The following is a 56,422-nucleotide window of genomic DNA, read 5'->3' on the forward strand; positions in this document are numbered from 1 at the left end:
CGCGCGAGTTCATGGTGTCCCAGGCGTTGAGGATCGTCTGGATGCCGCCGATGCCCGAGGAGACGACCGCACCGAGACGGTCGCCGTCCACCTCCGGGGAACCGGCGTCGGCCCATGCCTCCCGGGTGGCGACGACGGCGTACTGGGCCGACAGGTCCATCCGCTTGGTCTCGGGCCGGCTCAGGACCTCGTCCGAGGGGACCTTCAGCTGCGCCGCGAAGGTGACCGGCATCTCCCAGTCGCCGAGGAACTCCTCGGAGAGCCTGTTCACGCCTGACTCGCCGGCGAGGGCGGCGCGCCACGTGGACTCCACGTCACCACCGAGGGGGGTCGTGGCTCCCAGGCCGGTGACGACGACGTCGGGGACGGTGCTCATGGCGACTCCTACGGGGTCATGGTGGGGCAACGGGTGCAGAAACCTGCGTGCGTGAAGACGAGGGTGCGGGCGGCCGGGCCGGGTGGTCACCCGGCCCGGCCCGCGGATCAGGCCTGGGCCTTGGTGATGTAGCTGACGGCGTCGCCGACGGTCGCGAGGTTCTTGACGTCCTCGTCGGGGATGCGGACGTCGAACTTGTCCTCGGCGTGCGTGACGATGGTCATCATCGAGAGCGAGTCGATGTCGAGGTCGTCGGTGAAGGACTTCTCGAGGACGACGGCGTCGGTCGGCAGACCGGTCTCTTCGCTGACGATCTCGGCGAGGCCCGCAAGGACTTCCTGCTCGGTGGCAGCCATGGTGTATCTCCTTGATGTCTGCCCCGGTGGCCCGGAGCATGGTGATCACGGCGTGCCGGGTGGCAGCCGCAGGACAGTGGAACTAAGGGAGTGCGACGACCTGGGCGGCGTAGACGAGCCCGGCGCCGAACCCGATCTGGAGCGAGAGGTCGCCGGACTTCACCTGACCCTCGCGCAGCAGCCGTTCGGTCGCGAGCGGGATCGACGCGGCCGACGTGTTGCCGGTGTCGGCGATGTCGCGTCCGATCACCACCGACTCCGGGAGCCGGAGCTGCTTGATCAGCTGGTCGATGATGCGCATGTTCGCCTGGTGCGGGACGAACGCCTGGATCTGGTCGGCGGTGACCCCGGCGGCGTCGAGCGCCCGCTGGGCGATCGGGGCCATCTGGAAGCTCGCCCACTTGAAGACCGAGGGACCGTCCTGGCGCAGCGTCGGCCATCCGGCGTCGGGCGTCGTCTTCATCGCGTCCCACGCGTGCGTCTGACCGATCGCCCCCGCCTTGGACCCGTCGGAGCCCCAGACCGTCGGGCCGATGCCGGGGACGTCGGACGGGCCGACGACCGCGGCACCGGCGCCGTCGCCGAGCAGGAACGAGATGCTCCGGTCGGTCGGGTCGATGAAGTCGCTCATCTTCTCCGCGCCGACGATCAGCACGTACCGGGCGGCGCCGGAGCGCACCAGTGCGTCTGCCTGGCCGACGGCATAGCTGAAGCCTGCACAGGCCGCAGAGATGTCCCAGGCGGCGGCAGGCGTCGCACCGATCCGGTCGGCCAGGATGGCGGCGGCGGCCGGGGTCTGCTCGAAGTGGGTCACGGTGGAGACGATGACGGTGTCGATGTCCGCGCCGGTGAGGCCGGCGCCGGTCAGCGCCTCGCGTGCCGCCTCCTCGGAGAGGTCGATCACCGTGACGTCTGCGTCCGCACGGCGTCGAGTCACGATCCCGGTGCGCTGCTGGATCCACTCGTCGGAGGAGTCGATCGGTCCCGCGATGTCGTCGTTCGTGACGACGTTCGCACCGCGCGCCGCACCGATGCTGAGGATCCGTGACCCCGTTGGTGTCTCGGGCAGGCGAAGGGTGGGAGTGCTCACGCGGTGGTCTCCTCGGTCTCGGTCGGGGTGGTGCCGTGGTGCCGCGACGCCAGCTCGAGGGCGGCGTCCAGGTCCTCGGGCGTCTTGACGGCTACCGTCTCGACACCGCGCATCGCACGTCGAGCGAGGCCGGTGAGGACCCCGCCGGGCGCGAGCTCGATCAGACCCGTCACGCCCAGCGTAACGAGTGTCTCCTGGCACAGGTCCCACCGCACCGGGGCGACCACCTGGGCGCCGAGCCGCTGCAGCACGTCGGCGCCCGCGCCGTCGCCCTCGCCGGAGATCTGACCGTACGACCGTCCGTCCGCGTTCGAGAGCAGCGTGACCGTGGGGTCCGCCGACTTCCACCCGTCGAGCACCGCGGCGAACTCGTCGCGGGCGGGCTCCATGAACGGTGTGTGGAACGCGCCGGCCACCTGGAGCGGACGCACCCGGGCGCGCTCGGGCGGGTTCGCGGTGAGCTTCTCGATGCCCTCGGGGGAGCCGGCCGCGACGACCTGTCCGGCACCGTTGACGTTCGCGGGCCAGAGACCAGCTGCCTCGATGGCCGCGAGCACCGCCTCCGGCTCACCGCCCAGCACCGCAGCCATTCCGGAGGGTGCCGCGGCCGCGGCGGTCGCCATCGCCTTCGCGCGGTGCGTGACGAGCCGGACCGCGCTCTCGCCGGTCAGCACGCCCGCGACGGCCGCGGCGGACAGCTCGCCGACCGAGTGGCCCGCGGTGACGTCGATCGCGTCCGCCGCCGCGGTGCCGTCGAGCAGGTTCTCCGCGGCGAGGATCGCGGTGGCGACGAGGAGCGGCTGGGCGATCGCCGTGTCCTTGATCGTCTCGGCGTCGGACGTCGTCCCGTGGGTGGCGAGGTCGATGCCGGCCGCCTCGGAGAACGCCGCGAGGCGCTCCGCGACACCGGGGACCTCAAGCCAGGGGCTGAGCATTCCGGGGGACTGGGAGCCCTGTCCAGGGCAGACGACTGCGAGCACCCGTCAACTGTGCCTGGCGCGGGCGCTCGCGTGACGTGGCGGCGCGCACGAAGGTTGCGACGGTGTGTTGTGCAGTACCTACAACTCGGCGCCACCGTGGGTGTCAGCGTCGGGCGCCGAGCTGACCGACGGCGAGCGCGATCTGCAGCACGAAGGACTCGCGGGCGTCCAGGGGGTCCCAACCCGTCACCTCGGAGACCTTCTTCAGCCGGTACCGCACGGTGTTGGGGTGGACGTAGAGGTTGCGGGCCGCGGCCTCGAGCGATCGTCCGGTCCCGAGGTAGGCCGAGAGGGTCTCGAGGATCGAGCCGGTCGCCTCCTCCAGGGGCCGGTACGCCTGCGCCACCAGGGTGCGGCGTGCGATCGCGTCTCCTGTCAGCACGCGCTCGGGCAGCAGGTCGTCGGCGAGCACGGGCCGCGGGGCCTGCGGCCAGGCCGGGGCCGCCGCGAGTCCTGCCAGGGCCGCCTGGGCCGACCGCGCGGCGTCGTCGAGGCCGGGGACGGTGGGTCCGATGACGACCGGGCCGGGCCCGAAACGTGGGAGGAGCGTCGCCGCCGCGGCCTGGAGATCGCTCTCGCCCCCGATGACGAGGACGATGCGGTCGCCGTGGATCCCGACCAGAGCGTCCCCGGCGGCCCGGCGGGTCGCCCGCCGCAGGTCCGCCGTCCGGACCTCGTCGAGCGGGCCGTCGGTCGTCCCGACCATGACCAGGGTGCTCCCGCGCCCGCCCCACCCGAGGGCCGAGACCCGCGACCGGACGGAGTGGTCCGTGTCGCCCCGCACGAGCGCGTCGACGACCAGTGCCTCCAGGCGGGCGTCCCACGCGCCCCGCACCTCGGCCGCGCGGGCGTAGACCTCGGCGGCCGAGAACGCCACCTCGCGCGAGTAGCGCAGCACGGCCTCGCGCAGGTCGCGCTCGTGCCCCGGGACCGCCAGCCGGTCGCTGTTCTCCTCGACGACCTCGACGACGAGACGCACGAGCTGGAGCGTGTGCTGGAGCGAGATCGACCGCGTGAGCTCGGGGGGAGCCGCGGCGAAGATCTCGTTCACACCGTGCGGGGCTCGCGAGGGGTCGGCGAACCAGGACGTGAAGGCCGAGATGCCGGCCTGCGCGACGAGTCCGATCCACGAGCGGTCCTCCGCGGGCAGCGCCCGGTACCAGTCGAGCTCGTCGTCGAGACGCCGGAGCGCGGCTGCCGTGAGCAGACCGCCGCCGTCGCGGACGCGCTGGAGGTGGTCGGGGGTGGAGGTCACCGCGCGATCATATCCACATCGGATTGTAGAGATTCCACAACGTCCCCGGTGTGCGTGTCGGTCGCCCCGCGTGTCCGCGCGAACCGGAAGGGTCGTCCGGAGCGCCGCCCAGGGTGAGTTGGTGACGTGGAGGCTAGGGTGAAGGCATGGCCCTCATGCCCCGTCTTCGACAACTGATCCGACGACAGCCGACGTCGACGATCGGCGCGCGACGGCCCACCACGAGCGGACGACGAGGGGACACCGTGCACGAGGACGCCCTGCGAGCCATGCTGGCCGACGACCCCAACGACGCGCGCGCCTTCCAGGCCCTGGCAGAGATCGTGCGCCGCCGCGCCGCCGACGCCCACGTTCCCGACGACCCGCTCGCGGCACCGGTCGACGAGCAGGAGGTCCAGCGGGCGGCCGACCTCGCCGTCTGGTCGCTGGCCGAAGAGCTCGCCGGCAACCCGCGCGGGTGGTACCCGCTGGTCGAGCTCGGGCGTCTCTCGGTCGACGAGGACCTCGACGGCGCGCTGCGCCGGTTCGCCACGGCGACCGACCGGGACCCCACGGGTCAGGCGCTCGCCGAGTCGGTCGTCGGGCTGCGGGAGTCGGGACACGCGGTGGACGCACTCGGGCTCGGCATCGGGCACTGGCGAACCCGGGAGCACGTCCCCGAGGTCGGTCGACAACTCGTGCTCGCGGCCCTGGACGCCGACCGGGTCGCCGACGCGCGCAACCATCTCGACGCGCTCGCGGCGCACCCCGACTCGGACGCCGTCAAGGCGATGACCCCCGAGCTCGAACGGGCGATCACGCAGCGGGAGCAGAGCTTCGGGCGCTGAGCCGGCCAGACATGACGAACGCCCTCCCACCTCGTCCGAGGTGGGAGGGCGTTCGTCGTCCGAGCCGGACGGTCAGGCGTCGCCGCCGGCGTTGCCGGAGGTGCCGGCGTTCACGTCGTGCAGCGCGTACTTCTCGATGGCCTGCGAGACCGACTCCGCGGGGACCTTGCCCTGTCGTGCCAGCTGCTGCAGCACCCGGACGACGACGGACGGGCCGTCGATCTTGAAGTACCGACGGGCAGCGGCACGGGTGTCGGAGAACCCGAACCCGTCGGCACCGAGCACCGCGTAGTCGCCCGGGATCCACTGGCGGACCTGGTCCGGGACCATGTGGTCGAAGTCCGACGTCGCGACGAACGGGCCGTCCGCGCCCTGCAGCTTCTGCGTCAGGTACGGGACCCGAGCCTCGCGCTCCGGGTACAGGAACGCGTCCTGGTCCGCGGCGAGACCGTCACGACGGAGCTCGTTCCACGAGGTGACCGACCAGACGTCGGCCGACACGCCCCAGTCCTTCGCGAGGAGCTCCTGAGCCTCGAGGCCCCACGGCACACCCACGCCCGAGGCGAGGATCTGAGCCTTCGGGCCCTCGGCGTCGGACACCGAGACACGGTGGATGCCGCGCTTGATGCCCTCGACGTCGACGTCCTCCGGCTCGACCGGCTGGATCATCGGCTCGTTGTACACGGTCAGGTAGTACATGACGTTCTGGTCACGCCCGTCCGAGCCGTCCCCGTACATGCGCTCGATGCCGTCGCGCACGATGTGGCGGATCTCGTAGCCGTAGGCCGGGTCGTACTGCACGATCGCGGCGTTCGTCGCCGCGAGGATCGGGGAGTGCCCGTCCGCGTGCTGCAGGCCCTCGCCGGTCAGGGTCGTGCGCCCCGCCGTCGCGCCGATGATGAACCCGCGGGTCATTTGGTCACCGGCAGCCCAGAACTGGTCGCCGGTGCGCTGGAACCCGAACATCGAGTAGAAGATGTAGACGGGGATGAGCGCCTCGCCGTGGGTGGCGTACGACGTGCCGACCGACTGGAACGCGGAGGCCGAACCGGCCTCGTTGATCCCCGTGTGCATGATCTGGCCGGACTCGGACTCCTTGTAGGAGAGCATGAGCTCGCGGTCGACCGCCAGGTAGTTCTGGCCGAGCGTGTTGAAGATCTTCGCCGACGGGAAGATCGAGTCGAGCCCGAACGTCCGGGCCTCGTCCGGGATGATCGGGACGATGCGCTTGCCGATCTCCTTGTCCCGGATCAGATCCTTGAGCAGGCGGACGAACGCCATCGTGGTGGCGATCTCCTGCTTGCCCGAGCCCTTCTTGAGAATCTCGTACGTCTTCTCGCCCGGGAGCTCCAGCGGCGCGGGGGAGTCGCGCCGCTCGGGCACGAACCCGCCGAGACGCTTGCGACGGTCCAGCATGTACTGGATCTCCGGGGCGTCCATGCCCGGGTGGTAGTACGGGGGCTCGTACGGGTTGGCGTCGAGCTCCTCGTCCGTGATCGGGATGCGCAGGTTGTCGCGCAGCACCTTCAGGTCGTCGATGCCGACCTTCTTCATCTGGTGCGTCGAGTTGCGACCCGCGAACGTCGAGCCGAGACCGTAGCCCTTGATCGTGTGCGCGAGGATGACCGTCGGCTGACCGGTGTGGTTGCGCGCCGCCTCGTACGCCGCGAACAGCTTGCGGTAGTCGTGGCCGCCGCGCTTGAGGTTCCAGATGTCGTCGTCGGTCATGTTCTCGACCAGCGCCTTGGTGCGCGGGTCACGGCCGAAGAAGTGCTCGCGGATGAACGCGCCGTCCTCGGCACGGTAGGTCTGGTAGTCGCCGTCCGGCGTCGTGTTCATCAGGTTGACCAGCGCGCGGTCCTTGTCCGCGTTGAGCAGGGTGTCCCACTCGCGGCCCCAGACGACCTTGATGACGTTCCAGCCGGCGCCACGGAAGAAGGCCTCGAGCTCCTGGATGATCTTGCCGTTGCCGCGGACCGGGCCGTCGAGGCGCTGCAGGTTGCAGTTGACCACGAAGTTCAGATTGTCGAGGTTCTGCTGCGCGGCGAGCTGCAGCATGCCGCGCGACTCGGGCTCGTCCATCTCGCCGTCGCCGAGGAACGCCCAGACGTCCTGCTGGCTGGTGTCCTTGATGCCACGGTTGTGCAGGTACTTGTTGGTCCACGCCTGGTAGATCGCCGACGACGGGCCGAGGCCCATGGAGACGGTCGGGAACTCCCAGAAGTCGGGCATGAGGCGCGGGTGCGGGTAGGACGGAAGCCCGCCGCCCTTGTGGGAGTGCTCCTGGCGGAAGCCGTCGAGGTCGTCGGCGGAGAGCCGGCCCTCGAGGAAGGCACGGGAGTACACGCCGGGGGAGGCGTGGCCCTGGAAGTAGATCTGGTCGCCGCCGCCCGGGTGGTCCTTGCCGCGGAAGAAGTGGTTCAGGCCCACCTCGTAGAGCGTCGCCACCGACGCGTAGGACGAGATGTGGCCGCCGACGCTGATCTCGGGACGCTGCGCGCGGGTCACCATGACCGCGGCGTTCCACCGGTTCCAGCTGCGGTACCGGCGCTCGATGACCTCGTCACCGGGGAAGTACGGCTCCTCGTGGACACCGATCGTGTTGACGTACGGCGTGTTGATGGAGGTCGGGATGGCCACGTTGCGTTCCCGCGCCCGCTTCAACAGGTTGAGCAGGACGTACCGGGCGCGGGGACCGCCCCGGTCGTCGATCAGCCCGTCCAGGGACTCGACCCACTCGCTCGTCTCGGCGGGGTCGATGTCCGGTACCTGGCTGAGCAGGCCGTTAATCAGCGGCCTGGTCTCGTCGTTCGATGCCACCAGAATCCTCTTGTCTCGTTCGGAGCTTCGCGCCGGGCTTCGTCTGCCCGGATCTGCTCGCCTCGGACCCCTCAGCGTGCGACGTGCGGCATGGCCGCGGGCACACGGATCAGGATGGTCGCTTCCCATTCTGTTGCCGAACGGCGCAGAAGTCACTCGCACAGCAAAGATCTGGGCGTGATTTCCCTGACATTCCGTGTGAATCATGGTGGCGGAGGCAGAGATCCGCGAGGTGGGCTACCTTTGCGGGCAGAAGCCGCACCTGTGCGGGAAACCCGGTGAGAGGATGAGTAGAACTGTGGCAGCGACCGCTGACCTGTACGACGCGGACCGACTGAGGTTCACGAGCGGACAGGTCGTCCAGGAGTTCGGATGGGGCGAAGACGTCGACGACGACTTGCGTGCTCTGATCGAGAAGGCCGTCGGCTCGGAGCTCGTGGACGAGGACTTCGGTGAGGTCACCGACGCCGTGATCGCCTGGTACCGCGCCGACGACGGCGATCTCACGGATCTCCTCGTGGACGTCCAGACCGTGCTCGACGACGGTGGCCCGATCTGGATCCTCACCCCCAAGCCCGGCCGTGACGAGCACGTCGGCCACCCCGTCATCCAGGAGGCGGCCACCACCGCGGGGCTGCACGCGATGACGACCTTCGCCGTCGCACCCGACTGGTCGGCCACCCGACTCGGTCCCAGCGGGCGCAACCGCTGACGGTGACGCTCGCGGTCGGAGACCGCGTCCCGCGCGTCGTGGCGTCGGACACGTCCGGAGAGCCCGTCGTGCTCGACGGTTCGGAGGAACCGCTCGTCCTCGTGTTCGTCCCCTATGCCTTCTCCCCGGTCTGTACGGTTGAGGTGCATGCTCTCCGGGAGCTGGCGGGCGACGTCGTGCAGGCGGGACTTCGACTTTTCGTGGTCTCCTGCGACCCGCTCCCCGCGCTCCGCGCCTGGCTGGAGCATGAGCCGTACGACGGCGTGAGCGATTTCTGGCCGCACGGTGCGGTGGCGCGTGCCTTTGGTGTGTTCGACGAGGACCGGGGCGCAGCGCGGCGTGGGAGCTTCCTCGTCGCCGACGGTGAGGTCCGCTGGTCCGTGCGGTCCGACCCCGGCTCTGCGCGGCCGACAGCCGCCTATCGCGCCATGATCGACGGGTGGCGCGGTTCCACCTCATCCTGATCGACCCGGTATGCTCCGTGGTTGCCAGGGCCTGTAGCTCAGTTGGTTAGAGCGCCACGTTTACACCGTGGATGTCGGGGGTTCGAGTCCCTCCGGGCCCACCCGTCCCCCGCCTGTTCCTCACCCCTCGCTATTCCTCACCCCTCGCTGTGCCCGGCCCCGCCTTGCGCCCCGTCGCGAGGTCGACCCCTGCGCGCGAGGTCGACCCTGCCAGGCACTACCTCGCGTGCAGGGGTCGACCTCGGGGTGCAGCGACAGGGTCGCAGAGTGAAATGGCCTGGGCCGCCCCAGATCGGCATGCGACGATACGACGATGATCCGACCTGTCGAGCAGTCCGAGAAGCTACGTGGCGTCCTCTACGACATCCGGGGTCCTGTGGCGGCACGCGCGGCAGAGCTCGAGTCCGAGGGGCACCAGATCCTCAAGCTCAACATCGGCAACCCGCAACACTTCGGCTTCGACGCGCCGTCGACGATCCTCCAGGACATGATCGCCGGCCTGCCCGGCTCCGTCGGCTACTCGGAGTCGCGCGGCATCAAGTCGGCACGGCGCGCGGTGGTCAACGAGTACCAGCTCCGCGACGGGTTCCCGCACCTCGACATCGACGACGTCTGGCTCGGCAACGGTGTCTCGGAGCTCATCCAGCTCTCGTTGCAGGCCCTGCTCGACAACGGCGACGAGGTGCTGATCCCCGCGCCGGACTACCCGCTCTGGACCGCCGTCACCAAGCTCGCCGGCGGTGAGCCGGTGCACTACCGGTGCGACGAGAACGACGGCTGGAACCCGGACATCGCCGACCTCGAGTCGAAGATCAACGAGCGCACGCGCGCGATCGTCGTCATCAACCCCAACAACCCGACCGGTGCCGTCTACGACCGGCCGCACCTGGAGCAGATCGCCGAGCTCGCCCGCAAGCACGGGCTGATCCTCATGTCCGACGAGATCTACGACAAGATCCTCTACGACGGCGCACAGCACATCTCGACGGCGTCCGTCGCGCCCGACGTCCTGACGCTCACCTTCGGCGGACTCTCGAAGGCCTACCGCATCTGCGGGTACCGCGCGGGCTGGCTCGTCGTCACGGGCCCCAAGTCGCACGCCAGGAGCTACCTCGAGGGGCTCGACCTCCTCGCGTCGATGCGGCTGTGCCCGAACGTCCCGGCGCAGAACGCGATCCAGGTGGCGCTGGGCGGCTACCAGAGCATCGACGACCTGGTCAGCCCCGGCGGGCGCCTGCGCTCGCAGCGCGACGCGGCGGTCACGGCGCTGGAGAAGATCCCGGGCGTGACCGCGGTGACGCCCAAGGCGGCGCTCTACGTCTTCCCACGTCTCGATCCCGAGGTCTACCCCATCAGGGACGACGAACAGCTCGCTCTCGACCTCCTGCTCCAGGAGAAGATCCTGCTCACCCACGGCACCGGCTTCAACTGGCCGACGCCCGACCACCTGCGGATCGTGACGCTCCCGTGGGCAGAAGATCTGACCGAGGCGATCGGACGGCTCGGGAACTTCCTCTCGACGTACGAGCAGCACTAAGAACGGGCCCCCGCCGCGACCGCGGCAGGGGAGCCGTCAGCGGGGCGGGAGCGACCCGAGACCGTGTGCGGTCAGTGCCCTGTCGACGGCGGCTGCTCGCGCCTCGGGGGAGTAGAGCTCGGTGTCGGCGGTGCTGAGCGACGTCAGGCCCTCGACGAGGCTGACGAGCGCGAGCGTCGTCGCCGCGACGTCCAGACGCGGGTCGTCGGGACGCGCCTCGCCGACCAGACCACGGACGCGCTCGACGAACGACCGGTTGCCGGCGACGTGGCGCGCCCGCAGCTCGTCGTCGTCGAGGGCCGCCGCCAGAAAGCCGAGCCAGATCCGCGCGTCCTGCGTGCGCTCGTCGTCGTCGGGCAGCGCGGCCATCAGCGTCTCGCGGAGCCGGGCGGCCGCGGGTGCGTCGGCCATGTCCTCGTCGATCGCGGCGAGCCGCCGCGCGGCGCGCTCGTGCTGCAGTGCACGCGCATGGGCGAGGAGCGCTCGCTTGTCGGCGAAGGTGTGCATGATCAGGCCGGTGCTGCACCCCGCCTCGCTGGCAACGGCGCGCACGCTCAGCGACTGCGGGCCGCCGCGCGCCATGACGGCACGGACGGCCTCGGAGATCCGGCGTGCCGCGTCGGCGTCCTTGGGGCGTGCCACGTTTCCTCCTCGATCATGCGGCGCGATCGGCGCCGGAACGAGTGTTACGGTAACGCACGTTCCGTCGGATCAGAGAAGTGGGATACACGTGAGCGCACGAACGTTCGAGGTCCGGCACGTCGTCTGGGACCACCCGGATGCCGACCGGCTCCGTCGGGCGCAGCGGGCCGAGCTCGACGAGCGATACGGCTGCGACGACCACGAGCCCGGCGCGGCGCCGACCGCCGAGGACATCGCGGTCTTCGTGCTCGCGCGTGACGCGACCGGCGCGCCGGTCGCCTGCGGTGGCCTGCGCATGCTCGACGTCGCTGGCCCGCCGTCCGCGGAGATCAAACGCATGTTCGTGGTCCCGGCCTCGCGCGGATCGGGCGTGGCCTCCGTCGTGCTGCGCGCGCTCGAGGACGCGGCGAGCGAGCGCGGCGTGCGCCGGCTCGTCCTGGAGACCGGCACCGAGCAGCCCGACGCCGTGCGCTTCTACGAACGGGAGGGTTACTCCGAGATCCCTCTCTACGGGCCGTACGTCGGTTCGGAGCTCTCCCGGTGCTTCGCGCGGACGCTCGACTGACTGAGGCTCGCGCTCGGAATCGGTCGTCGTCCGCGGGGCGGGCACGAGAGACTGGCCCCATGCACCTCGTCTGCCGACCCGGCACCGGCCGCCCTGACGGCCCCGAGGTGCTCGCCGTGCCGCCGGGGCAGGACGTGGCGCAACCGCCCGAGACCTTCACGACGGCGTACGAGCGGTCGTCGTCGACGGACCGGTGGGTGTGGGCGGACACGGCCGTGACCTATCGCGACCTGCTGCGCGGGGGGCATCGCGTCGAGCGTGCCCACGACCTGCGGCTTGCGCGCAGGGTGCTGCGCTCGGCGGCGGCCCTCGAGGCGTCGACGTACGCGACAGCGCCCGCCGATCCCTGGGACGATCCCGCGCCCGTCGCGTCGTCGTTCCCGGCACGGCAGGCGGAGACGCTCTTCGACGTGGCGGCGCCGGTCGCGCCCGACCCCGTCGAGGAGCTCCTCGCGCAGCAGGGGGCCGTGGACGGTTCGGCCCGCCCCGGTGCCCTCCGCCTGCTGCTTGCGGCGGAGTCGTCCGCCGCCCTCGTCGCGGCCGAGATGCACCATGCCGGCCTGCCGTGGAGCGCCCGCGTGCACGACGAGCTCCTGCGGTCGGAGCTCGGACCCCGGCCCCGTGACGGCGAGCGACCGGCGCGCATGCACGAGCTTGTCGAGTCGGTCCGGGCCGCGCTGGACGCGCCGTCCCTGAACCCCGACAGCCAGCCGGACCTTCTGCGCGCGCTGCGGTACGCCGGGGTGTCGGTCGACTCGACACGTCAGTGGGACCTCGAGCGCGTCGACCACCCCGTGATCGGACCGCTGCTCGAGTACAAGAGACTCGCCCGGCTCCTGACGGCCAACGGGTGGGCGTGGATCGACGCCTGGGTGCACGACGGCCGGTTCCGGCCGGACTACGTCGTCTCCGGCGCACCGTCGGGTCGATGGGCGACCAGCGGCGGGGGAGCCCTGCAGCTCCCGCACGCCGTCCGCCCCGCAGTGGTGGCCGACCCCGGCTGGACCCTCGTCGTCGCCGACGCGGCCCAGCTCGAACCGCGGGTGCTCGCCGGTCTGGCGCGCGACGAGCGGTTGGCGACCGCGGGCCGCGGAGGCGATATCTACGCGGGGCTCGTGGACCAAGGGGTGGTCGACTCGCGCGAGCACGCGAAGGTCGGGATGCTCGGCGCGCTGTACGGCGGCACGTCGGGCGACAGCGGCCTGGTGCGCCCGCGGTTGGTCCGTGCGTTTCCCGCTGCTCTGGGTTTTGTCGACGCGGCAGCGCGCGAGGGTGAACGCGGGCGGCGGGTCAGCACCCTGCTCGGCCGGACCTCACCCCCGCCGTCGGGCGGGTGGGGCGAGGCCCAGAGCGGTGCGTTCGCCGACTCCGCCACGGCCGACGACGAGTCCCGGGCCCGCGCGACGGGGCGTGCCCAGGGGCGGTTCACCCGGAACTTCGTCGTCCAGGGGACCGCGGCCGAGTGGGCCTCGTGCTGGCTGGCGAGCATCAGGCAGCGGCTCGCGGCCCTGCCGGTCGCCACCGACGCCTGCCTCGCGCCGGCGCCGTTCGCCGAGCAGGCCCACCTCGTCTACTTTCTCCATGACGAGGTGGTGGTGCACGCTCCGGCGGGGCAGGCCGACGACGTCGCGGCGATCCTGCGTGAGTCGGCCGCGGCCGCAGGGCGACTTCTCTTCGGCGACCTCGACCTCGACTTCCCCGTGACCGTCGCCGTCGTCGAGTCGTACGCCCGGGCGAAGTGACTACCCTGAGCACGTGACCTCACCACGCCTCAGTGACGTCGTCGGCGTCCTCCACGACCTCTATCCGCCCGGAACAGCGCAGGACTGGGACGCCGTCGGGCTGGCCGCGGGCGACCCGGACGCGCCCGTCGCCAAGATCCTGTTCGCCGTCGACCCGGTCGAGACCGTCGTCGACGAGGCGCTCGAGTGGGGCGCCGACCTCCTGCTGACGCACCATCCGCTGTTCCTGCGGGGTGTCCACGGGGTCGCGGCCACGACCGCGAAGGGCGCGCTCGTGCACCGGCTCATCCGCGGTGGTTGCGGGCTCTACGTGGCCCACACGGACGCCGACGCGGCACCCGGAGGTGTCGCCGACGCACTGGCCGAGGTGCTCGGCGTCGAGAACCGGGTCCCGCTCGTCCCCGGTGACGACCCGGACCGGGGGATCGGCCGCGTCGGGGCGCTCGCGGAACCGACGAGCCTGGCGTCCTTCGCCCGCCGCGCTGCGCGAGTGCTGCCGGCGACCACCCAGGGGGTCCGGGTGGCGGGCGACCCGGATGCGCTCGTGAGCACCGTGGCCGTGGTCGGCGGCGCGGGAGACTCGCTCTTCGACGCGGTGCGCGCCAGCGGCGCCGACGTCTACGTCACGGGTGACCTGCGCCACCACCCGGCGTCCGAGCTGCGGGAGCGTGCTGCCCACGACGGCCGCGCGAGCGGCGGTGCGGCCACGCCGTACCTCGTCGACGTCGCGCACTTCGCCGGAGAGTGGACGTGGCTCGCCGCCGCGGCCAGCACGGTGGCCCACCGCCTCGCCGGTACGGTAGAGACCCGCGTCAGCACGCGCTGCACCGACCCGTGGACGTTCCAGATCCCGTCGTCCGACGCTCCCGACCGAGAGGACCACCCGTGACCACAGCACCGCCCGAGGATCAGCACCGACTCCTGGCCGTCCAGGACGTCGACATCCGGATCCAGCAGCTCGAGCACAAGAAGCGCAACCTCCCCGTGCTGGAGCGCATCGCCGAGCTCGACGGGCAGCTGAGCGACCTCTCGTCGTCGCTGGTCCAGTCCCGCACGCGTGCCTCCGACCTGCGACGCGAGCTCACCAAGGCCGAGGGCGACGTCGAGCAGGTGCGCACACGTGCCGCGCGGGACCAGTCGCGACTGGACTCCGGGCAGGTCGGCGCGAAGGACGCGCAGGCGCTGATGAGCGAGCTCGAGACGCTCGGGCGTCGCCAGGAGGCGCTGGAGGAGGTGGAGCTCGAGGTGATGGAGCGGCTGGAGGCGCACACCGCGTCGCTGCAGAGCGTCGAGACGGCGCACGCCGAGCTCGAGGCCGCCCGGACCGCTGCTGTCGCCGAGCGCGACGCGGAGACCGCGGAGATCGACCGCAGCCTCGAGGTGGCCCAGGCGGACCGTGCTCGGGCCGTCGAGGGCATCGACGCACCGCTGCTCGCCCTCTACGACAAGGTGCGGGTCAAGACCGGTGGCCGTGGCGTCGTCGCGCTCAAGGGCTCGTTCCTCGAGGGGCTGAACCTGAATCTCGCGCCCGCGGAGGTCGCCGAGATCACGGCGGCTGCTCCCGAGACGGTCGTCCGGCTCGAGGACCACGGCCACATCGTCGTCCGCGGAGACTTCTAGGTCGTGGGCCGGCGACACCTGGTCGTCGAGGCCGACGGTGGCTCCCGCGGCAACCCGGGCCCTGCCGGCTACGGCACGCTCGTCCGGGACGACGACGGGGCCGTTCTCGCAGAACGCGCGGGCTATCTGGGTGAGACGACGAACAACGTCGCCGAGTACACGGCACTTGTCGTCGGGCTGACGGCCGCGGCGGCGATCGACCCTGCGGCGGTCGTCGACGTCCGGATGGACTCGAAGCTCGTCGTCGAGCAGATGAGCGGCAGATGGAAGATCAAGCACGAGGACATGCGTCGGCTTGCCGAGCGGGCGCGGTCCGTGATCGACCCGGAGCAGGTCCGCTACACGTGGATCCCCCGCGCGGAGAACTCGGCGGCCGACGCCCTGGCGAACGAGGCCATGGACACGCGGGAGGCCGAGATCGTCCGGGACTTCGGCGACGTCGTCACCTCTGGGCAGGCGGAGGGTGGGCCACAGGCCGGCGGCGGCCCGCGCCGTCGTCTGGACCCGTCCGTCGCCACGACCCTGGTGCTCGTGAGACACGGTGAGACCGCGCTGACCGAGCGCGGTGCGTACTCCGGCGCGGTCGCTCCCGGCCCTGCCCTCACGTCGACGGGCCGGATCCAGGCGGCTCGAGCCGCCGATCTCGTCCAGCGGGTCGGTCGCAAGGCCTGGGGCGACCTCCCGTTCGTGTCCCGGATCGTCGCGTCGCCCCTCGAGCGAGCAGCCGAGACAGCGGCTGCGCTCGGCCGGCGGCTCGGGCTGCACGTCCGTCCGGACGCCCGTCTGCGCGAGTGTGCGTTCGGCGACTGGGAGTCTTTGACGGCCGACGAGATCGATGCGCGGTGGCCCGGGGAGCTCGCGGAGTGGTACGAGTCCGGGACGTCCGTACCGCCCGGCGGTGGCGAGAGCGCGCGGGACGTCGGGGAGCGGGTTGCGCCCGCGCTCGCGGAGCTGGTGGCCGCGCATCCCGGGGCGAGCGTCGCGGTCGTGGGTCACACGATCCAGATCCGCGCGGCCCTGGGACTCGCCCTCGACGTCCCGCCGTCGCGGTGGGGCACGATCCGTCTGCCTCCGGCGTCGGTCTCGATCCTCCGCGTCTGGCCCGAGGGCCTGACGGAGGTCGTGGCGATCGGGGTGCCGAGCGACCTCTGACGCGGCTACGAGATGAGGAGCTCGAGCGTGCGTGGCCCACGCCCGCTCGCGGAGAGCCCGGCCTCGAGCAGCGTGTAGTGCAGCCCGCTGCCGACCTCCGTGCCGACCGTGGTCCCGACCAGCTCTTCGGTCGCCTTGAGAAGCTCGTCGGCCGAGGTCGGCTCTCCCGGGCGCTGGAGGAGGTGGCCCGTCAGGACGCCGCGGGTGTGCTTCGCGTTGTGAGAGACGACCTTGCGCACGCCGGCAACCTCGCGGACGACCTTGACCGCGACCCAGTCGGCGTCGGCGGGCGGCTTCCACGCCGCTGCGTACGGTGCGGACCGGCAGTCGACGACGACGTCGCCACCCGCGCGGGCGTCGAGCGCACCTGACAGGTGCGGGCGCCACGTCGTCGCCAGCTTTCCCAGGCCCGGCAGCGTGCCCATCGAGAGCCGGTAGGCCGGGATGAGGTCGCCGGGCGCGACGGCACCCCACAAGGCCGAGATCGTGAGGACCGAGCGGTCGGCGCGTTCCGCCGCCGCGGGACGGAGGGCGTCGAGTCCGGCGGCCGCGTAGAGCACACCGGTGTACACCGACGAGGCGGGAGCCGTAGGTGCGCCGTCGAGGTGCAGGTTCCGTTCGACGTCGGACGCGACCCCGGCCCCGACCCCGAGGAGCTCGAGGGCATCGGGTCGCGCGCTTACGTCGGCGAGGACGTCCAGGACGGCCCGACGGTGCGCGTTCAGCGTGGGGTGGCTGAGCTTCTCGAGAGTGAAGGGTGCCCCGGTCGTGGGGGCGGTCTTTCCCTCGGACGGGGGGAGGAGGACGAGCACCGTCCTACTCTATGCGGGCTCCGGGGCGGGCTCGTCGCCCGGCGGTACCCTGCCGGGATGGTGCAGGTGAAGATCTACGGTCGACGTGAGGTGTGGAGCGATCGGAAGCAGGAGCTCTCGGACGTCGTCCACCGGTGCGTCGTCGCGGTATGGAAGATCCCCGAGGACAAGCGTTTTCATCGAATCCTCCTGGCCGAACCGGGAGAGTTGATCGCGCCGACGAGGTCAGATTCATATCTGATTGTTGAGATTGTCTGCTTTGCAGGCCGTTCGGTTGACGCGAAGAGAGAGCTGGTGCGCGCGATGTACGACGACGTCGCCCCGGCGCTCGGGCTCCGGGCGGACGACCTTGAGGTCGTGATCCTCGAGGCCCCACGCGAGAACTGGGGGATCCGCGGGTTCGTCGGCGACGAGCTCACCCTCGGGTACCGGGTGGACCTCTGAGCACCGGTACACTTCTGGTGCGGATGAGTCGGCCGGACGGTCGCGTCGCCGGGCAACCGGTGCCGAGGAACGTCCGGGCTCCACAGAGCGCGGTGGTGGGTAACGCCCACCCGGGGTGACCCGCGGGACAGTGCCACAGAAAACAGACCGCCCATCGGTTTCGGCCGGTGGGTCAGGGTGAAACGGTGGTGTAAGAGACCACCAGCGGGCCGGGTGACCGGTCCGGCTAGGTAAACCCCACCGGGAGCAAGGTCGCACAGGATGCGTACGAGGGCTGCTCGCCCGAGCATCCGGGTAGACCGCTGGAGACGTGCGGCGACGTACGTCCTAGATGGATGGCCGTCTCCCGCTCGCGGGCAACTGCGGGCGGTGACAGAACCCGGCGTACAGGCCGACTCATCCGCTCACTCTTAGTGAACGTTCAATTGAATCGTCGGTGCACCCTGTGGGTCGATCATGGATTCACCCCACAAGACCTTTCGCATCATGCATTAGGTGGGTTATGTTTCCCCCACCAAGGCAGAAAGGAAACGGGTGATGCGGATTCCGCAGCCAGGAGGGGGCGGGCCTTGACCCCAGATAGTGGACACGCGCTGGGTGGTTAGGCGACCAGTCGCAGCGTAGCGGTGGTCGTGGTCTCGTAGGTGATCGGTGAGCGGTATCCGCACCAGGAGTGGCGGCGGCGCTTGTTGTAGTGGTTGATCCAGCGGAACACGGTCCGGCGGGCGTGTTCGGGGCCGTGGTAGGCGTGCGCGCCGGCGAGGGTTTCGCGTTTCATCGTGGCGTTGAACGACTCCGCCAGGGCGTTGTCCGCGCTGGAGCCCACGGCGCCCATGGACTGCAGCACGCCGTGGCGGGCGCAGGCAGCGGCGTAGTCCTTGGAGGTGTAGACCGCCCCATGGTCGGCGTGGAAGATCGCGTCAGTCAGGGTGCCGCGTTCACGGGCTGCGGCATCCAGGGCGTCGATGACGAGCTCGGTGCGCATGTGGTCGGCGATCGACCAGCCGACCAGTCGGCGTGAGTAGCAGTCGATCACGGTGGCCAGGTAGAGGAATGTGCCGTCACCGCAGGGCAGGTAGGTGATGTCGCCGACGTACTTGCGGTTCGCCTCGACGGCGGTGAAGTCGCGGCCCAGTAGATCGGGGTACTTGCGATCGGCGGGTTCAGGGATCGTGGTGCGTACACGTCGGCGCAGCCGCAGCCCGGGCAGAGCGTGCTGACGCATCACGCGGGCGACTCGCTTGCGGTTGACCCGCTCAGGCTCGGCGACGCCGTCGTTGAGGTCCGCGGTCACCCGCGGCGCCCCGTAGGCCTTGTCCTTCTTCTGCACCGCCACGATCCGCGCGGCCAGGGCGTCGTCAGCGGCCTTGCGGGCGGCCCTGGCGCCAGCGGTGGCGACCCACTTGTAGTACGACGAACGGGCGATCCCCATGACCCTGCACAGCCGCTTGACCTCGAAGGTGTCGCAGTGGTCGGCGACGAACTGGAAGCGGCTCACCAGTTCGTCTCCCCGGCGAAATATTTCGCCGCCTTCTTCAAGATGTCCTTCTCGGTCTCGGTGCGCTTGAGATCTGCCTCCAGGCGGGCGACCTGGGCGCGCAGCCGGGCGTTCTCCTCCTCGGCGGTCCCGGCCCCACCACCGGTGGTCGACGACGCCGTCGTCCCGGAGGCCGACCTTGTCGGCACGCCGGCTGCCTTGAGCCAGCTCGACAACGTCGCGTCGTAGACCCCGAGCTCGTCCGCGATCTGTCTGATCGTCGCGCCATCGGTGCACCGGTAGAGCTCGACCGCATCGAGGCGGAACTCCTCGGAATAGTTCTTCCTCGCCATGAGTGGATCATCTCGCTTCCTCCAGGACGAACCTGGATCAAGCGTGTCCACTATCTGGGGTCAAGGCCCGGCATCGTTCTTCGCGAGCGCGAGGGCGAAAGTGTTGTGGAGCTGTGGGGCGAGATCGACATCTCTCTGCGTGCCGAGGCGGGCGAGGTGATGTCGGACGCCGTCGAGCGTGGACTGCCGGTGGTGCTCGACACCCGGAAGGTCGCCTTCATGGACTCGACGGGAATCGCGTTCCTCGTGCAGTTCGTGACTCTCGGTCGCGAGCGCGGGTTCTCGGTGGCGCTCCCGGACCCGCCGGCTGCCGTCGTTGACGTCCTCGAGATCGTCGGGGTCCAGGGTCTCTTCGCGACCGGCCCCCGGGTGATCCGGCGCCAGAGCGCCTGAGCCCTACTTCTTCTGCCGGGCGGCCATGCGGGCCGCACCCACGATCCCTGCCGCGTTGCGCAGTGTCGCCGGGACGATCTCGGCACGCAGGTCGAGCAGCGGCAGGAACTTCTTGTGATGCTTGCTCACGCCGCCGCCGATGACGATGAGATCGGGCGCGAGGAGGAACTCGACGGTCTCGAAGTACCGCTGGAGCCGCTCCGCCCAGGCCTCCCAGCTCAGGTCCTCCCGCTCTTTCGCACTGTGTGCCGCGCGGCTCTCCGCGTCGTGCCCGTCGATCTCCAGGTGGCCTAGCTCGGTGTTGCGCACGAGCCGTCCGTCGGTGAAAAGTGCGCTGCCGATCCCGGTGCCGAGCGTCGCGACGAGCACCGTGCCCTTTGCCTTGCGTGCCGCACCGAACGTCAGCTCGCCCACCCCTGCCGCGTCGGCGTCGTTGAGCGCGACGGCGCGGCGCCCGGTGGCTCGTTCGACGATCTCCGGCAGGTGCGTGCCCTGCCACGACGCGTCGAGGTTGGCGATGCTCGTCACGACACCGTCGTGGATCGGCCCGGGGAACGCGATCCCGACCGGCAGCTTCTTGGGCAGGTCGTAGGCGTCGACGAGCTCGCGGATCACCTCGGCGACGGCGTCCGGCGTCGAGGGCTGCGGCGTCGCGATGCGGTGACGCTCCTCGGCGAACTCGCCCGTCGTGAGATCGACGGGCGCGCCCTTGATCCCCGAACCGCCGACGTCGATCCCGAAGGCCACGCGCTTCGATGTCTTCTTCTTGCCCATGACGCCGTCCCTTGATCACTGCGTGCGGTCGGATCCCGCCGGTCTGCGGGCAGTCTACGGATTCCTGGCGGATCTGCGACGTCGGCCGGTGATCACGTGCCTCACAGTGCACGCCGGGGCAGGATGGGGGCATGAGCGACGAGGGAGCACGAGAGTTCTATTTCGACACCGAGAGCGGCGAGGTCTCGGAGGGTCGACGCAGTGACTGGACGTCGCGGCTGGGGCCCTACCCGACGCGAGAGGCCGCGGAGAACGCCCTCGCGACCGCTCGGGCGCGGACCGAGGCCTGGGACGCGGAGGACGAGGACGACTCCTAGCGGACCCGTCGGGCCTACGTCTCGAACGTGTGCTCGGGTGCCGGGAACTCCGTGCTCCGCACGGCGGTGACGTAGTCGGACGCCGCCGACTCCAGCGCCGCCCCGATCTCGGCGAACCGGCGGGCGAACCGTGGCGACCACGGCCCCATGCCCGCCATGTCCGTCCACACGAGCACCTGGCCGTCGCACGCCGTCCCGGCGCCGATACCGATCGTCGGGACGGTCAGTGCCGCGCTGACCCGTTCGGCCACGGGCCCCGGGACCATCTCGAGGACGACGGCGCACGCCCCGGCCTCCTCGAGGGCGAGCGCGTCCTCGAGGAGCCTGGCCGCGGCGTCGTCCCCGCGGCCCTGGACCCGGTGCCCGCCGAGCGTGTTCTCGGACTGCGGTGTGAACCCGAGGTGCCCGAACACGGGGATCCCGGACTCGACCATGAGGCGCAGGTGCGGGGCGACGCGCGTCCCGCCCTCGATCTTGACCGCGTGCGCGCCGCCCTCCTTCAGCAGCCGGACCGCGGTCGCGTGCGCCTGGGCGGGCGAGGCCTCGTAGCTGCCGAAGGGCAGGTCGACGAGCACGAGGGCGCGCCGGGCGGCGCGCGTGACCGAGCGTGCGGCGACGATCATCTCGTCGACGGTCACGGGGATCGTGTTCGCGTGCCCGAGCATGTTGTCGCCGACCGAGTCGCCGACGAGGAGCATGTCGACACCCGCGGCGTCGAAGATCCGGGCCGTCGGACCGTCGTACGCCGTCAGCATCGTGAGCTTCTCACCGGCGGCCTTCGCCTCGGTCAGGTGGTGGACGCGGACACGCTTGCGGTCCGCGACCGACGGGGTGGTGGGCTGGTTCATGGTGTCCTCGGGTCTCGATTCGGCAGGGGTGCACGCGTCGTGCGGGTCAGGCCTCGCGCCATCGTGAGGTCACGGGCAGGCGTCGGTCACGGCCGAAGGCCAGGGCGGTGACCTTGGGTCCGAGCGGGTACTGCCGCCGCTTCCACTCCGCACGGTCCACGAGCGAGAGCACCTTGTCGACGACCGCCGGGTCGAACCCGCGGGCGAGGAGGTCGGCCCGACCCTCGGCATGCTCGACGTAGGCGTCGAGGACCTCGTCGAGCAGGTCGTACGGCGGCAGCGAGTCCTGGTCGACCTGACCAGGGCGCAGCTCGGCCGACGGCGGCTTGGTGATCGAGCTCTCCGGGATCGGTGGGATCTCCCCGCGGTCGAGCGCTGCGTTGTTGCGCCAGCGGGCCAGCGCCCAGACCCGTGACTTGTCCACGTCCTTGATCGGTGCGTACCCGCCGACCGCGTCGCCGTAGACCGTCGAGTAGCCCACCGCCAGCTCGGTCTTGTTGCCCGTGGCGAGGACGAGATGGCCGTCCGTGTTGGAGAGCGCCATCAGGATGTTGCCTCGGACGCGTGCCTGGATGTTCTCGGCCGCGACACCCTCGAGGCCCAGCGCGGCCTCGTAGCTCTCGACGACCGGGCCGATCGGCTGCACCCGGTACGTGGCACCGATCCGCTCGGCGAGGTCGGCGGCGTCGTCCTTCGAGTGCCCCGAGGAGTAGCGGGACGGCATCGAGACGCCGACGACGTTCTCCCCGCCGATCGCGTCCGCGGCCATCACGGCGACGAGCGCCGAGTCGATCCCTCCCGACAGCCCGAGGGCGACGCTGCGGAACCCGTTCTTGCGGACGTACCCGGCCAGCCCGGCGACGCAGGCGCGGTACACGAGCTCGTCCGGGTCCAGCTCGGCGGTGACCTCGGTGCGGAGGAGCGGCGCGTCGTCCTCGGGGAGCGTCCACAGCAGAAGGTGCTCGTCGAACCGGGGTGCCGTCGCGAGGATCTCGCCGTCGGGCGACGCCACGAACGACCCCCCGTCGAAGACGAGGTCGTCCTGCCCGCCGACCATGTTCACGTACGCGAGCGGCGCGCCGACCTGCGCGGCGCGTCGTGCGGCGAGCTCGGTGCGCTGGTGCTCCTTGCCCTCCTCGAACGGCGACCCGTTGATCACGAGCAGCAGGTCGGCCCCGGCGTCCGCCACCTGGGCCGTCGGCCCGTCCTGCCAGATGTCCTCGCAGACGAGCAGGCCGACACGGCGGCCCCCGACGTCGACGACGCACGGATCCGTGCCCGGCTCGAAGATCCGGAACTCGTCGAACACGCCGTAGTTGGGCAGGTGGTGCTTGTCGTAGGACGTGACGACGGCGCCGTCCCGGACGACGACGGCACGGTTCGTCGGCAGCTCGTGGGCCGCCCCGACGTGCGCGCGGCCGGTCCCCGACGTCCCCACGGTGCCGAAGACGACCGTGAGGTTCCCCAGGCCGTCCTGCGCGAGCCGAGTCGCGACGTCGGCCGCGGCGTCCCAGGCCGCCCGGCGGAACGAACCGCGCAGGGCGAGGTCCTCGATCGGATACCCCGTGAGCGTCATCTCGGGGAACGCGACGAGGTCGGCCCCGGCCTCCGCGGCACGTCGTGTCCACTCGACGACGGTCGCCGAGTTGGCGTCCAGGTCGCCGACGCACGTGTCGACCTGCGCGAGCGCGATCCTTAGTTCAGGCATGCGGTCAGCCTACCGACCGGCGGGGGTGTGCTCGCTGCGTTCGACGGCCGCCCGGCGTGCGAGGTATCCCTGGGCTCCGCCATCAGGCAGGATGTGCCCATGGACAGGCAGCAGGAGTTCGTCCTCAGGACGGTCGAGGAGCGCGACATTCGCTTCATCCGGCTGTGGTTCACCGACGTGCTCGGTGTCCTCAAGTCGGTCGCCGTGGCACCCGCGGAGCTCGAGTCCGCCTTCACGGAAGGGATCGGGTTCGACGGAAGCTCGATCCAGGGCTACACGCGCGTCGTCGAGTCGGACATGATCGCCAAACCCGACCCGACGACGTTCCAGATCTTGCCGTGGCGCGGCGAGACGCACGGGACCGCGCGGATGTTCTGCGACATCCTGACCCCGGACGGCGAGCACTCGCTCGCCGACACCCGCAACGTGCTCAAGCGCACCCTCGCCCGGGCGAGCGACATGGGCTTCACCTTCTACACGCACCCCGAGGTCGAGTTCTACCTCTTCGAGTCCCTGCGCACCGACGGACCTCCCGTGCCCGTCGACCAGGCCGGCTACTTCGACCACGTCGCGCGCGGCAACGCCCACGACTTCCGGCGCGCCGCGATCACGATGCTCGAGTCGATGGGCATCTCGGTCGAGTTCTCCCACCACGAGGCCGGGCCGGGCCAGAACGAGATCGACCTGCGTTACGCCGACGCGCTGACCACGGCGGACAACCTCATGACGTTCCGCTCGGTCGTCAAGGAGGTGGCGCTGGAGCAGGGTGTGTTCGCCTCCTTCATGCCCAAGCCGCTGTCCGACCAGCCGGGATCCGGGATGCACTCGCACCTCTCGCTCTTCGAGGGGGACCGCAACGCCTTCCACGAGCCGGGCGCCCAGTACGAGCTCTCCAAGACGGCGCGGCAGTTCATGGCCGGACTGCTGCACCACGCGGCAGAGATCACGGCCGTCACGAACCAGTACGTCAACTCCTACAAGCGGCTCTGGGGCGGCCAGGAGGCGCCGAGCTTCGTCTGCTGGGGCCACAACAACCGTTCGGCGCTCGCCCGCGTGCCGATGTACAAGCCGGGCAAGGGCGTCTCGTCGCGGATCGAGTTCCGCGCGGTCGACTCCGCCGCGAACCCGTACCTCGCCTACGCCGTGCTCCTCGCAGCCGGACTCGCGGGCATCGAGAACGAGTACGAGTTGCCCGAGCCCACCGAGGACGTGGTGTGGGACCTCACGGCCTCCGAGCGCAAGGCCCTCGGCATCAAGCCGCTCCCGCAGTCGCTCGCGGAAGCCATCGACATCATGGAGAGCTCCGAGCTCGTGGCCGAGACGCTCGGTGAGCACGTCTTCGACTACTTCCTGAAGAACAAGAAGCAGGAGTGGGCCGAGTACCGGGCTCAGGTCACGCAGTTCGAGCTGAAGCGATTCCTCCCGGTGCTGTGAGCCTCGGGAGCGGTTCGCGGTCCGGCGGCGGACGATCCACGTCCGTCGTCGGGCAGCTCTCTCGACTCGGGTTCGGCGACGCCACGCGTGCGGCACGTCTCCTGGCGGACCCCGCGCTCGTTCCGTTCGTCGACGGGGCGCCGGCGAGCTTCTACGAGGCTCTCGGCTATGCGGCCGACCCGGACCTCGCCGTGCTCCAGATCCTGCGGCTCGCGGAGACGGTGGGCGGGCAGGACGCCGCCACGCTCGGTCGCCTGATCCATGCCGACGACGGCGACTCGCGCCGAGGCCAGGACCGCCTGATCGCCGTCCTCGGTGCGTCCGTGGCGCTCGGCGACGAGATCATCAGCAACCCCGAGCGCATCCAGATCCTCGCGGATCTGCTCCCCGGCATCGGAGTCCCCGAGGCCGACGTCCGTGCCGAGCTCCTCCGCGCCGTCGGCGCCGACCCCGAGGCGGACGTCCCCGTCGCCCTGCTCGGGGGCGACGACGGCGCCGACGCGATGCGCCGGGCCTACCGTGCCCGGCTGCTGAGGATCGGAGCCAGCGACGTCACGGCGTCCGACCCGCTCGCGTGCCTGCCCGCGGTCGCCGCGGCGCTCGCCGACCTGGCGTCGGCCGCCCTCGAGGCCGCGCTCGCCGTCGCGCGCGCCGACGTCGAGGGGCACGAGGCCGTACGGATCGCCGTCCTCGGCATGGGCAAGACGGGCGGTCGCGAGCTGAACTACGTCTCCGACGTCGACGTGATCTACGTCGTCGAGCCCGCCGACGGGTTCGACGAGGACCGGGCGCTCACCGTCGGGACCCATCTCGCCACGCACCTGGCGCACGCCTGCGCCGGGACGACGTCGGAACCGCCGCTGTGGCCCGTCGACGCCGCGCTGCGGCCCGAGGGCAAGCAGGGCCCGCTCGTCCGCACCCTGGCGAGCCACGTCGCGTACTACGAGCGGTGGGCGAAGACCTGGGAGTTCCAGGCGTTGCTGAAGGCCAGGCCGGTCGCGGGCGACCGTGCACTGGGGACGGCCTACCGGGACGCCGTCGAGCCGTTCATCTGGCACGCGGTCACGCGCGAGAACTTCGTCGAGGACTGCCAGGCGATGCGTCGTCGGGTCGAGAACAACGTCCCGGCGGCCGAGGCGGAGCGACAGATCAAGCTCGGCAAGGGCGGACTGCGCGACGTCGAGTTCACGGTGCAGCTGCTTCAGCTCGTGCACGGCCGTGCCGACGTGTTCATCCGCAGCCGTCAGACGCTGACGGCGCTCGCGGACCTCTCCGCCGGCGGTTACGTCGGGAGAGAGCACGCGCGGCGTCTCGCCGAGTGCTACTCGTTCCTGCGCGCCGCCGAGCACCGGATCCAGATGTCCCGCATGCAGCGGACGCACCTGATGCCGACCCGCGTCGAGGACCAGCGGGCGCTCGCCCGGTCGCTCGGGATGCGCTCGGGCGGGGCCGAGGCGCTGATGGAGCGGTGGCGCGCGACCCGCCGCGAGGTGCGGGCCCTGCACGAGGAGATCTACTACCGTCCGCTGCTGCCCGCGATGGCCGAGCTCTCCGACGACGAGATGCGCCTCGCGCCCGAGGCCGTCAAGGCACGGTTCGCCGCCATCGGCTACCGCGACCCGGCCGGCGCCATGCGGCACGTCACCGCCCTGACCGACGGCCTGAGCAGGCGAGCGTCCATCCAGCGTCAGCTCCTCCCCGTCATGCTCGGGTGGTTCGCCACGGGGGCCGACCCGGACGCCGGGCTGCTCGCGTTCCGGACGCTCTCCGAGGAGCTCGGCGCCACGCCGTGGTACCTGAAGCTCCTGCGGGACTCCGGCACCGCGGCCGAGCGGCTCGCGCTGCTCCTCGCCAACTCCCGCTACGCCGCCGAGGCGTTCACCCGGACGCCGGAGGCCGTGCGCTGGCTCGCGGACGACGCCGAGCTGCAGCCACGAGGCGCCGAGAGACTGGCGAACGAGACGGACGCCATCCTCAGACGCGCGGAGGACCCGGACCGGGCCATCACCCTCGTGCGGGCGGTGCGTCGGCGCGAGCTCGGCCGGACGGCCGCGGGCGAGCTGCTCGGTGTGCTCGACCCGGTGGCGGCCGCTCGGGCGATCTCCGACGCCGCCGACCCGGCCATCGCGGGTGCGCTGCGTGTCTCCGAGCATCTCGCCAAGGTCGAGCGGGGGTACGACCCGACGCACGACGGCCCTGCCCGCATGCTCGTCGTGGCCATGGGTCGTCTCGGCGGTCAGGAGATGGGCTACGGATCTGACGCCGACGTCCTGTTCGTCTACGAGCCCACCGACGGCACGGACGACCCGGCGGCCCAGAAGTACGCCACGAGCGTCGCGACGAGCCTGCAGAAGTTCCTCAGCTCGATGTCCCCGGAGCCCGCGCTCCCGGTCGACGCCGACCTGCGACCGGAGGGGCGCAACGGACCGCTCGCACGCTCGCTCGCGTCGTACGGGGAGTACTACGGCCGGTGGTCGAGCTCGTGGGAGAGCCAGGCGCTGCTCAGAGCACGCGTCGTCGCCGGTGACCTCGACGACCTCGGACGCCGGTTCGTCGACCTGATCGACCCCCTGCGGTACCCGGACGGCGGGGTCCCGGCCTCGACCGTCCGCGAGATCCGCCGCATCAAGGCCCGTGTCGAGGCCGAACGGCTGCCGCGCGGCGTCGAACCGGCGCGACACCTCAAGCTGGGCCGCGGGGGAGTCTCGGACGTCGAGTGGACCGTCCAGCTCCTGCAGCTGCAGCACGCGCACGACGTTCCGGCCATGCAGACCACCGGGACGATCGAGGCGCTCCGCGCTGCGACCGACGCCGGGCTCGTCGAGCGTGACGACGCCGAGATCCTCGCCGACGCCTGGCACCTCGCCTCCCGTCTGCGGAGCGCCGTCGTGCTGCTGACGGGGCGCACCGGGGGACGCAACGCCGACCTGCTGCCGCACGACCGTCAGTCACTGACAGGTCTCGCCCGGATCATCGACCTGGACGGCAGCGGGGCCGACCTCGAAGAGCTCTACCTGCGCACCACGCGGCGGGCCCGTGCCGTCGTCGAGCGGATGTTCTACGGCGACGAGGACTGATCGTCCTCGACCGAGCCCTTCGGCTCGGCGAGGTGCTCCTGAGACGACGACGGCGCCCCTACCTGCAGGTAGGGGCGCCGTCGTCGAACGACGTCGGTGCGGTCAGGTGACCGCGGTCCGATCAGATGTCGTAGTAGAGCTCGAACTCGTGCGGGTGCGGGCGCAGACGGATCGGGTCGATCTCGTTGGTCCGCTTATAGTCGATCCACGTCGCGATGAGGTCCTCGGTGAAGACGCCACCCTGCGTGAGGAAGTCGTGGTCGGCCTCGAGCGAGTCGAGGGCCTCACCCAGCGAGGCGGGGACCTGCTGGATCGCGGCGTGCTCCTCCGGGGGCAGCTCGTAGAGGTCCTTGTCGACCGGCTCCGGCGGCTCGATGCGGTTCTTGATGCCGTCGATGCCCGCGAGCAGCTGGGCGGCGAACGCGAGGTACGGGTTCGCCGAGGGGTCCGGGACGCGGAACTCGACGCGCTTGGCCTTCGGGTTGTCACCGGTGATCGGGATGCGGATGCAGGCCGAGCGGTTACGGGCCGAGTAGACCAGGTTGACCGGGGCCTCGTAGCCCGGAACCAGGCGGTGGTAGGAGTTCACCGACGGGTTCGTGAACGCGAGCAGCGACGGAGCGTGCTTCAGCAGACCGCCGATGTACCAGCGAGCCATGTCGGAGAGCCCGCCGTAGCCCTTCTCGTCGTAGAACAGCGGCTCGCCGTCCTTCCAGAGCGACTGGTGGGAGTGCATGCCCGAGCCGTTGTCGCCGAAGATCGGCTTCGGCATGAAGGTCGCGGACTTGCCGGCCGCCCATGCCGAGTTCTTGATGACGTACTTGAACTTCATCAGGTCGTCGGCCGCCGCGGTCAGCGTGCTGAAACGGTAGTTGATCTCCTGCTGACCGGCGGTGCCCACCTCGTGGTGCGCGCGCTCGACCGAGAGCCCGACCTCCTCGAGCTGCGCGCACATCTCGTCGCGCAGGTCGGCGAACTGGTCGTTGGGCGAGACGGGGAAGTAGCCACCCTTGTAGCGGGTCTTGTACCCGAGGTTGCCACCCTCCTCCTCACGGCCGGTGTTCCACGCCGCCTCGTTGGAGTCGATGTGGTAGAACGACTCGTTCGAGGCGGTCTTGAAGCGCACGTCGTCGAAGAGGTAGAACTCCGCCTCCGGGGCGAAGAACGCCGTGTCGGCGATGCCGGTCGACTTGAGGTAGACCTCGGCCTTCGCGGCGATGTTGCGCGGGTCGCGGGAGTAGGCCTCGTTGGTGAACGGGTCCACGATCGAGAAGTTCACGATCAGCGTCTTGCGCTTGCGGTACGGGTCGACGTAGGCCGACGTGACGTCCGGGATGAGCTTCATGTCGGACTCGTGGATGGCCTGGAAGCCACGGATCGACGAGCCGTCGAACATCATCCCGTCGGTGAAGGCCGACTCCTCGAACTGTGAGATCGGGATGTTGAAGTGCTGCATCACACCCGGCAGGTCGCAGAACCGAACGTCGACGAACTCGACGCCCTCGTTCTTCGTGAAGGCGATTGCCTCCTCGGCAGTCTTGAACATCCACATACTCCTTGATCGACGGTGCCAGCCGTGTGCCGGCCGACCTAAGCCATGGTGTGAACTTATGCGCAGGGAGTTTCCCCGGCGTGTACCAAATGTTTCAGGCACGTTACGAACCATGGGTTCGGGTGACATTGTCGTCGCACCGCAGGTCCCGTTGCAGGACCGCCCACGTCGCGGACCGCCTAGGCTTGGACCGTGGCATCACGTGAAGATTTTGGCTCCTGGCTCGAGGGTGTTCCGACCGGCGCGGGGGCGGCAGACCGGCTCGGCCTCCCGGAGAGCGGTCCCGGGTCCAGGGCGACGCTCGGCCCGCGTCTCGGCGCACTGGTCGTCGACTGGGCGGCGGCGACGCTCGTCGCCTACCTCCTCCTGGGGGTGGTCTCGCAGGGGCTCGGGTTCTGGGAGGGGCTCTCCGAGGTCTCGGCCTCCGCCCAGCTCGGAATCTTCGCGGTGACGACGTGGCTGCTCGTCGCCTCGATCGGGAGCACGATCGGGCACCGGATCTTCGGACTGCGGGTGGTCAGGCTCGTCGACCGCCGGCGGCCCGTCGGCCTGGGGCGTTCCGCGATCCGGACGATTCTGCTCTGCCTGGTGATCCCCGCCGTCGTCTGGGACGCCGACGGCCGAGGTCTGCACGACAAGGCGGCGGGCACCGTGCTGGTCCGGACCCGCTGACGGGGAGTGCGGACGACCGCACGTGACAGAGGGCGCACGATGCCGGAGCATCGTGCGCCCTCTGTCACGTGGGGGGCAGGCCGGGGTCAGCGGCCGCGCATCCCCTTGCGGTCGGGGCGGGCACGCATCGGGTCGATGCCCTTGGGGATCGGCGGGCGCGTGGCACCGAGGGCGTTGAGGCGCTTCATGACCTCGCCGACCTCGGCCTTGGTCAGCTTCGGACGGAGCTTCTGCACGGAACGCGCGATCTTGGGCAGGGGGATCTGGTCCTCGGCGTTGCCGCACTGGAGCACGGTGATCGGGACGTTGGGCAGCACGCGGGAGATCCGGCGCCGCTCCTTGTCCGCGAGCTTCGAGGCGCGCGACGGCGGCCCCTCCGTGACGAGGACGACGCCGGCCTTGCCGACGCCGCGGAAGACGGTGTCGCGCGTCCGCGGGTCGACCGCCACCGGCTCCTCGTCGAACGACCAGCCGCGGCGGATCGTGCCGAGCGCCGAGCGCGCGGCCCCGGGCTGGCCCTCGATCTGCTGGTACGCGGCACGTTCGGCACGTCGCGTCAGGATGAACATCGCGGCGAGGAGACCGAACGGCAGTCCGACGAGGGACATGTAGATCGGGTGGCCCCAGAGCAGCCCGATGACGAGCGCGACGACCATCACGCCGATGAACGCGGCGAGCATCATCCACGTCACCGTCGGGTCGCCGCGACGGGTCATCTTGTACGCGGCCCACACCTGGTGGTACCAGCGTTGCTTCTTGACCTTCTTCGGCTTCGGCTCGTCGGGCGCGCCGACGTCGTTCTTCTTGCGGGCCATGGGACGAGAGTCTACCGGGGTGCGAGGAGGGCAGAGGCCTCCTGGCGGGCGGTGGTCGGTTCTCCGAGGTGTGCCAGGGCGTCGGGGATCTTCTCCCCGCGCTTGGTCATCGCCTGGCCCCACAGGCGTCCGGCCCGGTAGGACGACCGCACGAGCGGCCCTGCCATCACGCCGAGGAAGCCGATCTTCTCGGCCTCGTCGGAGAGCTCGACGAACTCCTCGGGGCGAACCCAGCGGTCCACCGGGTGGTGCCGCACCGACGGGCGCAGGTACTGCGTGATCGTGATCAGATCGCAGCCTGCGTCGTGCAGGTCGCGCAGGAACGACTTCGACTCCTCCAACGTCTCGCCCATGCCCATGATGAGGTTCGACTTGGTGACGAGCCCCGCGTCGCGCGCCGCGGTCAGCACGGAGAGCGAGCGCTCGTAGCGGAACGCGGGTCGCACCTGCTTGAACAGCCGCGGGACGGTCTCGACGTTGTGCGCCAGGACCTCGGGGCGGGAGGCGTTGACCTCGTCGAGAAGCTCGGGGATCGCGTTGAAGTCGGGGATGAGGAGCTCGACGCCGGTGCCCGGGTTGAGCGCATGGATCTGCCGGACCGTCTCGGCGTAGAGCCACGCACCGCCGTCGGGAAGGTCGTCGCGTGCGACGCCCGTGATGGTCGAGTACTTCAGGCCCATCTGCTGGACGGACTCTGCGACGCGGCGGGGCTCGTCACGGTCGAACTCCGCGGGCTTGCCGGTGTCGATCTGGCAGAAGTCGCACCGTCGCGTGCACTGGTCACCGCCGATGAGGAACGTGGCCTCCCGGTCCTCCCAGCACTCGAAGATGTTGGGACAGCCCGCCTCCTCGCACACGGTGTGGAGCCCGCCGGACTTCACCAGGCTCTTGAGCTCGTTGTACTCCGGTCCCATCGTTGCCTTCGTCTTGATCCACGACGGCTTCTTCTCGATGGGGGTCTCGGCGTTGCGGGCCTCGACGCGCAGCATGCGCCGACCCTCGGGTGCGATGGTCACTCGGTGGCTCCAGGATGTGGACGGCGGGACGTTGCCACCCTAGGGCAGACGGGCGTCCGACGTTCACCGGGCGCCGGATGGCGGACGCCTCTGGGAGGCGACCCCGATCACGAGCAGCGCCGTGGCGCACAGCGCCGGGATCCAGAAGGCCGCGGTGGCTCCGGACGACTCCCCGGCGATGCCGCCGACGGCCGAGCCGGCGGCGACACCGACGACGTTGGCGCTGGCGAGCGACGTCATCGCGACGGCACCGCGGCCGACCGGCGCACGGTTGCTCCCGACGGTGAAGATCGTGACCATCACGGGCCCGACGAACAGCCCGAGAAGCAGCAGGGAGACGGACAGCCCGGCGATCCCGACGCCTGTGGCCAGGCCCGCGGTCGCCACCGCGAGCACGGACAGCCCGGCGGAGAACGCGATCCACCGGCCTCGCTGGCTCAGGCTGTCGGGCAGTGCGACGGTGGCGAGCGCGGTCACGGCAGAGCCGAGACCCATCACGGCGTAGACGAGGCCAGCGGCGTCGGGGGAGCCGGCCTCGCGGGTGAAGGCCGTGACGGCGGCCTGGGTGCTGCCGAAGAACGCGCCCATGGCCATCATGCCCACGACGGGCACCGCCAGGGGAAGCAGCGACCGCACCCCCGAGGACCCGGGATGCACGGCACCCGCGAGCCGGTGCGTCCGCGCCGCGTCCGCCGTCGGGTGGAGCGCGAACGCGAGGCCGAACACGAGGGTGACGGCGGCTGCCGTCAGCAGCGCGGCCGACGGCGACGCGGCCGCGGACAGGATGCCCACGAGCGCCGGGCCGAGGACGAACGACACCTCGTCCGCCGTGCTCTCGTAGCTCATCGCGGCGGCGAGCGCCCGGGGCTTCCCGCGGGCCATCCCCATCCAGCGTCCGCGTGCGAGGGGGCCGATCTGCGGGGCGAGGGCGCCCGCGAGGGCGGCGGCGACGAGGGCCGTGGAGATCTCGCCCCGCGACACCGTCACGACGAGCGCCACGAGGGCCAGCGTCTGCGCGGGGACCGAGACGAGGAGGACGGCCCGCTGGCCGAACCGGTCGGCGAGCGCGCCCTGCGTGGGACCGCCGACCGCGGTGCCGAGGGCGCTCGCGGCCGACGCGATGCCGCCGGTCGCGATCGACCCGGTCGCGTCCGTGACGAGCAGCATGACGCCGATGGCGATCATGGAGAAGGGGAGCCGCGCGACGAACGCGATGGGGAGGAAGGCACGTCCGGCGAGGGCGGGCAGCTCGGCGTAGGCCGCGCGCATCGTGGTGTTGTCGGCGTGCGTGGGGGCGGGGGTCCGCGTCATGAGGGGGGTCCTGAGGATTCACTGAAGAGCGTGTCGACCCTCCCGATCTCCGACACGCACGTGACCCTAGGACTTCAGGATACCGCCTCGCGCACCACCGGAAGGTGCTCCCGCAGTGCTGCCTCGAGGTGGGGCCGCACCTCGGTCGTCTCGATCCGCCGCCCGACCTCGGCGCTCAGCGACGTGACGTCCGCATCGGAGATGCCGCAGGGGACGATGGCCGAGAACTCGTCGAGGTCGGGGGAGCAGTTGAGGGCGAGTCCGTGCATCGTCACGCCGCGGGCGACGCGTACGCCGACGGCACACACCTTCCGTGCGCGGCGGATCCCGTCGGCCGCGCACCAGACCCCGCTGCGCCCCTCGACCCGGATCGTCTCGACGCCGTAGCGCGCGCAGACCGACGCGACGGCGTCCTCGAGGGCGCGGACGTAGGCGACGACGTCGACAGGTTCGGGGAGGGGGACGATCGGGTACGCGACGAGCTGGCCGGGCCCGTGCCAGGTGATCTTGCCCCCGCGGTCGACGTCGACGACGGGTGTCCCGTCCGTGGGTCGCTCCGCCCTGTGGGTCCGCCGGCCGGCGGTGTAGACGGCCGCGTGCTCGACGAGCAGGACGGTGGCGGGTGACGTGCGGGCGACGACGGCCTCGTGCACCTCGCGCTGGAGCGCCCACGCCTCGTGGTAGTCGACGAGGCGTGTTCCGAGGTCGAGATCGCGAAACTCCACGAGCCGAGGCTAGCGCTCCTCGCCGTCCTCGTCGCGGGTGTCCACCGTCGCCATCTGGATAAGAAGACCCCTCAGCGCGGCGATCTGCTCGGTGTCGAGGCCGCGGGACGAGATCCGGTCGCTCGCCCGGGGTTCCGCGGCGGCGAACGCGGCGGTCCTGCCGGCCGGGGTGATCGTGACGACGCGGCGTCGATGGTCGGCCGGGTCGAGCTCGCGGGTGACGTGCCCGTGCCGGTCCAGGCGGTCGACGATCCTGCTCATGGTCTGCTCGGTGACACCGTTGCGTTCGGCGAGCTCGCGCTGGGACATCGTGCCCCGCAACAGGTGCATGAGCACGGGGAAGCTGGCGTGGTTGAGGCTCCAGCCCGCGAGATGGGCGTTCCACTCGCGCTCGACGCGGCGGGTCACGTGTGAGAGGAGCCTGCCTGTCGGCCAGGTCTCCATGGGGCCGTTGCCCGTCGTCCCTGAGTCCATCGTGTCGCGCCCCGCGGTTGCGGTGGGCACCTCCCTTCCTCCAAGATACTAAGCATGCTGAGCGAATCCCGCCGGGGGATATTCCGTGGTCTGATCATTCTCGCAGTTCTCGGGGCGTGGCTCGCCGTCGGGGCGGTGGGTGGACAGGCCCAGGGGAAGCTGGGATCCGTCCAGACGAACGACGCCTCCGCGTTCCTCCCGGAGTCCGCCGAGTCCACGCAGGCTGCCGACGAGGCGTCTGCTTTCGTCGACTCCGACTCGCTGCCCGCGCTCGTCGCGGTCGAGGCCCAGGACGGCGGAACGCTCGACGAGAGCCAGATCGGCGCGGTGCAGGCCTGGACCGCGGCGATCGCCGACCTTCCCCTCGAGGGGGCGCTCGACGACGAGCCGACGACCGTCGGTGACGTGCTGACGACGGACTCCGTCGCCTTCCCCTCGGAGGACGGCGAGGCCATGCTGGCGATCGTGTCGATCGACGCAGCCCAGGCGGACACGTCGATCGGCGCGGACGAGACCTCGGTCACGGACGCCGTCGTCGCCGCCCTGCGGGACGCCCAGCCCGAGCTGTCCGACGCCGGACTCGACTCGTGGGTCACCGGTCCGGCCGGGTTCGTGGCCGACCTCGTGACCGCGTTCGGCGGGATCGACACGGTGCTGCTCCTGGTCGCGCTCATCGCGGTCCTCGTGATCCTGGCCGTCGTCTACCGGTCACCGATCCTTCCGTTCATGGTGATCCTCACGGCCGTCCTCGCCCTCAGCCTCGCCGGACTCGTCGTCTACCAGCTGGCCGCGAACGACGTGCTCGTCCTGAACGGACAGTCCCAGGGAATTCTCTCGATCCTCGTCGTCGGCGCCGCCGTCGACTACTCGCTGCTCGTCGTGGCGAGATATCGCGAGGAGCTGGTGCACACCCGGTCCACCTTCGACGCGCTGCGTCAGGCCGTCCGGGCCTCGATCGAGCCCATCGCCGCCAGCGCCGGCACCGTGATCGCCGGTCTGCTCTGCCTGCTCTTCTCGGACCTCGCGTCCAACCGCTCGCTCGGCCCGGTGGCGGCCATCGGGATCGCCGCAGCGTTCATCGCGGCGCTCACCTTCCTGCCCGCCCTCCTGGTGATCGGTGGGCAGAAGTCCCGTGGCATCTTCTGGCCGAGCAGGCCGAAGTACGTCGGACCGGCAGAGCCCGACGAGGATGTCAGCGGCGACGAGAACACCGTCTCCGTCGAGGGGCACGGTGTCTGGTCCCGCGTCGCCACGTTCGTCGGCCGGCACGCCCGCCCCGTGTGGATCACGACCGCCGCCGTCCTCGTGGGCCTGTCCGCGTTCATCCCGATGCTGGATGCGACCGGCACGGGCGACGACGAGGTCTTTCTGACCCAGGTCGACTCCGTCGACGGTCAGGACGTCATCGAGGACCACTTCGACAGCGTCTCCGCGCAGCCCGCCACCGTCATCGCACCCGCCGCCGACCTAGACGCGGTGGTCGCCGCCGCCGAGGAGACCGACGGCGTCGAGAGCGCCGTGCCCGTGACGGACGCCGAGAGCACCACCCCGGGCCAGGCGGACGAGGGCGAGGTCGTCGTCGTCGACGACCGTGTCCGCATCGACGTGACGACCACGGCATCCTCGGACTCGCAGGAGGCGGTCGAGACCGTCGAGGTGCTGCGGGAGAACGTCCACGCGGTCTCGGACGACGTCCTCGTCGGCGGCGCGGCCGCCGAGCGGCTCGACACGCAGATCGCCGGGCAGCGGGACCTCACGGTCATCGTCCCGATCGTCCTCCTCGTGGTTCTGGGCATCCTCATGCTCCTGCTGCGCTCGGTTCTTGCCGCGGTCCTCCTGATCGCGGCCAACGTCCTCTCGTTCGGGGCGGCGCTCGGGTTCTCGGCCGTCATCTTCGACAAGGTCTTCGAGTTCCCGGGGGCTGACCCCTCCGTGCCGCTCTTCGCGTTCTGCTTCCTGGTCGCGCTCGGTGTCGACTACTCGATCTTCCTCATGACCCGGGTGCGGGAGGAGTCGATCAAGATCGGGACGAGGGCGGGGGTGCTGCGGGCGCTCGCGGTCACGGGTTCCGTGATCACGTCGGCGGGCGTGGTGCTCGCCGCGACGTTCGCCGCTCTCGGAGTCATTCCGCTGCTCTTCCTCGCCCAGCTGGCGTTCATCGTGTCGTTCGGCGTCCTGCTCGACACGCTCGTGGTCCGATCCCTGCTCGTGCCCGCCCTGGTGCACGACATCGGTGACCGGACGTGGTGGCCCTCGAAGCTGTCGCGACCGACCAAGTAGCAGGGGGACGTCGTACCGCCGCGGTTCGCGTCAGCCGCGGCGGTGCGATGGGATGAGGGCATGAGCACACGAGTCGCCGTCATCGGCTACGGAGGATCAGGGCGAGGTATCCACGCGCGACTGGTCCGGGAGGCGGGCCTGCAGGTGACCGCCGTCGTCGCGAGGTCCGCGGAGCGTCGCGAGGAGGCGGTGACGGACTGGCCCGGCGTCGACCTGTACGACGACGTCGCGGGCCTGCTGCTCGACACGTCCGGCTACGACGTGGTCGTCGTCGCGAGCCCGACCCAGCTCCACGTCGAGCATGCGCTCGCCGTGAGCGCCGCGCGGGTCCCGTTCGTCCTCGACAAGCCGATCGCGCTCGACGGCGACGGGGCGCGGGCAGTGGTCGCCGCGGCGTACGACGCCGGTACACCCTTCACGGTCTTCCAGAACCGGCGCTGGGACGACGAGCAGCGCACCCTGCGATCGCTGCTGGACGCGGGAGAGCTGGGCGACGTCCACACCTTCGAGCGTCGCTGGGAGAGGTGGCGCCCGGTTCCGCGCGACCGCTGGAAGGAGAACGACGCGCTCGGCGGAGGGCTGCTTCTCGACCTCGGCCCGCACCTCGTCGACTCCGCCACGCAGATCCTCGGTCCGGTGACCTCGGTGTACGCCGAGCTGCGTGCGCACACCACGCCGACGGAGGACGACGTCTTCCTGGTCCTGCACCACGAGCGGCCCGACGGCGGCACACAGGCGGTCAGCAGGCTCTGGGCCGGCTCGTTCTGTGCGGCTCCTGGCCCCCGGACCCGCGTGCTGGGATCGCGCGCCGCGTACGTCGTGACGACCTTCGAGAACGACGCGTCGGTCTTCGAGGTGCTGGACCAGGACGCACCCGAGGGTGCGGAAGGGTGGCTCGTCCGGGGGAGCGAGCGTGAGCCCGTCACCCGCGCGCCCGGCGGCCACGCAGACTTCTACCGGGCGGTCGACGCCTGGCTGGCAGGGAGGGCCCCGGTCCCGGTCGACCCCGACGACGCCGTGCGCATCGCCGACGTCCTGGACGCAGCGCGGGTCTCGGCGAGGGAGGGCCGCCGCGTCGCGGTGTAGCCGTGCCTGTGGACAACGCCCTGGCGGGGTGCGCCGTGCGGTGAGATGGGACCATGCGTGCCCCCGCCACCCGGCTTGCCCGACTACGCCACCGCCCGCCCTCGGCGGCGGGGGAGGACGCCGTCGTCCCACCGGAGATCCTCGCGCTCACCGAGGTACGTGGATGGACGTTCCACGGCAGTGCCGGTGACTCGGAGGGATGGCGCCTGCGCGACGGTGCGGGCGCCAGGATGCTGGCTCGGGCCGTCCCGGACGCCGCCGCGTCCCGGCTCGCAGTGCTCGTCCGGCTGCGGGACGTCCACGTCGAGCCCGTGCTCGAGATCGTCGAGAGCCCGTCCGTGGCACTCGTGCCGGACTCCGAGGACATCACGCTTGCTGAGCTGACCCTCCTGCGCGGTCAGCTCGACCCGGGCGAGCTGGCGAGACTCGGCGCGTCGGTGGGCGCCGGCCTCGCCGCGATCCATGCCGCGCACCTGACGTACGGACCGCTCACCGCGTCGGACATCCTCGTCTCGCCCGACGGGCGTGCACGGCTCGCCGTACGGCTCGACGCCGCCGACGAACGGAACCCGGCCGACGACGTCGCCGACGCGGCCCGGGTCGTCGCCCGGTCGGGAGCGGCCGGGTCAGGCCTCGCGGGTGTCCTTGCCGACGCACAGGACCCGGTGCCGTGGTCGCGGCCCGATGCCGTCGCCTTTGCCGGTCGTTGTCAGGACACCGCCGACCAGTGCCCGTTGCGGGTTCCCGACGGGGCGGAGATCGCGGGTGCGTTGAGCGCCCGGGCACTCGGTGCCGATCCGGCGCGTGGACCGTTGCCCCGGCGACGAGAGCTCAGAGCGGTGCGTCGCGAACCACGGGCACGCCGTCGGTGGCTGCTCGTGCTCCCGGTGCTCGCGGCGATCGCGGTCGGCGCCGTCTTGCTGGTGGGGACGGAGACCTTCGCCCGCGCGGGCGCGGGGGACACCGAGACGGCGGATCCCGTGCCGGACACGGCGTCTTCGGGTGCCGAGGACGCACCCGGCACGCGCCCGGTCGACCACGCCGCGTCGATCGAGCAGATCGCGGGCGAGCTGACGGTCGCGCGTCTCGAGGCCCTCGGGGGTGACGGCGACATCGCCGACGTCACCGTCGCAGGTTCCCCAGCCGCGGCCGAGGACAGTGCGTTCGTCGAGCGGCTGACGGCACAGGACGTCGAGTTCGTCGGCCTGACCGGCGTCGTCCAGGACGCGGTGCTCGAGAACCCCGAGGTGCACGACCCGGCCGGAGAGGCGTTCGACGCCGATGCCGACGCCCGTGTCCGGGTGACGTACGTGGTCGAGGCGCACGAGCAGCGGACCGGATCCGGGACGACGGCGGTAGAGCCTCAGGAGCAGACGGACGTCCTCGTCCTGCAGAGGGTCGGCACGACCTGGCTCGTCCGCGACGTCGAGTGACCGGACGTCGCCCTGGACCGGGGTGACGGCCGTCAGCGGCCGACGGCCCACCTCGCCCCGTCCTCGATCGTGCGGTGGCGGAAGACGAACCCGTCGTCCTCGAGCGCAGCCGGCACGACCCGTTGCGAGTCGACCAGCGTCGTCCCGAACTCGCCCAGCGCCACGCGAAGAGCGATCTCGGGCACGGGGATGACAGCAGGTCTGTGCACCTGGTCCGCGATCGCGCGCGTGAGCTCGAGGTTCGTCACCGGGACGGGGGCACTCAGGTTCACCGGGCCGGAGACGTCGGACGACACGAGATGGCTGATCGCCGCCACCTCGTCCGCGAGGGTGATCCACGGCCAGTACTGGTCCCCGCGCCCGAGCGGCCCGCCCAGCCCGGTGCGCAGGACGGGCACCAGCCGCGCGAGTGCACCGCCCTGGCGCGACAGCACGACGCCGGTGCGCAGGTGCGCGACGCCGATCCCCGCCTCGCGGGCCGGGTCGGCCGCGGACTCCCAGCGGGTGCAGACGCCCGCGAGGAAGCCGTGTCCGGGGCCGGTGGACTCGGTCAGGACGAGTGATCCGCGGTCGCCGTAGTACCCGACCGCCGACGCCTGCAGGAACCGGCGCGGTGGGACGTCCATCGACGCCATCGTCGAGGCGAGCAACGACGTCGGACCCACGCGGGACTCGAGGATCGTGCGCTTGTAGGCGGCCGTCCACGTCTTGTCGCCGACACCCGCGCCGCCGAGGTTCACGACGGCGTCGGCCCCGCGGAGGACTCCGACGTCCAGATGCCCGCGTGCCGGGTCCCAGGGCACCTCGTCCCGGCCGCCCGCGCTCCCGCGCACCAGCCGCCGTACCTGGTGGCCCTGTGCACGCAGAAGGTCGACCAGGGCAGTTCCAATCAAGCCGCGTGAGCCGGCGATGACGATGTCCATGGGGACACGGTAGGGCGTTTCCACCACCCACGCCGTCAGAAGCACGAGACGGGCCCCACCCGAAGGTGGGACCCGTCGTCGTCGTGCGAAGGAGCGTCGGTCAGAGGCCGACCTCGGCCTCGAACGCGCCCTCCTCGATGCGGTTCTTCACCGTCGCGAGGAAGCGCGCTGCATCGGCCCCGTCGACCAGGCGGTGGTCGTAGGAGAGGAAGATGTAGCACATCGACCGGACGGCGATGCTCTCGTTGCCCTCGTCGTCGGTGACGACCACAGGACGCTTGACGATAGTGCCGGTACCCAGGATCGCGACCTGACCACCGGGGACGATCGGCGTGTCGATCAGGGCACCGCCGGAGCCGGTGTTCGTGATCGTGAACGTGGCGCCGCCGAGCTCGTCCGGAGCGACCTTGTTCTCGCGCGTACGACCGCCGAGGTCGGCGATCTTGCGCGCGATGCCCGCCAGGTTCAGGTCGCCCGCGTCGCGGATGACCGGGACCAGGAGGCCCCGCGGCGTGTCGACCGCGATGCCGATGTTCTCCTGGCCGTGATAGACGATCTGGTCGTCCTCGATGCTCGCGTTGATGTTCGGGTGAGCCTTGAGCGCCTCTGCCGCGGCCAGCGTGAAGAACGGCAGGAACGTCAGGTTCGCGCCCTCACGAGCCTTGAAGGACGACTTCGCCTTCGCACGGAGCTTGGCGACCCGCGTGACGTCGACCTCGACCACCGTGGTGAGCTGAGCCTGCGTCTGCAGCGCCTCGACCATGCGGCTCGCGACGATCTTGCGCAGGCGCGACATCTTCTCGGTGGTCCCGCGCAGCGGGGAGACCTCGGGCACCGTGGTCGGCGCCTTCGGCGCAGAGCCCGTGGACGCCGCGGCCGGGGCGGCAGCAGCCTCCTCGGCCTTGCGCGCAGCCTCGAGCACGTCCTCCTTGCGGATACGGCCACCGACGCCGGTGCCCGTGACGGACTCGACGTCCACACCCTTCTGCGCCGCGAGCTTGCGGACGAGCGGCGTCAGGTACGACCCGCCGGACCGGCCGCCCGACGGCTTCTCGCTCGTCGGCTCCGGCTTCTTCTCCGGTGCCGGTGAGCTCTCCGCCTTCGGGGCAGGTGCCTTCTCGGGCTCCGGCTCCGGCGACTTCTCCGGCTCGGGAGCCTTCTCAGGCTCGGGCTCGGGCTCCTTCTCCGGCTCAGGCGCCTTCTCCGGCTCAGCAGCAGGTGCTGCCCCGGAGCCGACGATCGCGAGGACCGCACCGACCTCGACGGTCTCGTCCTCCTCGACCAGGATCTTCTGGACGGTGCCCGCGATGGGCGACGGCACCTCGGTGTCGACCTTGTCGGTCGAGACCTCGAGCAACGGCTCGTCGACCTCGACGGTGTCGCCGACGGACTTGAGCCAGCGGGTCACGGTCCCCTCGGTGACGCTCTCTCCGAGGGCGGGGAGCGTGATCTCCTCGCCGTCGCCGGAGGACCCGCCAGAGGACTCTGCGGCGGGCGCGGCGTCCTCCTTGGCCGGCTCGTCGTCCTTCTCCGGAGCCTTCTCGGCCTCGGGAGCGGGCTCCTCGGTCTGGGGCGCCTCCTCGGCGGGCTCGTCGGCCGGGGCCTCCTCCTCCGAGTCGGACCCGGACCCGTCGCCGATCACGGCGAGGTCGGCGCCGACCTCGACGGTCTCGTCCTCCTCGACCAGGATCTTGGTGAGGGTTCCGGCGACCGGTGAGGGGATCTCGGTGTCGACCTTGTCGGTCGAGACCTCGAGCAACGGCTCGTCGACCTCGACGGAGTCGCCTACGGACTTGAGCCAGCGGGTGACAGTGCCCTCGGTAACACTCTCGCCGAGAGCCGGCATCTGCACGGTGTCAGACATGACCTCTGAGGTCTCCTTCTATCGTCGGATCAGTTGTGGGCGTGCAGGGGCTTGCCAGCCAATGCCAGGTGGGCCTCGCCCATCGCCTCGTTCTGCGTGGGGTGGGCGTGCACCAGAGCAGCGACCTCGTCCGGGTGCGCCTCCCAGTTCACGATGAGTTGACCCTCGCCGATCTGCTCGCCCACGCGCGAGCCGACCAGATGGACACCCACGACAGGACCGTCCTTTGCTCGGATCAACTTGACGTGACCCTGGGTTCCCAGGATCTTGCTCCTGCCGTTTCCGGCCAGGTTGTACTCCATCGTATCGACACCCTCGGCCCCGTACCGCGCGCGGGCCTGTGCCTCGGTCAGTCCGACGGAGGCGACCTCCGGCTCGCTGTAGGTGACGCGGGGGATTCCTGCGTCGTCGAGCGGTGTCGGTGCGAGTCCTGCCAGGTGCTCGGCGAGGAAGATGCCCTGCGCGAACCCGCGGTGGGCGAGCTGCGGACCACGGACGGCGTCACCGGCCGCGTAGAGCGGTCCGACTCCCGTGGAGAGCGTGTCGTCGACGACGACGAAGCCGTCGTCGAGCCGCGCCCCGACCTCCGTCAGTCCGAGATCGGCCGTGGCGGGTGCCCGGCCGACGGCGACGAGAAGGACGTCGGCGTCCAGCGTCGTCCCGTCCTCGAGCGTGACGTGCGCCGCGGTGTCGTCCTGCGTGACGCCTGCGACCCGGGTGCCGAGGCGAAGGTCGATCCCGCGACGTCGGAACGCACGCTCGAGCGCCTTGCTCGACGAGACGTCCTCGGTGGGCACCAGGTGGTCGAGCGCCTCGACGATCGTCACCGAAGCGCCGAAGGACCGCCACGCGCTGGCGAACTCGACACCGATCACGCCGCCACCCAGGACGACGACGGAGGAGGGGACCTCCTCGAGGCGGAGGGCCTCGTCCGAGGTGACGACACGGTCGCGGATCTCGACGCCCGGAATCGTGCGGGACCGGGCACCCGGTGCGGCGAGGACCGCGCGGCCCCGGTAGGCGACGCCGTCCACCTCGACGGTGTCCGGCGCGGTGAGCGTGCCCCAGCCCTCGACGAGCGTGACCTTGCGGGAGGCGACGAGGCCCTCCAGGCCTCGGTACAACCCGTCGACGGTCTTGTCCTTGTACGCGTGCACCGCGGCCATGTCGACGCCGTCGAGCGTGGCGCGGACCCCCACCGTGGCTGCGTCACGAGCCGAGTCGGCGACCTCGGCGGCGTGCAGCAGAGCCTTGGTCGGGATGCACCCGCGGTGCAGGCAGGTTCCGCCGAGCTCGCGCGCCTCGATCAGCGCGACCGAGGATCCCAGTTGTGCGGCACGGAGCGCGGCGGCATACCCCGCGCTCCCGCCGCCGAGCACGACGAGGTCGAACTCGGTGTTGCTCTCGGCCACCTCAGGCTCCTTCATGACGTCGCGGGACCGCTCGGGCCTCGTCCATCTTGGCACTACCGTGCGGCACTGCCCAACCGGGGCGGTGCGGGCGTCTTGTGACGCTCAAGACACCGGTGTGCCGGCCGCGCACGCGCGACCCGCCGTCGTCGGCATATCCTGCCAGGCATGGTGAGCCTGTCCCGTCTGTTTTCCCGCCGACCCTCGGGGTCCTCGTCCACGCCTGCCGGCGGTGACGCGTCGCGTCGTGCCACGCTCGACCATCTTGCGGAGTTCGTCCGCACGCGGGTCGGCGTCGAGGTCTACGTCGAGCCGGCGACGAACGAGACGCCGACGACGGTGCTCCTGGTCGCGACGACCGGGGAGTGGACGCGCCGTCGGGTCCCGGACGAGCGCACCGCGCACGAGCTGGCCCGGAAGGCCGGCGTCCCCGTCTACGACGTGCGACGCACCGGGTACCCGCAGCGCTATCGCGACTGGAACAGCCAGCACCGGCGGCGCTGAAACGTCGGGGCACCGAGCCGTCGGACCGGTCGGGCGACGGGCAGACCCTCCACCCGGACGCCAGAACGGCGTCGTCGTCCCGTCGAGCAGGGTGGGACGACGACGCCGTTCTGCCGTGCGCAGCCACGTCGGTCAGGACGCGCGACCCTCGATCAGTCCGAGCAGCGTGCGGACCCCGACACCGGTGCCACCGACGCCGGTGTAGCCGAACGGCGCCTTCTCGTTGAACGAGGGGCCCGCGATGTCCAGGTGGGCCCAGGGGGTGTCACCGACGAACTCGCGCAGGAAGATCCCGGCGCTGAGCATCCCGCCGGGCCGGTCACCGATGTTCTGCAGGTCGGCGACCTTCGACTTCAGGCCGGCACGCAGCTCGTCGGGCAGCGGCATGGGCCAGAACGCCTCGCCCGTGGTCTCGGCGGCTGCGAGCACCTCGGAGCGGACCTCGTCGCTGCCCATCACCGCGGAGACCCGGTTGCCGAGGGCGACGACCTGGGCGCCGGTGAGCGTCGCGATGTCGAGGACCACGTCGGGCTTCTCCTCCGTCGCGGCGACCAGACCGTCGGCCATCACGAGGCGGCCCTCGGCGTCGGTGTTGAGCACCTCGACCGTCTTGCCGCCGCGGACCGTGATGACGTCGGACGGACGCTGGGCGGCACCGGACGGCATGTTCTCGGCGAGGCACAGCCAGCCGGTCACCGCCACCGGCACGTCCAGGCGGGCAGCCGCGACGACGGCGTGCAGGACGGCGGCCGCCCCCGCCATGTCGGACTTCATCGTCTCCATGCCCGCGGCGGGCTTGATCGAGATGCCGCCGGAGTCGAACGTGATCCCCTTGCCGACGATCGCGACCTTGCCGCGGGCCTTCGACGGCGTGTAGGCGATCTTGACGAGCCGCGGTCCGCGGGTCGAGCCCTGACCGACCCCGATCAGGCCGCCGTAGCCGCCGGCGGCGAGCTGCTTCTCGTCGAGGACCGTGACCTTCGCGCCGCTGCCCTTGGCGGCAGCCTTGGCGAGGTCGGCGAACGCGGCCGGGAAGAGGTCGTTCGGCGGGGTGTTCACGAGGTCGCGCGTGCCGTGCACCGCTGCGGCGAGCACCTCGGCGCGCGCGACGGCCTTCTTGGCCTCGGCCGTCCGTGCGTGCTCCGTGACGAGCTGGACGGTCGACGGCGGGGTGGCGCGTGCGACGTCGTCGCCGGAGCGGTAGCGCTCGTACGCGTAGGCACCCATCAGGGCGCCCTCGGCGACGGGGGCGACGTCGGCGACGTCGGCCGTCGGGAGCGCGACGGCGACGCTGGACGTGCCTGCGAGCTCGCGCAGCGCCGCACCGGCCGCGCGTCGGAGCGTCTCGGCGTCGAACAGGCCGTCGTCGTCCCGGGCACCGAGCCCCGTCAGGACGAGAGCCCCGGCGCGGAGCTCAGCACCGGCGGGGACCTTGCGGACCTCGTCGGCGGCACCGGTGATGCCGAGGGTCGGTGCAAGCGACTCCAGCTCGGCGACGAGCGTCGCCGGCAGGTCCGTGCCGACGAACGCGACGCCGTCCGACGTCGCGCAGGTGCCGACGACGAGTGCGTCGACCGAGAGGGTGGTCGGGTTCTTGGATGTCAGAGTGAGGTCAGCCACGCCCCCGATGCTAATCCTTCTCGCCCGTTCCCGGTACGCTCGGGCCGTGTCTGTCGCGCTCTCCCTCGTCATCGGTGCGCTCTGCCTGGCTCTGGCCGGGTGGGCCGCGTGGTTCGTCGTCCGGGACCGCGCGGTCGTCCTGCGCCAGCTCTGGGGCGCATGCGTCGTCGAGGCCGTGCTCGGGCTCCAGGTGGTCCTCGCGCTCGCCCAGACGGTCGCGGGGGACGGCGCGAGCGACCCCGCCCTCTACTGGGGATACGTCGTGACGGCGCTGATCCTGCTGCCGGTGGCCGGTCTCTGGGCCTTCGCGGAGCGGACCCGCTGGAGCTCGGTCGTCCTCGCCGTCGCGGCGCTCACCGTCGCGTTCCTCGAGCTGCGCCTGTGGCAGATCTGGGGCGCCGCGTGAGCGCCCCTGCCGGTGCGACCGGTCAGGGGTTCGGGCGGCTGCTGGTCGCCGTGTACGGGATCTTCGCGATCGCGTCGAGCGCACGAGCGCTCTACCAGATCGGCACCAAGCTCGACGAGGCTCCCGTCGCCTACCTGCTCTCCGGGTTCGCCGCCCTCGTCTACGTCGTCGCCACGGTCGCCCTGGCCCGGGGGACGGCGCGGTGGCGCACGGTCGCCTGGTGGGCGGTGGGGGTCGAGCTGATCGGCGTGCTCGTCGTCGGAACCCTGTCGATCGTCGACGCGGGCGACTTCCCCGAGGCGACGGTCTGGTCCCACTTCGGCCAGGGCTACGGCTACGTCCCCGTGGTGCTGCCCGTCGTCGGTCTCTACTGGCTCTGGCGCACCCGGACGCCTCGCTCCGCAACAACCCACCAGGAGGCCTGATGCGCCCGTACCACCTGCTCTTCGATACGGTCTTCCGCCGGATGGACCCGGAGACCGCGCACCACGTGGCCTTCGACGCGATCGCGACCGCCGGCCGGACGCCCGGCCTCAACCGTCTGGTCCAGGGGGCTCTCGCCCCGTACCTGGGCCGGGGTGCACAGGGTGCCGGGGGCGTCGACGTCCTCGGACGTCGCTTCCCGGGGCGGCTCGGGATCGCCGGCGGGTTCGACAAGGACGCCCGGTGCGTCCGCGGACTCAGCATGCTCGGTTTCGCCTTCGTCGAGATCGGCACCGTGACGGCGCACCCGCAGCCCGGCAACGAGGCGCCGCGGCTCTGGCGGGAGCTCGACGTCCGCGGACTGCGCAACCGTATGGGCTTCAACAACGTCGGGGCGCTCGCGGTCGCGGAGAACCTGGCCGCCCTGCGGGCGACCGTGCAGGGTCGTGCCGCCGTAGTGGGCGTCAACATCGGCAAGACGAAGGTCACGCCGGCGCAGGACGCCGCCGCGGACTACGCGTTCTCGGCCAGGGTGCTCGCGCCGTACGCCGACTACCTCGTCGTCAACGTCTCGTCGCCCAACACCCCGGGTCTGCGCGACCTGCAGTCCGTCGACGCGCTGCGCCCGATCCTGAGCGCGGTGCGGGAGGCCGCCGACGCCTCGACGCCGCGCCACGTGCCGCTGCTGGTCAAGATCGCCCCCGACCTGGCGGACGACGACGTGGACGACGTCGCGCGCCTCGTCGACGAGCTCGGCCTGGACGGGGTGGTCGCCGTCAACACGACGATCGACCACGACCGCGGTCCCGGTGGGCTCTCCGGTCCGCCCGAGCTCGCCCGGGGGCTCGACGTCGTCGCGCGGCTCCGACGCGGGCTGCGACCGGGCGCGGTCGTGATCGGTGTCGGTGGCATCACCACGGCGGACGACGCGCAGGCGTACCTGGACGCCGGGGCGGACCTCGTCCAGGCCTACACCGCGTTCGTGTACGAGGGGCCGCTGTGGCCCTCCCGGATCAACCGTGCGCTGGGACGGGGTACGCGATGACGCCCCGCTGGGTCTGGGAGTACTCCACGCACACCGGTACGGGCGCGCTCCCGCCGAGCCCCGCGTTCGTCAGCCGGTTCGACGCCGAGGAGTGGCTGGGAGCCCACTGGCGGGACCTCGCGCGACGCGGCGCGACCGAGGCGCAGCTGCTGCGCGACGGGCTCGTCGTCACGGCGCCGATCCCGCTGCCCGACCACTGACCCTCGCCCACGCGTCGGCCAGCCGGGGCAGCCCCGCGTCGATCCGGTCCGTCGACGGGGCGAACGTCAGTCGCACCTGACTGGCATGGCTGCCGTCCGGGGTCAGGGCGGGGCCGGCGTTGATCAGCAGGCCGCGCTCGGCGCTCGCGGCGGCGAGCGCCGAGCCCAGCGGCACGCCGAGGTCGAGCCAGAGGGAGAGGCCCCCGGGCGGTTCGGGGACCCGCCACGATGGTTCGATGCGACGGAGTCCGGCGACGAGGTGGTCGCGCTGGCGTGCGACCTGCACCCGTCGTGCCGCGAGGATCTCGCCCGACCGCTCGAGGAGGTCGACGACGGCGAGCTGCTCGAGCACCGACGTCGCGATGTCGATGGACTCCCGGCGCAGCGCGAGGCGGCGGACGAGCTCGGGGTGCGCGCGGACCCACCCGACCCGCAGGCCGCCCCAGAAGCTCTTGGAGGCCGACCCGACGGCGATCACGTGGGTGTCGTCCTGCCCGTCGCCCGTGAGCGGCGCGGGGGAGGGCCGGTCGAGGTAGAGGTCCGTGATCGTCTCGTCCCCGATGACCGGCATCCGGTGGCGGCGGGCCACGGCGCGCACCCGCCGACGTTCCTCCTCGGTCCACGTGTAGCCGGTCGGGTTGTGGTTGTCGGCGATCATGTACGCGAGGCGCGGCGCCGACCGTCGGACGGTCGACTCGAAGAGGTCCACGTCGAACGGTGGTGGCCCGGGCTGTCCCGGTGTGCCGACGGGCACCCCGACGAGGCGGGCACCCGCACCGCGCAGGGCGGCGAGCGCGTGCGCATAGGTCGGCGACTGGACGATCGCACGTTCGCCAGCGCCGAGGAGGGCCTGGGCGAGGGTCGTGATCGCGTGCTGCGCACCGGAGGTCACGAGGATGTTCTCCGCGCTGGTCGGGGTGCCACGAGCGGTGTAGCGCTCGGCGATCGCGACCCGGAGCGGGTGGATGCCCAGCGGCTCGTACCCGATGCCGCTGAGGTAGCGCGGGAGCGCCTCGAGTGCTCGCTGGTAGGCGTCGTGCAGATCCGGAGGTGCAGCAGGGGCCGCCTGGCCGAGGTCGATCAGGTCGCCGTGCGGAGCCGAGCTCTGCGGGCGCGGGGCGTCCCCGCCGGTGAGGCTCGGCGTGGGAGCGGGGCCCGAGTGCCGGGGCAGCACCGTCACCGTCCCGACACCCGTCCGGGCCTGGGCGAAGCCGCGTTCGCGCAGCTCGCGGTACGCGGCCGTCGTCGTCGTGCGCGAGACCCCGAGGGACAGTGCGAGGTCGCGCTCGCTGGGCAGGCGCGTGTGGGTGCCGAGGGCTCCGGACAGGATGGCGGCGCGCAGGGCGTCGGCCAGTGCCCGGTAGGCAGGCCCCTTGGACTGCCAGTCCCCGAGGAGCCGCGTGGCGGCGTGCGCGCTCAGCTGTCGGTGGACTGGTACCTGCGGGCCAGTGGTCGTCGTCACACGGCCACTGTCTCGATATTGGCTATATAAGTCAAAGCCAATCGCGACGACGATGGAGGCATGACACTCGCAATCTCCCTCTTCCTGCTCCTCATGGTCGCGACGGTGCTCGTGCGCCTCTCGCAGGCGATCAAGGCCGACGGCCGCGGAAGCCGCACCCCGCCGGCGAGCCACACAGCTCCGGACCGCACCGGCAGCTGGTGGTAGCCGGCACCGCCCAGCTCCTGGGCGGGCTGCTGGCGTTCGCGCTCTCGATGGCGATGCTCCTGCACTCCGGGCAGGGTGCGATGCCGTGGGACGTCCTCCACCAGGGCGTGGCACTCCGCACGGGCTGGGGGATCGGCGCCGTCGTGATGGCGTCGAGCGCCCTCGTCCTGCTGATGTGGATCCCGTTGCGCCAGAGGCCCGGCGTGGGCACCGTCGTCAACGTGATCGTCATCGGTCTGACGATCGGTCCCGTGCTGGCTCTGCTGGAGCGCATCCTGCCGGACCCCGGTCTCGTGACCGCCGTCGCCCTCGCCGTCGGGGGAGTGGTCCTCAACGGGCTCGCGACGGCGGCCTACCTCGGGGTGCACCTGGGTCCGGGCCCGCGCGACGGGCTCATGACCGGACTCGTCCGGCAGACAGGGTGGCCCGTGCGACGGGTGAAGACCCTCATCGAGATCACCGTCGTGCTCGCCGGATGGGCGCTCGGCGGCACGCTCGGGTGGGCGACCGCGCTCTTCGCCGTGGGTGTCGGCCCGGTCGTGCAGGTCGCCCTGCCGTGGTTCGACCGGGCCGGGCGACGGGCTACGCGGGGTAGTGACCGTGCTTCTTGTGCTGCGGCTTCGGCAGGCGGGCTCGACGAATCTGGAATGCGCGCGTGACGGCATACATCATCGTCCCGCTCGGGACGTCGTCGAACTTGGCGAGCAGCTTGCGCTTGAGGCCGCGCCACATGAAGACGGCGTCGAGGATGGTGGCGAGCACGAGTGCGTAGAGCACCACGACGATGATCGTCGCCGCCGACGGGGCGACCGCGGAGGTGACGATCATCCCGACGAGCGAGAGCATGGCGATGAAGAGAAAGTACTCGCCGAGGTTCCAGCGGGCGTCCACGTAGTCGCGGACGTACCGACGCTGCGGGCCCTTGTCGCGCGGCGGCAGGTAGCGCTCGTCGCCCGTCTGCAGCGCGTGCTGCTGACGCAGGCGGGCCTCGCGGTTCTTCTCCTTCGAGGCCTTCGCCGCGGCGCGACGGTCGTTCGGGACCAGGGGACGCTTGTTCGCGGCCTCGGCCTGCTTGCGCTTCGGAGTCGGTCGACCCTTGCCGCTGATCGCGCCGTCGGTGGCGCTGACGGGCTCGACGTCGGGCGTCACGGCTTCGGGGGTCTTCTCACGTTTCGGCACACATCTAGGGTAGACGAGAGCAGGACCGGCCCGGAACGCGCGCGTAGCCTGGACCGGTGACCACAGCACAGAACCCCGCCGCCGTCGTCGACCAGCTGCGCGACCGCGTGTCCGCCCTCTTTCCCGCCCTTCAGAGCGATCTCGAGTCGCTCGTCCGGATCCCGAGCGTCTCGAACTCCGAGTTCGACCAGTCCGTCATGGACACGAGCGCCGCCGCCGTGGCCGAGCTGTTCCGCGGTGCGGGCATGCCCGACGTCCAGGTCCTTCGTTCGTCGGGCCCTGACGGGGCCACGAGTCGTCCCGCCGTCGTCGCCCGTCGCCCGGCACCCGCCGGTGCACCCACGGTGCTCCTGTACGCGCACCACGACGTCCAGCCCCCGGGCACGTCCGGGTGGACCTCGGACCCGTTCGAGCCGCGGGAGGCCGACGGGCGGCTGTACGGGCGCGGGGCCGCGGACGACAAGGCCGGGATCGTCGCGCACCTCGGTGCGCTGCGCGCCCTGGGCGACGATCTCGGCGTCGGTGTCACGATCTTCTCCGAGGGCGAGGAGGAGATCGGCTCTCCCTGCTTCGTCGACTTCCTCGACCAGTACCGCGATCTCCTGCGGGCCGACGTGATCGTCGTGGCCGACTCCGCGAACTGGAAGGTCGGCGTGCCCGGCCTCACGACCTCCTTGCGGGGACTCGTCGACTGCACCGTCGAGGTCGCCGCGCTCGAGTCGCCGGTCCACTCCGGCATGTTCGGCGGCCCCGTCCTCGACGCCTACACCCTGCTGGCCCGCCTCGTCGCGACCCTGCACGACGAGAACGGCGACGTGGCGGTCGAGGGCCTGGTCGTCGGGCCCGAGCCCGAGGTCGACTACGACGAGTCGTCGTTCCGGACCGACGCCGGCATGCTCCCGGGCACGCACCTCGCGGGGACGGGGTCGATCGCGGGCCGGCTCTGGGCCAGGCCGACGATCGCCGTCCTCGGGATCGACGCGACCCCGGCCGACTCGGCCTCGAACACGATCGCGCCCTCGGCGCGCGCGAAGGTCTCGATGCGGATCGCCCCGGGCCAGGACCCGGCGGCCGCCGCGACGGCGCTGACCGCCCACCTGGAGGCGAACGCGCCCTTCGGGGCCCGGGTGACGGTCAGCGACGGCGAGACGGGTCAGGCGTTCCGTGCGCCGCAGGACTCGGACGCGATGCGTGCCGCGCGGGCCGCCTTCGCAGCGGCGTGGGGCACGGAGCCCGTCGACATCGGGCTCGGTGGGTCGATCCCCTTCATCGCGGACCTTCTCGTCGCCTTCCCCGAGGCCGCGATCCTCGTGACGGGCGTCGAGGATCCCGCGTCCTTGGCCCACGGCCCGAACGAGTCCGTCCACCTCGGCGAGCTCGAGAAGGTCGTCCTCGCGGAGGCCCTGCTCCTGCGCGCGCTGGGGGAGTAGGCCTCGGGTCAGGCCCGGTACGAGATCCCGAGGGCGTCCGCCCACCCGGCGACGTCCTCGGGCAGCTCGGGCGCCGCGAGCTCCGGCTCGAGCAGCGCGACCACGTCGGGGCCGGAGACCCGCTCACCGGAGCGCGCGAGGAACCTGCCGGCGACCAGGCCGCGTGCGTAGCGGTGCCCGTCACGCCAGAACGCCTGCTCGAGGTAGACGATCCGCTCGTCCCAGCCGAGTACCCGGGTGTGGATCTCGAAGCGGTCCCACAGCTTCAGCGAGCGCTTGTACGCAACCGTCGACGACGCGACCACGGGGTACCAGCCGCGCTCGTTCAGGAGTCCGAAGGCGCCGAGGTCGGCGAGGAAGTTGCTCCGCGCGACGTCCATCATCTGCAGGTAGACGCCGTTGTTGACGTGACGGTAGAGGTCGAGGTCTCCGGGGTGGACCCGCATCGTCGTCACCGAGACGTCGAGCATGTGCTGGCCGGGAATCGCCCGTCGCGGGCGCAGGGTCGCTGCCGCGAGCTGAAGAGTTCTGGTCATCCCGGCACCGTACTACCGACAACCCGGAGTATTAGGTATCGGTAGGTCGGGCGACTCAGATCCCGGGCAGCGCGAGCATCTGGTCGAGAGCGACGCGCGCCCAGTGCGCGTCGTCCTCGTCGACGACGATGCGGTTGACGACGCGGCCCGCGACGAGGGACTCCAGGGCCCAGACGAGGTGCGGCAGGTCGATGCGGTTCATCGTCGAGCAGAAGCACACGGTCGAGTCGAGGTAGTGCACCTGCTTGTCCGGATGGGCGGCGGCAAGACGGCGGACGAGGTTCAGCTCGGTGCCGATCGCCCAGGCAGACCCCGGCTCCGCCGCGTCGAGCGTCTGGATGATGTGCTCGGTGGACCCCACGTGGTCCGCGGCCCGGATGACCTCGTTGCGGCACTCGGGGTGCGCGATGACCTGCACGCCCGGGACCGCGGCGCGGATGTCGGCGACGTTCTTCGCGGAGAAGCGTCCGTGGACCGAGCAGTGCCCGCGCCAGAGGATGACACGCGCATCGGCGAGCTCGGCGTCGGTCAGCCCGCCCTGCGGCTTGCGTGGGTCGAAGATCACGCAGTCGTCGAGCCCGAGACCGAGCTTCTCGACGGCCGTGTTGCGCCCGAGGTGCTGGTCCGGGAGGAAGAGCACCTTGCCGGTCCCGTGGACACCGCCGACCTGGTCGAACGCCCACCGCAGGGCGACCTCCGCGTTGGAGGACGTGCAGACGGTGCCGCCGTGCCGACCCGTGAAGGCCTTGATCGCGGCGGACGAGTTCATGTACGTCACGGGGACGACGGAGTCGGCGACGCCGGCGTCCTCGAGCGACTCCCAGGCGTCCTCGACCTGGTCGATCGCGGCCATGTCGGCCATCGAGCAGCCGGCCGCCAGGTCTGGCAGCACGACCTGCTGGGAGTCCGAGGTGAGGATGTCGGCGCTCTCCGCCATGAAGTGCACGCCGCAGAAGATCACGTACTCGGCGTCTGGGCGCGCCGCCGCCTCGCGAGCCAGCTTGAACGAGTCGCCGAGCACGTCGGCGAACTGGACGACCTCGTCGCGCTGGTAGTGGTGGCCGAGCACGAAGACACGGTCCCCGAGCGCCTCCTTGGCGGCGCGGGCCCGCTCGACGAGGTTCGGGTCGCTGGGCGCGGGAAGCTCGCCCGTGCACTCGACGCCGCGTTCGGAGTCGAGGTCCCGGTTCTGCCCGAGAAGGAGGAGGGGGGACTGCTGAGGCTCGGCGAAGTCATGGAGAAGCGTGCTCACGCCGCGATTCTCGCACAGGCTTGCTGGCACAATCCTGGGATGGACGCACTCGTGATCGCCGCGGCACGCACCCCGCTCGTCGCGGCGGTTCTGGACACGTGGGCGCGCTCGGCGCCGCAGCCGCCCGATCTCGTGGAGGTCGGGGACGCCGGAGCCACGGGTCTCGCCGTCGTGCCGGGGGAGCGGATCCCGGTCGTCCTGACGGGGCCTGCGGACGCGGCAGGCGGTGCACGGGCCGTCGGTGGTCCGGCGACCGTGGTCCGTTCCGCGGCGGGAGCGTGGGTCGCCACCGCCGAGATCGACCCGCTGCCGGGCGCAGGGTCCTGGGACGTCGGGGAGCTCGTGCTCGCCGCCGCGGACCACGCCGACACGGTCTTTCTCCTCGCCGGGGACGCCGAGGTCCCCGACGGTGGGGAAGGACTCCTGAGGTCCGTCGCAGGCTCCTCTGATCCCGCCGAACCGACCCCGGACACGGTGCGTCGTGCGCGAGCGCGATTGGCCGGAACCACGCTCGTCTGCCTCAGTGACGACGACCTCCCTCTGCTCGGTCTCAACGGCGTCAGCGCCCTGCGTGGAGGCGACGCCGGGCAGGAGCGTGAGGCCGCGCTGTCGGCGTACGCGTACGACGTCGCACGTGCGGTCGAGGCGGACAGGCCGGGTCTGATGGCGGGGGCGGGCGAGCGCGAGACGTTCCGGGTGCTGACGGCGGCAGGCGCCGGTGCGGGCGGTGGGCTCGGGTTCGCTGTCCGGGCGCTCGGCGGTCGCGTCGAGTCCGCCGCAGCGGTGCTCGGCGACGTCGTCGGGCTCGGGTCCGCGATCGAGCGGCACGACGTCGCGGTGCTGGTCGTGGAGCGGCTCGACGGTTCCGGTCTGCACACGGGTGTGGTCCCCGACACCGTGTCCCGGGCCGCAGACGTGGGCGTGCCCGTCGTCGTGCTCGCCACGGACGTCCGGGTGGGGCGCCGGGAGCTGTCCGCGGCCGGTGTCGCGGCTGCGTATCCCCTCGGTGCGGACCCGGCGTCGGCGACCGCGCGCGTCGTCCGCACGTGGACACGTCGCTGAGGCCCGGGAGTAGACTCGGGAACATCATCGACGACGCACGCGTTGGACCATTCAGCACTGGCTCAGCACTGACCGACGACTTCCGGGAGAGACCAATGAGCGAGACGACCGAGACCGCGACCCACGGGGTCATCCTGAGCGACGTCGCGGCCGGCAAGGTCCGCAGCCTGCTCGAGCAGGAGGGTCGTGACGACCTGCGCCTGCGTGTCGCCGTCCAGCCCGGTGGCTGCTCCGGCCTCATTTACCAGCTGTATTTCGACGAGCGCGTGCTCGACGGTGACGCGCTCAAGGACTACGACGGTGTCGAGGTCGTCGTAGACAAGATGAGCGTCCCCTACCTCGAGGGTGCCAAGATCGACTTCGCCGACACGATCGAGAAGCAGGGCTTCACGATCGACAACCCCAACGCGGGCGACTCCTGCGCCTGCGGCGGCTCCTTCAGCTGATCGACGCACCGCTCGGCGGCCCGGCACCTCGACGAGGTGCCGGGCCGCCGTCGTTCTCGGGCGACGTGGCACAGATCCGCACGCTCAGCGTCCAGGTCTCCACCCCGTCGTCGTCGACGGACGAGGAGGTCTCGCCGACGAGGGCGTGGCCGCGCATCCGCGCCCAGGCGGGAACGTCGTGCCGGGCGGCCGGGTCCGTCGCGAGGACTGTGATCACGGTGCCGTCCTCGACGTCGCGAGCCGCCTTGGCGAGGTGAATCACGGGGAGCGGGCATCGAAGCCCGCTCGCGTCAACCGTCCGGGCCAGAGCGCTCACAGACCGTTCACCCCCAGTGCGTCGCGCACCGTCGCGACGGCGTCCGGCAGCTCGGCGCAGAACCGCGCCACGTCGTCGGCGGTGGTCGTGCGATCGAGCGAGACTCGTACGTTGCCGTGGGTCAGCACTCCCATCGCGGCAAGAACGTGGCTCGGCTCCAACGTGCTCGACGTACAGGCCGATCCCGATCCCACCGCGAACCCCCGGCGGTCCAGCTCGGTCACGAGAGCCTCTCCGTCGACGTACAGGCACGAGAACGTCACCACGTGGGGGAGGCGGGTGACCGGGTCGCCGACCACCTGGGTGTCGGGGACGGTGGTGGCGCACGCGCGGATCTGGTCGATCAGCGCCTGCTGCCGGGCGGCCTCGGCCGCACGTTCGCCGAGGACGGCCTCCAGCGCGACGGCGGCGGCGAACGCCGCGGGGATGCTGACGCCCCCCGGGAACCACGCCTCGTCGTCCTCGGGCCAGGCGCTGCGCGTCCTGGTCCGCGCGCGGACCGCGAGCACCCCGACACCGGGGCCGGCGCCCCAGTCGGCGGGGTCTGCCGCGAGCGCGTCCCACCCGCCCGGCGCGGGGAGGTGTCCGATCGTCGCCCCGGCGTCGCACAGCAGCGGGACTCCCGACGCCGCGCAGGCCTCGACCGCCTGCTCGAGCGGTTGTACCGTCCCCACCTCGCCGTTCGCGTGCTGCAGGCAGGCGAGCGCGACACCGGGGGCCGCTACCGCGTCGAGAAAGGCCTGCGTGTCCACCCGTCCGTCGGCCTGGACGGGGACGTCCACGACCGTGGCCGGTGCGTCCGAGCCGGGGAGCGGGTGCGCGGCCGCGTGCCGGACGGCGGCGCGCTCGACCGCGGGGAGGACGACCGCCTGCCCACGGCGACGTCTGCCGCCCCGGATCGCCAGGACTCCGGCGTGAATCGCGGCGACGTGGTTCGGGGCCAGGTGGATCTCCTGCGTGCGCACGCCGAGGGAGGCGGCGAGGGACTCACGCGCCCCG

Annotated in this window: 56 protein-coding genes, 1 tRNA gene and 1 other RNA gene (2 of these 58 running past the window's edge); 30 read left to right on the forward strand and 28 right to left on the reverse strand. The window is 71.4% G+C overall.

Annotated elements, in window-relative coordinates:
* From fabF to BLU20_RS07365, 5 genes are all read right to left on the reverse strand, one after another.
* Positions 1–376 carry the 5' portion of a beta-ketoacyl-ACP synthase II gene (gene fabF / locus BLU20_RS07345; RefSeq protein WP_029253649.1) on the reverse strand. The gene continues 869 nt to the left of window position 1, outside the view, so the window shows 376 of its 1,245 coding nt (coding positions 1–376); it begins with the start codon at positions 374–376; its stop codon lies beyond the left edge, outside the window.
* 107 nt (positions 377–483) lie between these two features.
* A complete protein-coding gene (locus BLU20_RS07350; RefSeq protein ID WP_029253648.1) occupies positions 484–732 on the reverse strand; it encodes an acyl carrier protein in 249 nt (82 codons plus the stop codon).
* An 82-nt stretch (positions 733–814) separates the two neighbouring features.
* The gene (locus tag BLU20_RS07355; RefSeq protein WP_083372112.1) at positions 815–1,822 is read right to left on the reverse strand and encodes a beta-ketoacyl-ACP synthase III; all 1,008 of its coding nucleotides are present in this window, start codon (positions 1,820–1,822) and stop codon (positions 815–817) included.
* Positions 1,819–2,802 (reverse strand): ACP S-malonyltransferase, encoded by a 984-nt coding sequence (locus BLU20_RS07360; protein ID WP_083372113.1) that lies wholly within the window; start codon positions 2,800–2,802, stop codon positions 1,819–1,821. The genes BLU20_RS07355 and BLU20_RS07360 overlap by 4 nt, the downstream gene beginning before the upstream one ends.
* A 103-nt stretch (positions 2,803–2,905) precedes the next feature.
* A complete protein-coding gene (locus BLU20_RS07365; RefSeq protein WP_043110007.1) occupies positions 2,906–4,057 on the reverse strand; it encodes a PucR family transcriptional regulator in 1,152 nt (383 codons plus the stop codon).
* Positions 4,058–4,203: 146 nt separating this feature from the next.
* Here BLU20_RS07365 and BLU20_RS07370 point away from each other — a divergent pair, with 146 nt between their 5' ends.
* A complete protein-coding gene (locus BLU20_RS07370) occupies positions 4,204–4,884 on the forward strand; it encodes a hypothetical protein (RefSeq protein WP_083372114.1) in 681 nt (226 codons plus the stop codon).
* A gap of 72 nt (positions 4,885–4,956) precedes the next feature.
* Here the strand turns inward: BLU20_RS07370 and aceE are convergent, their stop codons facing one another.
* Positions 4,957–7,704, reverse strand: a complete 2,748-nt coding sequence (gene aceE / locus BLU20_RS07375) for a pyruvate dehydrogenase (acetyl-transferring), homodimeric type (protein WP_083372115.1) — start codon at positions 7,702–7,704, stop codon at positions 4,957–4,959.
* Between the two features lie 286 nt (positions 7,705–7,990).
* Here aceE and BLU20_RS07380 point away from each other — a divergent pair, with 286 nt between their 5' ends.
* From BLU20_RS07380 to BLU20_RS07395, 4 genes are all read left to right on the forward strand, one after another.
* Positions 7,991–8,416, forward strand: a complete 426-nt coding sequence (locus BLU20_RS07380) for a DUF3052 domain-containing protein (RefSeq protein WP_029253642.1) — start codon at positions 7,991–7,993, stop codon at positions 8,414–8,416.
* A 2-nt stretch (positions 8,417–8,418) separates the two neighbouring features.
* Positions 8,419–8,880: a redoxin domain-containing protein gene (locus BLU20_RS07385; protein WP_083372116.1), complete on the forward strand. Its 462-nt coding sequence runs from the start codon at positions 8,419–8,421 to the stop codon at positions 8,878–8,880.
* Positions 8,881–8,907: 27 nt separating this feature from the next.
* Positions 8,908–8,981: transfer RNA gene (locus tag BLU20_RS07390), tRNA-Val, on the forward strand.
* Between the two features lie 212 nt (positions 8,982–9,193).
* On the forward strand, positions 9,194–10,417 hold the full coding sequence (locus BLU20_RS07395; RefSeq protein WP_083372117.1) for a pyridoxal phosphate-dependent aminotransferase: 1,224 nt from the start codon (positions 9,194–9,196) through the stop codon (positions 10,415–10,417).
* Positions 10,418–10,453: 36 nt separating this feature from the next.
* Here BLU20_RS07395 and BLU20_RS07400 read toward each other — a convergent pair whose 3' ends face one another.
* Positions 10,454–11,059, reverse strand: a complete 606-nt coding sequence (locus BLU20_RS07400; protein ID WP_083372118.1) for a TetR/AcrR family transcriptional regulator — start codon at positions 11,057–11,059, stop codon at positions 10,454–10,456.
* An 88-nt stretch (positions 11,060–11,147) separates the two neighbouring features.
* Between BLU20_RS07400 and BLU20_RS07405 the strand changes: the two genes are divergently transcribed.
* From BLU20_RS07405 to BLU20_RS07425, 5 genes are read left to right on the forward strand one after another with little or no spacing between them, the layout of a single operon-like run.
* A complete protein-coding gene (locus BLU20_RS07405) occupies positions 11,148–11,624 on the forward strand; it encodes a GNAT family N-acetyltransferase (RefSeq protein WP_231959139.1) in 477 nt (158 codons plus the stop codon).
* A gap of 59 nt (positions 11,625–11,683) precedes the next feature.
* Positions 11,684–13,366, forward strand: coding sequence for a bifunctional 3'-5' exonuclease/DNA polymerase (locus tag BLU20_RS07410; RefSeq protein WP_083372120.1), 1,683 nt, complete (start codon positions 11,684–11,686; stop codon positions 13,364–13,366).
* Positions 13,367–13,379: 13 nt separating this feature from the next.
* Positions 13,380–14,255: a Nif3-like dinuclear metal center hexameric protein gene (locus BLU20_RS07415; protein ID WP_083372121.1), complete on the forward strand. Its 876-nt coding sequence runs from the start codon at positions 13,380–13,382 to the stop codon at positions 14,253–14,255.
* Positions 14,252–14,986, forward strand: coding sequence for a zinc ribbon domain-containing protein (locus tag BLU20_RS07420; protein ID WP_083372122.1), 735 nt, complete (start codon positions 14,252–14,254; stop codon positions 14,984–14,986). The genes BLU20_RS07415 and BLU20_RS07420 overlap by 4 nt, the downstream gene beginning before the upstream one ends.
* 3 nt (positions 14,987–14,989) lie before the next feature.
* Entirely contained in the window at positions 14,990–16,138 is a 1,149-nt protein-coding gene (locus tag BLU20_RS07425; protein ID WP_083372123.1) for a bifunctional RNase H/acid phosphatase, read from the forward strand.
* Between the two features lie 5 nt (positions 16,139–16,143).
* Here BLU20_RS07425 and BLU20_RS07430 read toward each other — a convergent pair whose 3' ends face one another.
* Entirely contained in the window at positions 16,144–16,950 is an 807-nt protein-coding gene (locus BLU20_RS07430; protein ID WP_083372124.1) for a YaaA family protein, read from the reverse strand.
* A 57-nt stretch (positions 16,951–17,007) separates the two neighbouring features.
* On the opposite strand from BLU20_RS07430, the gene BLU20_RS07435 reads away from it, so the two are divergent.
* Both BLU20_RS07435 and rnpB read left to right on the forward strand, forming a co-directional pair.
* Positions 17,008–17,394, forward strand: coding sequence for a tautomerase family protein (locus BLU20_RS07435; RefSeq protein WP_083372125.1), 387 nt, complete (start codon positions 17,008–17,010; stop codon positions 17,392–17,394).
* A gap of 24 nt (positions 17,395–17,418) precedes the next feature.
* Positions 17,419–17,797, forward strand: an RNA gene (gene rnpB / locus BLU20_RS07440) — RNase P RNA component class A.
* Between the two features lie 198 nt (positions 17,798–17,995).
* Here the strand turns inward: rnpB and BLU20_RS07445 are convergent.
* Positions 17,996–19,224, reverse strand: a protein-coding gene (locus tag BLU20_RS07445; protein WP_407946453.1) for an IS3 family transposase whose coding sequence is annotated in 2 segments (ribosomal slippage) — positions 17,996–18,909 and positions 18,909–19,224 — 1,230 coding nt in all. Because the reading frame shifts where the segments join, the coding sequence is not laid out codon by codon here.
* A 72-nt stretch (positions 19,225–19,296) separates the two neighbouring features.
* On the opposite strand from BLU20_RS07445, the gene BLU20_RS07450 reads away from it, so the two are divergent.
* The gene (locus tag BLU20_RS07450) at positions 19,297–19,617 is read left to right on the forward strand and encodes an STAS domain-containing protein (RefSeq protein ID WP_269457237.1); all 321 of its coding nucleotides are present in this window, start codon (positions 19,297–19,299) and stop codon (positions 19,615–19,617) included.
* Between the two features lie 3 nt (positions 19,618–19,620).
* Here BLU20_RS07450 and ppgK read toward each other — a convergent pair whose 3' ends face one another.
* On the reverse strand, positions 19,621–20,391 hold the full coding sequence (gene ppgK, locus BLU20_RS07455) for a polyphosphate--glucose phosphotransferase (protein ID WP_083372126.1): 771 nt from the start codon (positions 20,389–20,391) through the stop codon (positions 19,621–19,623).
* A 131-nt stretch (positions 20,392–20,522) separates the two neighbouring features.
* Here ppgK and BLU20_RS07460 point away from each other — a divergent pair, with 131 nt between their 5' ends.
* On the forward strand, positions 20,523–20,708 hold the full coding sequence (locus BLU20_RS07460; RefSeq protein WP_029253629.1) for a hypothetical protein: 186 nt from the start codon (positions 20,523–20,525) through the stop codon (positions 20,706–20,708).
* A 14-nt stretch (positions 20,709–20,722) separates the two neighbouring features.
* Here the strand turns inward: BLU20_RS07460 and panB are convergent, their stop codons facing one another.
* The gene (gene panB / locus BLU20_RS07465; RefSeq protein WP_083372127.1) at positions 20,723–21,556 is read right to left on the reverse strand and encodes a 3-methyl-2-oxobutanoate hydroxymethyltransferase; all 834 of its coding nucleotides are present in this window, start codon (positions 21,554–21,556) and stop codon (positions 20,723–20,725) included.
* Between the two features lie 46 nt (positions 21,557–21,602).
* Positions 21,603–23,264, reverse strand: a complete 1,662-nt coding sequence (locus BLU20_RS07470) for an NAD+ synthase (protein WP_029253627.1) — start codon at positions 23,262–23,264, stop codon at positions 21,603–21,605.
* A 99-nt stretch (positions 23,265–23,363) separates the two neighbouring features.
* Here BLU20_RS07470 and BLU20_RS07475 point away from each other — a divergent pair, with 99 nt between their 5' ends.
* Both BLU20_RS07475 and BLU20_RS07480 read left to right on the forward strand, forming a co-directional pair.
* Positions 23,364–24,698: a glutamine synthetase family protein gene (locus BLU20_RS07475; RefSeq protein WP_029253626.1), complete on the forward strand. Its 1,335-nt coding sequence runs from the start codon at positions 23,364–23,366 to the stop codon at positions 24,696–24,698.
* Positions 24,695–27,775, forward strand: a complete 3,081-nt coding sequence (locus BLU20_RS07480; protein WP_083372128.1) for a bifunctional [glutamine synthetase] adenylyltransferase/[glutamine synthetase]-adenylyl-L-tyrosine phosphorylase — start codon at positions 24,695–24,697, stop codon at positions 27,773–27,775. The genes BLU20_RS07475 and BLU20_RS07480 overlap by 4 nt, the downstream gene beginning before the upstream one ends.
* A gap of 121 nt (positions 27,776–27,896) precedes the next feature.
* Here the strand turns inward: BLU20_RS07480 and glnA are convergent, their stop codons facing one another.
* Complete coding sequence (gene glnA, locus BLU20_RS07485; RefSeq protein WP_083372970.1) at positions 27,897–29,321, reverse strand: type I glutamate--ammonia ligase; 1,425 nt, start codon at positions 29,319–29,321, stop codon at positions 27,897–27,899.
* A 198-nt stretch (positions 29,322–29,519) separates the two neighbouring features.
* Here glnA and BLU20_RS07490 point away from each other — a divergent pair, with 198 nt between their 5' ends.
* Entirely contained in the window at positions 29,520–29,999 is a 480-nt protein-coding gene (locus tag BLU20_RS07490) for an RDD family protein (RefSeq protein ID WP_029253623.1), read from the forward strand.
* An 86-nt stretch (positions 30,000–30,085) separates the two neighbouring features.
* Here the strand turns inward: BLU20_RS07490 and BLU20_RS07495 are convergent, their stop codons facing one another.
* The 5 genes from BLU20_RS07495 to BLU20_RS07515 form a co-directional block, all read right to left on the reverse strand.
* The gene (locus BLU20_RS07495; RefSeq protein WP_083372129.1) at positions 30,086–30,814 is read right to left on the reverse strand and encodes a DUF4191 domain-containing protein; all 729 of its coding nucleotides are present in this window, start codon (positions 30,812–30,814) and stop codon (positions 30,086–30,088) included.
* A gap of 11 nt (positions 30,815–30,825) precedes the next feature.
* On the reverse strand, positions 30,826–31,830 hold the full coding sequence (gene lipA / locus BLU20_RS07500) for a lipoyl synthase (protein ID WP_083372130.1): 1,005 nt from the start codon (positions 31,828–31,830) through the stop codon (positions 30,826–30,828).
* Between the two features lie 63 nt (positions 31,831–31,893).
* A complete protein-coding gene (locus BLU20_RS07505) occupies positions 31,894–33,141 on the reverse strand; it encodes an MFS transporter (RefSeq protein WP_231959141.1) in 1,248 nt (415 codons plus the stop codon).
* A gap of 74 nt (positions 33,142–33,215) precedes the next feature.
* A complete protein-coding gene (gene lipB / locus BLU20_RS07510) occupies positions 33,216–33,866 on the reverse strand; it encodes a lipoyl(octanoyl) transferase LipB (protein ID WP_083372131.1) in 651 nt (216 codons plus the stop codon).
* Positions 33,867–33,875: 9 nt separating this feature from the next.
* Positions 33,876–34,370: a MarR family winged helix-turn-helix transcriptional regulator gene (locus BLU20_RS07515; RefSeq protein ID WP_231959142.1), complete on the reverse strand. Its 495-nt coding sequence runs from the start codon at positions 34,368–34,370 to the stop codon at positions 33,876–33,878.
* Between the two features lie 24 nt (positions 34,371–34,394).
* Between BLU20_RS07515 and BLU20_RS07520 the strand changes: the two genes are divergently transcribed.
* Genes BLU20_RS07520 through BLU20_RS07530 form a run of 3 tightly spaced genes read left to right on the forward strand, consistent with a single transcriptional unit; the run spans position 34,395 to position 39,139 of the window.
* Complete coding sequence (locus BLU20_RS07520) at positions 34,395–36,620, forward strand: MMPL family transporter (RefSeq protein ID WP_083372132.1); 2,226 nt, start codon at positions 34,395–34,397, stop codon at positions 36,618–36,620.
* Between the two features lie 60 nt (positions 36,621–36,680).
* Positions 36,681–37,706 (forward strand): Gfo/Idh/MocA family protein, encoded by a 1,026-nt coding sequence (locus tag BLU20_RS07525; protein ID WP_083372133.1) that lies wholly within the window; start codon positions 36,681–36,683, stop codon positions 37,704–37,706.
* A 53-nt stretch (positions 37,707–37,759) separates the two neighbouring features.
* Positions 37,760–39,139, forward strand: coding sequence for a protein kinase family protein (locus BLU20_RS07530; protein ID WP_083372134.1), 1,380 nt, complete (start codon positions 37,760–37,762; stop codon positions 39,137–39,139).
* A gap of 32 nt (positions 39,140–39,171) precedes the next feature.
* Here the strand turns inward: BLU20_RS07530 and BLU20_RS07535 are convergent, their stop codons facing one another.
* The 3 genes from BLU20_RS07535 to lpdA all read right to left on the reverse strand — a co-directional run bounded on the left by BLU20_RS07535 (position 39,172) and on the right by lpdA (position 43,338).
* Positions 39,172–40,062 carry a TIGR01777 family oxidoreductase gene (locus BLU20_RS07535; RefSeq protein WP_083372135.1) on the reverse strand — a complete coding sequence of 297 codons (891 nt, stop codon included), beginning with the start codon at positions 40,060–40,062 and terminating at the stop codon, positions 39,172–39,174.
* A 100-nt stretch (positions 40,063–40,162) separates the two neighbouring features.
* Positions 40,163–41,926, reverse strand: coding sequence for a 2-oxoglutarate dehydrogenase, E2 component, dihydrolipoamide succinyltransferase (sucB, locus tag BLU20_RS07540; RefSeq protein WP_083372136.1), 1,764 nt, complete (start codon positions 41,924–41,926; stop codon positions 40,163–40,165).
* Between the two features lie 29 nt (positions 41,927–41,955).
* Positions 41,956–43,338 (reverse strand): dihydrolipoyl dehydrogenase, encoded by a 1,383-nt coding sequence (gene lpdA / locus BLU20_RS07545; RefSeq protein WP_083372972.1) that lies wholly within the window; start codon positions 43,336–43,338, stop codon positions 41,956–41,958.
* A 165-nt stretch (positions 43,339–43,503) separates the two neighbouring features.
* Between lpdA and BLU20_RS07550 the strand changes: the two genes are divergently transcribed.
* Positions 43,504–43,839: a hypothetical protein gene (locus BLU20_RS07550; protein ID WP_029253611.1), complete on the forward strand. Its 336-nt coding sequence runs from the start codon at positions 43,504–43,506 to the stop codon at positions 43,837–43,839.
* 132 nt (positions 43,840–43,971) lie between these two features.
* Here BLU20_RS07550 and BLU20_RS07555 read toward each other — a convergent pair whose 3' ends face one another.
* On the reverse strand, positions 43,972–45,459 hold the full coding sequence (locus BLU20_RS07555) for a leucyl aminopeptidase (protein ID WP_231959143.1): 1,488 nt from the start codon (positions 45,457–45,459) through the stop codon (positions 43,972–43,974).
* Positions 45,460–45,505: 46 nt separating this feature from the next.
* Between BLU20_RS07555 and BLU20_RS07560 the strand changes: the two genes are divergently transcribed.
* Genes BLU20_RS07560 through BLU20_RS07575 form a run of 4 tightly spaced genes read left to right on the forward strand, consistent with a single transcriptional unit; the run spans position 45,506 to position 47,533 of the window.
* A complete protein-coding gene (locus tag BLU20_RS07560; RefSeq protein WP_083372138.1) occupies positions 45,506–45,865 on the forward strand; it encodes a hypothetical protein in 360 nt (119 codons plus the stop codon).
* Complete coding sequence (locus tag BLU20_RS07565) at positions 45,862–46,290, forward strand: hypothetical protein (protein ID WP_083372139.1); 429 nt, start codon at positions 45,862–45,864, stop codon at positions 46,288–46,290. The genes BLU20_RS07560 and BLU20_RS07565 overlap by 4 nt, the downstream gene beginning before the upstream one ends.
* Positions 46,290–47,333, forward strand: a complete 1,044-nt coding sequence (locus BLU20_RS07570) for a quinone-dependent dihydroorotate dehydrogenase (RefSeq protein WP_083372140.1) — start codon at positions 46,290–46,292, stop codon at positions 47,331–47,333. Before BLU20_RS07565 ends, BLU20_RS07570 begins: the two co-directional genes overlap by 1 nt.
* The gene (locus BLU20_RS07575) at positions 47,330–47,533 is read left to right on the forward strand and encodes a hypothetical protein (RefSeq protein WP_083372141.1); all 204 of its coding nucleotides are present in this window, start codon (positions 47,330–47,332) and stop codon (positions 47,531–47,533) included. Before BLU20_RS07570 ends, BLU20_RS07575 begins: the two co-directional genes overlap by 4 nt.
* Here BLU20_RS07575 and yczR read toward each other — a convergent pair.
* On the reverse strand, positions 47,502–48,995 hold the full coding sequence (yczR, locus tag BLU20_RS07580) for a MocR-like transcription factor YczR (RefSeq protein WP_083372142.1): 1,494 nt from the start codon (positions 48,993–48,995) through the stop codon (positions 47,502–47,504). The two genes, BLU20_RS07575 and yczR, sit on opposite strands and share 32 nt — an antisense overlap.
* Before the next feature lie 60 nt (positions 48,996–49,055).
* Between yczR and BLU20_RS13745 the strand changes: the two genes are divergently transcribed.
* Entirely contained in the window at positions 49,056–49,202 is a 147-nt protein-coding gene (locus tag BLU20_RS13745) for a hypothetical protein (protein ID WP_155990725.1), read from the forward strand.
* Positions 49,196–49,861: a membrane protein YczE gene (yczE, locus tag BLU20_RS13750; RefSeq protein ID WP_157270384.1), complete on the forward strand. Its 666-nt coding sequence runs from the start codon at positions 49,196–49,198 to the stop codon at positions 49,859–49,861. The genes BLU20_RS13745 and yczE overlap by 7 nt, the downstream gene beginning before the upstream one ends.
* Here yczE and BLU20_RS07590 read toward each other — a convergent pair.
* Positions 49,785–50,381 carry a DUF3043 domain-containing protein gene (locus BLU20_RS07590; protein WP_052367127.1) on the reverse strand — a complete coding sequence of 199 codons (597 nt, stop codon included), beginning with the start codon at positions 50,379–50,381 and terminating at the stop codon, positions 49,785–49,787. The two genes, yczE and BLU20_RS07590, sit on opposite strands and share 77 nt — an antisense overlap.
* 56 nt (positions 50,382–50,437) lie before the next feature.
* Between BLU20_RS07590 and BLU20_RS07595 the strand changes: the two genes are divergently transcribed.
* Positions 50,438–51,811, forward strand: coding sequence for a dipeptidase (locus BLU20_RS07595; RefSeq protein ID WP_083372143.1), 1,374 nt, complete (start codon positions 50,438–50,440; stop codon positions 51,809–51,811).
* Positions 51,812–51,819: 8 nt separating this feature from the next.
* Here BLU20_RS07595 and BLU20_RS07600 read toward each other — a convergent pair whose 3' ends face one another.
* Both BLU20_RS07600 and nadA read right to left on the reverse strand, forming a co-directional pair.
* On the reverse strand, positions 51,820–52,347 hold the full coding sequence (locus BLU20_RS07600; protein WP_029253602.1) for an acyl-CoA thioesterase: 528 nt from the start codon (positions 52,345–52,347) through the stop codon (positions 51,820–51,822).
* A gap of 55 nt (positions 52,348–52,402) precedes the next feature.
* Complete coding sequence (nadA, locus tag BLU20_RS07605; RefSeq protein ID WP_083372144.1) at positions 52,403–53,599, reverse strand: quinolinate synthase NadA; 1,197 nt, start codon at positions 53,597–53,599, stop codon at positions 52,403–52,405.
* A 39-nt stretch (positions 53,600–53,638) separates the two neighbouring features.
* Between nadA and BLU20_RS07610 the strand changes: the two genes are divergently transcribed.
* A complete protein-coding gene (locus BLU20_RS07610) occupies positions 53,639–54,661 on the forward strand; it encodes a glycerate kinase (RefSeq protein ID WP_172829044.1) in 1,023 nt (340 codons plus the stop codon).
* Between the two features lie 95 nt (positions 54,662–54,756).
* Entirely contained in the window at positions 54,757–55,107 is a 351-nt protein-coding gene (locus BLU20_RS07615; RefSeq protein ID WP_029253599.1) for a HesB/IscA family protein, read from the forward strand.
* Here the strand turns inward: BLU20_RS07615 and BLU20_RS07620 are convergent.
* Together BLU20_RS07620 and BLU20_RS07625 are read right to left on the reverse strand one after the other, a co-directional pair.
* The gene (locus tag BLU20_RS07620; RefSeq protein WP_231959144.1) at positions 55,100–55,423 is read right to left on the reverse strand and encodes a sulfurtransferase TusA family protein; all 324 of its coding nucleotides are present in this window, start codon (positions 55,421–55,423) and stop codon (positions 55,100–55,102) included. The genes BLU20_RS07615 and BLU20_RS07620 overlap by 8 nt on opposite strands.
* On the reverse strand, positions 55,420–56,422 hold the 3' portion of the coding sequence (locus tag BLU20_RS07625) for a cysteine desulfurase family protein (protein WP_083372146.1). The gene runs 155 nt beyond the window's last position; only the last 1,003 of its 1,158 coding nucleotides appear in the window; its start codon lies beyond the right edge, outside the window — the gene reads right to left on this strand; the stop codon is at positions 55,420–55,422. The genes BLU20_RS07620 and BLU20_RS07625 overlap by 4 nt, the downstream gene beginning before the upstream one ends.

This window comes from Paraoerskovia marina, from assembly GCF_900105445.1.
GTDB lineage: Bacteria > Actinomycetota > Actinomycetes > Actinomycetales > Cellulomonadaceae > Paraoerskovia > Paraoerskovia marina.

Bases quoted from the DNA above. Each gene is read 5' to 3' on its own strand.
- BLU20_RS07570 (WP_083372140.1), top strand. From the start codon at position 46,290: ATGCGCCCGTACCACCTGCTCTTCGATACGGTCTTCCGCCGGATGGAC.
- BLU20_RS07495 (WP_083372129.1), bottom strand. From the start codon at position 30,814: ATGGCCCGCAAGAAGAACGACGTCGGCGCGCCCGACGAGCCGAAGCCG.
- BLU20_RS07410 (WP_083372120.1), top strand. From the start codon at position 11,684: ATGCACCTCGTCTGCCGACCCGGCACCGGCCGCCCTGACGGCCCCGAG.
- BLU20_RS07610 (WP_172829044.1), top strand. From the start codon at position 53,639: ATGGACGCACTCGTGATCGCCGCGGCACGCACCCCGCTCGTCGCGGCG.
- BLU20_RS07435 (WP_083372125.1), top strand. From the start codon at position 17,008: ATGGTGCAGGTGAAGATCTACGGTCGACGTGAGGTGTGGAGCGATCGG.
- panB (WP_083372127.1), bottom strand. From the start codon at position 21,556: ATGAACCAGCCCACCACCCCGTCGGTCGCGGACCGCAAGCGTGTCCGC.
- BLU20_RS07380 (WP_029253642.1), top strand. From the start codon at position 7,991: ATGAGTAGAACTGTGGCAGCGACCGCTGACCTGTACGACGCGGACCGA.
- BLU20_RS07470 (WP_029253627.1), bottom strand. From the start codon at position 23,264: ATGCCTGAACTAAGGATCGCGCTCGCGCAGGTCGACACGTGCGTCGGC.
- BLU20_RS07600 (WP_029253602.1), bottom strand. From the start codon at position 52,347: ATGACCAGAACTCTTCAGCTCGCGGCAGCGACCCTGCGCCCGCGACGG.
- BLU20_RS13745 (WP_155990725.1), top strand. From the start codon at position 49,056: ATGACACTCGCAATCTCCCTCTTCCTGCTCCTCATGGTCGCGACGGTG.
- BLU20_RS07575 (WP_083372141.1), top strand. From the start codon at position 47,330: ATGACGCCCCGCTGGGTCTGGGAGTACTCCACGCACACCGGTACGGGC.
- ppgK (WP_083372126.1), bottom strand. From the start codon at position 20,391: ATGGGCAAGAAGAAGACATCGAAGCGCGTGGCCTTCGGGATCGACGTC.
- BLU20_RS07550 (WP_029253611.1), top strand. From the start codon at position 43,504: ATGGTGAGCCTGTCCCGTCTGTTTTCCCGCCGACCCTCGGGGTCCTCG.
- BLU20_RS07475 (WP_029253626.1), top strand. From the start codon at position 23,364: ATGGACAGGCAGCAGGAGTTCGTCCTCAGGACGGTCGAGGAGCGCGAC.
- BLU20_RS07520 (WP_083372132.1), top strand. From the start codon at position 34,395: ATGCTGAGCGAATCCCGCCGGGGGATATTCCGTGGTCTGATCATTCTC.
- BLU20_RS07535 (WP_083372135.1), bottom strand. From the start codon at position 40,062: ATGGACATCGTCATCGCCGGCTCACGCGGCTTGATTGGAACTGCCCTG.
- sucB (WP_083372136.1), bottom strand. From the start codon at position 41,926: ATGTCTGACACCGTGCAGATGCCGGCTCTCGGCGAGAGTGTTACCGAG.
- BLU20_RS07370 (WP_083372114.1), top strand. From the start codon at position 4,204: ATGGCCCTCATGCCCCGTCTTCGACAACTGATCCGACGACAGCCGACG.
- glnA (WP_083372970.1), bottom strand. From the start codon at position 29,321: ATGTTCAAGACTGCCGAGGAGGCAATCGCCTTCACGAAGAACGAGGGC.
- BLU20_RS07525 (WP_083372133.1), top strand. From the start codon at position 36,681: ATGAGCACACGAGTCGCCGTCATCGGCTACGGAGGATCAGGGCGAGGT.
- BLU20_RS07505 (WP_231959141.1), bottom strand. From the start codon at position 33,141: ATGACGCGGACCCCCGCCCCCACGCACGCCGACAACACCACGATGCGC.
- BLU20_RS07615 (WP_029253599.1), top strand. From the start codon at position 54,757: ATGAGCGAGACGACCGAGACCGCGACCCACGGGGTCATCCTGAGCGAC.
- BLU20_RS07530 (WP_083372134.1), top strand. From the start codon at position 37,760: ATGCGTGCCCCCGCCACCCGGCTTGCCCGACTACGCCACCGCCCGCCC.
- BLU20_RS07395 (WP_083372117.1), top strand. From the start codon at position 9,194: ATGATCCGACCTGTCGAGCAGTCCGAGAAGCTACGTGGCGTCCTCTAC.
- BLU20_RS07350 (WP_029253648.1), bottom strand. From the start codon at position 732: ATGGCTGCCACCGAGCAGGAAGTCCTTGCGGGCCTCGCCGAGATCGTC.
- BLU20_RS07460 (WP_029253629.1), top strand. From the start codon at position 20,523: ATGAGCGACGAGGGAGCACGAGAGTTCTATTTCGACACCGAGAGCGGC.